Genomic DNA, 57,671 nt, shown 5'->3' with positions numbered 1-57,671 from the left:
ACCCAAATGAAATCATTTCCGAAAACGAATGTTCCGGTGGTTTGCGATATGAGTTCGGATATTTTTTCAAGAACGCTCGATTTTACGCAATTTGACTTGATTTATGCCGGAGCACAAAAAAACATGGGCGCTGCCGGAGCCACATTAGTCGTAGTCAAAGAAGAAATTTTGGGTAAAACCGGCCGTACGATTCCAAGTATTTTAGATTATCAAAAGCATATTAAAGCGGAAAGCATGTACAATACGCCGTCCGTTTTTGCCGTGTATACTTGTTTATTAACGTTGCAATGGTTGAAAAAACAAGGCGGCATTGCCGCTATTGAAAAGATAAACGAAGCGAAAGCCAATTTACTATATAGTGAAATCGACCGAAACACCCTATTTAAGGGCACCTCAGCTGTAGCGGACAGAAGTTTTATGAATGCTACGTTTTTGTTGGAAAATCCGGAACTTCAGGAGTCGTTTGACAAAATGTGGAAGGAAGCCGGCATTTCGGGAATTACCGGTCACCGTTCGGTTGGCGGGTATCGCGCTTCGATGTACAATGCTTTACCCATGGAAAGTGTGCAGGTTTTGGTGGATGTGATGCGCGAATTTGAGTCGGTTTTCAGCGACCAGTCGCAGTTAGCACAGTAGGCCTAGCCCCGATTGGAGCGGCATCCTTTTATTTTGTCCTTCGACAGGCTCAGGATGACAAAATAAAAGATACAGCGAAAAGCGGGAAACAGCTCCTAAAAATAATTAATAATGAGGACGAGATTTCTCGTTCCCTCGAAATGACAATAAAAGAATGAAAGTATTAGCCAACGACGGCATTTCGAAAAGCGGCATTGCGGCTTTAGAGAGAGGCGGATTTGAAGTGATTACCACCAAAGTGGCGCAGGAACAAGTAGGAAATTATATCAATGCGAACGGTGTTTCGGTATTGTTGGTGCGCAGTGCTACTAAAGTTAGAAAAGAATTGATTGACGCGTGTCCGGGATTAAAAGTTATTGGTCGCGGTGGCGTTGGCATGGACAATATTGACGTGGAATATGCCCGCAGCAAAGGCATTCATGTGATTAATACACCGGCATCGTCTTCGGAAAGTGTGGCCGAATTGGTTTTTGCGCATTTGTTTACCGGGGTTCGTTTTTTACACGACTCCAACCGCAATATGCCTTTGGAAGGCGACTCGAACTTTGACGGTTTGAAAAAAGCGTATGCCAACGGCATTGAGTTGCGCGGCAAAACGTTGGGGATTATCGGTTTTGGCCGAATTGGACAAGCCGTGGCGAAAATGGCGTTGGGTTTGGGTATGAAAGTGATTGCTGCCGATAAATTTGTAGACAAAGCCGAAGTAAAAGTCGATTTTTACAACGGTCAATTTATCAACGTGGCATTTGAAACCGAACCTCTGGAAGAAGTGATCAAGCATTCTGATTTCATCACGTTGCACGTGCCGGCGCAGGAAGGTTATGTTATTGGCAAAACCGAATTTGAGTTGATGAAAGACGGCGTAGGCATTGTAAACTGTGCCCGTGGCGGCGTAATTGATGAAGTGGCATTGATAGAAGCATTGGACAGCGAGAAAGTATTGTTTGCCGGACTGGATGTATTTGAGCGCGAACCCCATCCGGAGATTCAGATTTTGATGCATCCGAAAATTTCGTTGACACCGCATATCGGCGCCGCAACTTTGGAAGCACAAGACCGCATCGGTACCGAATTGGCGGAGCAAATTATCAGTCTGCTCCAATCGCAAAAAGCATAACACTTAAAATAGATATAAAGCCATACAGAAACGTGTGGCTTTTTTATTTTAACATTTTGAAAACGGTAACTTTCCCTGAATTTGCGTATTTTTATTCTCAAATTGAGTCTATGAAAACGTTAGTCGCTGTTGTCTTTACCCTTCTGGTCATCATTGGTTGCAGTAGTTCCAAAACAACTGCTAAGACCGGCAATGCTGATTTGAGCAAAGCATCCGACACGGTAAAAATCGCCAACGACAGTTTAGAATACGAAGTGATTATCATTGACCCAGGCTTTAGTTCATGGTTAGCCGGAAGAGCCCGACCAAGAGGCTATTACTCGTTGAACTATTTGGAAGCCAAAAATCAAGTCTATGTTTACGAATGGAACAGTCGCGTTTTACAACCGATGCTTTACGATCCGAATTTGTATGAAATGCGAATTGACTATGAACCGAATATCCGGTACGGCTATGAGGTAAATTACCTGATTTACAATTACTTTATTTATTTTCAAAATCGATATAATCAAAGATTGGCCGGCTTTGTACCAAGGCAATAATCCCCTATCTTTGCAGAAAACACTTTATGGCAAGTTTCAAAGAGCGCTGGAATATCAAATCAAATTGGCAGGTTTTTGTCATTTTGGTGGTATTTGCCGTTACGGGTTCTACGGCTGCCTATCTTTCTAAGCCTATTTTAGCCTTATTTGGGATTGAGAAAGGCACTGTTTCAAATTGGATTTACTATCCGTTATATATCATTCTTATTTTCCCGGTTTATCAAGTGCTTTTGGTGAGTTTTGGGTTTCTCTTCGGGCAGTTTACTTTCTTTTGGGCATTCGAAAAGAAAATGCTTAAAAGCATGGGATTGGGCTTCTTGGTACCCGATAAAAAAAATCCCAAGTAATGACTTACTCAGGATTTTCGCCCAAAAAAATTTTCAATAACTTTAACTAAAAAACACTACTTTTCTTTGTTGAGAAGATTGAAAAAATCGTTTCTATTTTCTTTTTCATTGAAAATACCGCCGTATTGGATGGTCGACGTATAACTGCTTTCATCTTGTATGCCGCGGCTGGAAACACATAAGTGTTTGGCTTCCATCACGACGATGACATCTTCGGTTTCGAGTACCGACTTTAATTCGTTAAATATTTGCATAATTAAGCGTTCCTGCACTTGCGGGCGACGAGAATAATAATTAACTATTCGGTTTAGTTTGGATAACCCGATAACCTTGCCGGCTGAAACATAACCAATGTGTGCTTTCCCGATAATCGGTAAAAAGTGATGCTCACAAGTGGAATTAAAACTGATATCCGCTTCCACTAACATTTTATCGTATTGATAGGAATTCTCAAAGACAGACAGTTTTGGTTTGTTTTTGGGATTTAATCCTGAAAAGATTTCCTGTATGTACATTTTAGCCACACGATGCGGAGTGCCTCTTAAACTGTCATCAGTCATATCAAGACCAATCTCTTCCATGATGGCAAAAAAATGTTTTTCGATGGCAGCCATCTTTTGCTCGTCAGATTTGATAAAAGCATCCGGACGAAGCGGTGTTTCTGCAGAAGTCATTTGATGATTGTCACCGATCAGTTCAAATAATTCTTGTTCAATGGGTGTGTTCATAAGAATTAAAATTTTGTTTAACAAATTTAGTTAAATATTAAACAATAAAAATTAATTAACATAACTTTATTATTTATCCGGGTATAAAAAAAACTGATATGAAATGGTCAAACGAAAATACTTTGTTACTTTGTGAAAAAATCGGATTGATGATTATTGCCCAAAACATACACAAATACTATGACAGTCTGCACGTTTTAAAAGGTGTTGACATTCACATTCAAAAAGGAGAAATTGTTTCTATTGTAGGCGCTTCGGGAGCCGGAAAAACGACGCTGTTGCAAATTTTAGGGACTTTGGATACGGCTTCGAAATCAGACACTACTTTACTGGAGATAAATGGTGAAAACGTATTGAAAATGAATGATAAAGAAATTTCAAAATTTAGAAATTTACATTTGGGGTTTATCTTTCAGTTTCACCAATTATTACCCGAATTTACGGCATTGGAAAATGTGTGCATTCCGGCCTTTATTGCCGGTAAAGACAAAAGTGCCACGGAAGCCGAAGCCATGCGCTTGTTACATTATTTAGGTTTGGACCAAAGAAGCCATCACAAACCCGGTGAGTTGTCGGGCGGTGAACAACAACGGGTTGCTGTAGCCCGGGCGTTAATCAACAAACCGGCCGTAATTTTTGCTGATGAACCTTCCGGAAATTTGGATACGGCTTCAGCTGAAAACTTGCACCAATTGTTTTTCAAACTGCGTGAAGAATTCGGGCAAACCTTTGTGATTGTAACGCATAACGAAGAATTGGCCAACATGGCCGACCGCAAATTAATCATGAAAGATGGTTTAATCGTGTGATGCTATGGTGCTTATTTTGCTGAATTGGTTATTTATCGTTATCACTTCACTAAGTTTGGGAATAAGCTTTTCAAAATTATGGGCAATTCCGTTGCGTCACATCACTATGACAAGCCTCCTAGGCTTATTCGCAGTAACGTTACTGGCTGGTCTTTGGGCCATTTTCGGGCCGATAAACTTAGTTTTTGCTGTTTTTTTAAGTTCATACACTATACTTTCGGGGTATTATTTCCGAGCCGATTGGCGCGTGTTGTGGAAAACTACCCTTGAATCTATTGCATCTTTTTCGCTCCCACTGAAAATACTCTTTTGGCTGAGTAGCCTTTTAATATTGGTGCAATCCGCAACGGCGCCGTTTGTAATTGACAATGAAACCTATTACATTCAAACGATTAAATGGCTCAACGAATTCGGTTTTGTTCCCGGCTTGGCCAACTTGCATTTATTTTTAGGACAAACCAGCGGCTGGCATATTACACAAAGTGTGTATTCCCTTTCGTTTCTTTACGAGAACTTCAACGACTTGAATGGTTTTTTACTTTTGATGTTGAACTTTTGGGCCTTTCAACACCTTCAATCTTACCGGGTTAGCGGGAATAAAATCGATTTGGCTTTCGGATTGTTGCCGCTGAGCTATCTTTTTTTGTTCCAATTTGTCAACGCGCCTTCGCCTGATTTAGCGGTTTATGTTATTGCATTCCTGGCGTTTTCCATTTACACTTCAGATGAAAATGCTACAGAAAAATTAAAACTACTCAGCGTCTTATTGCTTTTTGCAGTATACATTAAAATTACAGCCGTAGTGCTTTTGCTTTTGCCGATTCTTATTTTGATTAGACACTTTCGTCAAATCAACGGTCAATTTATTCCGATTCGGTTGCTCGCCGGTTTGGTGCTGTTTCTGTGGGTAATTAAGAATACCTTACTTACCGGTTATCCTTTTTATCCGCTGACTTTCTTACCTTATTCCGAGGCGGATTATGTAGTGCCGAAAGACATATTGTCGTACTTTTTCAGTCACGATATGATGCATTCTTTTTACATACCTTTTGGCACTCTTGAAAAGGCTTCGCTGTCGGACATGCTGAAGCACTACTTTTTATTAAACGGAATCGACAGTGTAATCGGATGCACAACCCTATTGTTGCTCATCAGTACACCGTTTATCATCAAAAAGTACTATCCGAAACAAGGTTTACAAAACCTTTATTGGATGTTTGTTGTGCTTTTGGTTTTACTGATTTTGAGTTCGCCTCAATACCGATTTTATGTTTACTTTACCATATTCCTGGGATTGTTAGTACTTGCGGTTCTTTTGTCAAAAGAAAAAATAATCCTTACGGTTATAGGTTTGAGTTGCGTCGGCTGTGCTGTCTTGGTTTTTATTCCGATGTCGTTCAGCAGTTTAACCCGCAATACTATGCTCATGCAAAACAGTACTTTTGAAATGGAGAATATGATTTTTCCGAAACCCAACAGCAAATACAAGAGCATTTACACCGCTGAAATCAAAGGTAATCTGCACTACAACGCTCCGCAAAACACCGAATTGTTCTGGATTACCGGAAACGGTACTCTACCCACAGTAAGCAAAGAACAACTGGATTATTTCGAAACCTATTTTCATGTGATTCCGCAAAAACGGGGTGAAACACTTCGTGAAGGTTTTAAAGCTCAAAACGTAAACCGACATGACTAAATCAGAACTCAAAGATTTTCTAGACGAAAAAGTCGTGCTTTACAACAACCCTAAATTCATTGAAAGCGATCCGATTCAGATTCCGCATCAATTTACCTTAAAAGAAGATATTGAAATTGCCGCTTTTCTTACCGCTACCATCGCTTGGGGCAATCGCAAAATAATCATCAACAACGCCCAACGCATGATGGATTTGATGGGCCATTCTCCATATGATTTTGTTATGAATCATGAAGAACATCATTTGGGTACGCTGGAAACATTTGTCCATCGAACCTTTAACGGTGCCGATTTTAAAACTTTTGCCATTGCTTTACAACAATTGTATCAAAATAAAGGTGGCCTGGAATATTTTTTCACCCAACATCAGGAAAGCGATTCTATGCAAAACGCCATTGCCGCTTTCAAAAAACAATTCTTTACTGTGCCGCATTTGCCTCGAACTACGAAACACGTCTCCGATCCGGCGCAAGGTTCGGCCGCCAAACGAATCAACATGTATTTGCGTTGGATGGTTCGAAGAGACAACAATGGTGTTGATTTTGGGTTATGGCCTAAGATTCCGACTTCCGCTTTATCCTGCCCGCTCGATGTACATTCCGGCAATGTGGCTCGTAAATTGGGTTTACTTACCCGAAAACAAAACGACGGTAAGGCTTTAGCGGAATTAGATGCTTCACTTCGTGAACTAGACCGGAACGATCCGGTGAAGTACGATTTTGCCCTATTTGGTTTGGGTGTTTTCGAAGGCTTTTAAGGTTTATTTTCAATTCCGTACCTTTGCCCGAAATTCACTAAGCCATGAGCACTTTCGAGTCATTTAATCTTCCGAAATCTTTACAAAAAGCCGTTGACGAATTAGGTTTGACCACACCAACACCTATTCAGGAAAGAGCGTTTCCGGTAATTATGTCGGGACGCGATGTGATGGGAATTGCCCAAACCGGTACCGGAAAAACGTTCGCCTATCTGTTACCCATATTAAAACAATGGAAATTTGCCGCTACCGATACGCCGCGCGTGGTAATTATAGTACCAACCCGTGAATTGGTGGTACAAGTCGCCGCCGAAGTAGAAAAACTCAGTCAATACATGTCGGTTCGGACCTTGGGCGTTTACGGTGGTGTGAATATCAATACGCAGAAAACCGCGGTTTATCAAGGGATTGATATTTTGGTCGGCACTCCCGGAAGAATCATGGATTTGGCGTTGGACAATGTGGTTCGGTTTGACAACTTGCAGAAATTGGTCATCGATGAGTTTGATGAAATTCTGAATTTAGGGTTTCGCTTTCAAGTTACTTCCATCCTAACCATGCTCAAAGGCAAGCGTCAAAATATCTTATTTTCGGCTACCATGACGGATGATGTGGATGACATGTTGGAAGAATATTTTGATTTTCCCGAAGAAGTATCCTTAGCACCAAGCGGAACACCTCTGGAAAAAATAGATCAATTAGGCTACAAAGTGCCTAATTTCCTAACAAAAGTCAATTTTATAGCCGACCTGCTCCAAGACGAAGCTTTTGAACGCGTGTTACTTTTTGTGAACAATAAAAAAACCGCCGATTTATTAGCTGATAAATTAGAAGAAATGTATCCGGAGCAATTTGGGATTATTCATTCCAACAAATCACAAAACTACCGTTTGCAAACCATGGCCAGTTTCAGAGCCGGTGAAATCAGAGGTATTGTGACCACCGATGTTATGGCGCGTGGTTTGGACATTTCGGATATCACACACGTTATTAACGTTGAGTTTCCGGAGATTCCCGAGCAATACATTCACCGTATCGGGCGAACCGGTCGTGCCGACAAATCGGGTATCGCCATCAGTTTAATCAGTCCGAGAGAAGAAGAGATTATGATAGAAGCCGAATTGTTGATGGAAAAAGAAATCGAATTCCTCGATTTACCGGAAACTGTTGTCATCGCCGAACGCTTGTTGGAGTTTGAAAAAGACAAGAAAAAGAAAATGAAGTTTTTGTTGAAGAAACCCAAATTAGAAGGCGGTGCTTCCTTTCACGAGAAGAAAGATAAAAATAAGAAAGTTAACTTAGGCGGCCCATCCAAAACCAAAAAGAAAACGGGTACTTCGGTGAACCGCAACATCTTAAAAAACCGAGCGGCCAAGAAAAAAAAGAAATAGGCTTTCCTCTTTTAAAAATCTTTAAAACGACTCCTTCAAATCATAAAAAGTGCTATTTTTGATAAACTTTTACTAAATGCAATTCAAACACCCGGAAATCCTGTATTTTCTTTTCTTATTGGTGATTCCAATTGTGGTGCATTTATTTCAGTTACGACGTTTCAAGAAAGAATATTTTACCAACGTCCAATTCCTTAAAGAGCTTTCGTTACAAACCCGAAAAAGTTCGACCATCAAAAAATGGTTATTGCTTTTCACTCGCTTACTGCTTCTCGCCTGCTTGATTTTGGCTTTTGCGCAACCCTTTTTTACCGCCAAAGAAAGCTCGAAAGCGATGAATGAAATGTACATCATTTTAGACAATTCGTACAGCATGCAAGCCAAAGGAAAGAAAGGCGAATTGCTCAAGCGTGCGGTTCAGGATTTATTAGAGCACACACCCGAAACTCAAAACTTCTCGCTCATTACCAATTCCGAATCGTTTTGGAATACCGACATCAAATCGATTCAGAAAGAGTTGCAGGATTTAAAATACAGCGCAACGCCTTTCCGACTGGACAACTTGATTGCCAAGATTAATGCCCGAAAATCGGGTTTCAACAAAGATATCGTAGTGATTACGGATGCCGTTGGTGTCGAAGCCAACGAATCGAAAAGTTTCAAAAAAGAAGACAATGTATATTTCATCATACCAGAAGCTGAGCAAAAGAACAATGCGGCTATTGACAGCGTGTACATCCAACAAAACTTAGACAGTTTTTATGAAATTGCCATAAAGTTATCCGCCAACGGCGAAATACCTACCGTACCGATTGCACTTTACAATCAAAATAAGTTAACCGCTAAAACCGTGGTAAATTTCGATAGCGATACCAACACCCAATTGGTTAAGTTTACGATTCCAAAAGAAGATTTTCACGGCCATGTTTCTATTAGCGATAAAGGTTTGGAGTATGACAACACGTACTTTTTCAGCATTTCAAAACCGAGCAAAACCAATGTTATCAGTGTAGGCGAAAGTGAAAAAAGCAATTTCCTTTCACGCATTTACACCAACGACGAGTTTGCATATACCAATTTCCCGTTAGCCAATTTGGATTATAACTTGTTAGAAAAGCAAGATGCTATTGTTTTAAACGAACTCAAAGACATTCCGCAGGCTTTGCAAACGACTCTGAAATCCTTTGTCGGTAAAGGCGGGAATCTGATTGTGATTCCCTCACAAGAAGCCAATCTGAATAGTTGGAATCCGTTTTTAGCTCAGTTTGGTGCAATTAAGTGGCAATCGGGTAACAACGGTGATAAAAAAGTGACTAAAATTAATTTCAATCATCCGCTGTTCCAATCTGTTTTTGAAAAAAAGATTGATAATTTTCAATATCCTTCCACCAAAAACAATTTCAATGTAAGCAGTGCCACGCCTTCAATTTTGGTGTATGACGATCAAAGTGCTTTTCTGACAGCGGTTTCCAACCCTTTATCATCGGTGTATGTTTTTGCGGCGGCCATTAATAAATCCAACAGTAATTTCCAGAATTCACCATTGATTGTGCCCACGTTTTACAATATGGCACAAAACAGTCAAAAAACAGGGGTTGTAGCCATAACCATAGGAGAGAACCAACCTTTTGTGGTAGACGCTTTACTATCAAAGGATGAAATTCTAACGGTGAAAAATGCCAAAGAACGTTTTATTCCGGTACAGCAATTATTGAATACTAAAGTCAAAATGAATTTTGCCGAAAATCCGACGGAAGCCGGAAATTTCGGTATCTTTAACGGCACCAATCCAATACAAAATATCAGCTTCAACTATACGAGAACCGAAAGTGATTTGAATTTGATTAATACTGATATAGCAGCCGGTTTCAAAGAAATTGAAGATATAGAATCGGTGTTCAACACCATTCAAACCGATCGAACCGACACACAAATCTGGAAATGGTTTGTGCTGCTCACCCTACTCTTTTTAGTCTTAGAACTGCTCATTCAAAAATTTGTAAAATGAATTTAGTTATCCGAAAAGCCAAAATTATTGACCCGAAAAGTCCGTATCACAACCAAACCGTTGATCTAAAAATTACTGAAGGTGTCATTGAGGAAATAGCGGCTTCGGTAACCAATACTGCCCAGTACGAAGAATTCAGTCATGATGGTTTACATCTTTCGCAAGGTTGGTTTGACACCAGTGTTTCCTTGGGTGAACCCGGATTCGAAGACCGTGAGACTATCGCTAACGGTTTATATGTAGCAGCCAAAAGCGGCTTTACCGGGATTGCGCTTCAACCCAACTCACATCCGATAATTGACAACCAATCGCAAGTGCATTTTGTGAAACAAAAAGCTGCAAATTCAGCCACCGATTTATATCCGATTGGCGCTTTGACCAAAAATAGTGAAGGCAAAGATTTGGCGGAATTGTATGATATGAAAAATGCCGGAGCTGTGGCTTTTGGCGATTATGGAAAGAGTTTATCTAATGCTAATTTGCTGAAAATTGGTTTGCAATATGTACAAGATTTTGACGGGTTGGTCATCGCGTTTGCACAAGATGAAAACATCAAAGGCAATGGTGTGGCTAATGAAGGCGTAGTTTCGACCCGATTGGGATTGAAAGGCATTCCGAATTTAGCCGAAGAGCTTATCGTAGCCCGCAACTTATTTTTGTTAGCATACACCGGGGGTAAGTTACACATTCCTACCATTTCTACAGCCCAATCGGTGGCTTTAATCCGAGAAGCCAAAGCCAAAGGTTTAGCTGTGACTTGCAGTGTGTCTGTACATCATTTGGTATTAACCGATGAAAAGTTAGATGGTTTTGACACCCGTTACAAAGTCAGCCCGCCACTGCGCACGGAAGCCGACAGACAAGCTTTGTTAGCCGGGGTTTTAGACGATACCATCGACTGCATCACTTCCGACCACAATCCGATGGATATTGAACATAAGAAAATGGAATTCGATTTGGCTAAAAACGGAACGATTGGATTGGAAAGTACTTTCGGAGCGTTACTAACGGTGCTGCCGTTGGAAAAAATAACAGCAAAATTAACTTCCGGTAGAGCGATTTTAAATATTGAAAGTCAGGCTATTGACAAAAACAAAAAAGCCAACTTAAGCTTATTTGAAGTGGATAGTCAATGGGAATTTAATCAAGAAAGCATCCTTTCGAAATCGAAGAATTCAGCTTTCTTGGGTCAAAAAATGAAGGGCAAAGCCCTCGGCATTTACAATCAAGGAAAATTAGTTTTAGCATCGTAATTATGAATACAACAGACAAAGGTAAAAATACCGCTATAGTGGCGTATATGACAATCATCGGAGCGGTGATTGCTATTTTCATGAATCAGGAAGAAAACAAATCTGACTTTGCTTCTTTCCATATCCGACAAGCATTAGGTATCTTTTTGTCGTTTTTTATTTTGGGTTATTTTGTGGGTTATGCCAATAGTTGGACGGCTACCTCTGCTTTTTACTTGTTCTATTTTATTTTATGGATTTACGGCTTTTTAGGAGCAGTTCAGGAACAAAAGAGAGAAATCCCGTTAGTGGGGCGCTTTTTTCAAAATACTTTTAAAAATTTATGATGTCCTTATCGTTATACTATTTAATCAAAGAACCCAAAGTAAGAAAAGACAAAAACCCATTGCTCTTACTGCTGCATGGCTATGGGAGCAATGAAGAGGATTTATTTTCGTTTGCCGGCGAATTACCCGAGGATTATTTTATTGTCTCGGCTCGAGCCCCTTTCGATTTATCCTATGGCAGTTATGCTTGGTATGCCATCAATTTTGATGCAGATGAAAACAAGTTTTCCGATATCGGTCAGGCCAGAGCATCGCGGGATATTATTGCGGGATTTATCGATGAATTAGCGGCTAATTATCCTATTGATGCAGAGGACGTTACCTTGATCGGTTTCAGTCAAGGATGTATTTTAAGTTACGCTGTGGCGTTGTCGTATCCAGAAAAAGTCCGACGTGTAGTGGCCATGAGCGGGTATTGGAATCCGGAAATTGCCGTAGATGATTATTTGGAAAATGATTTCAGCCGACTCAAAATATTTGCCTCACACGGCACCGTTGATCAGGTGATTCCGGTGGAATGGGCACGAAAATCCATACCAATGCTGCAGGTTTTGGGCATTGATATCGTATTCAAAGAGTACTTAGTCGGACATGGTGTAGCCCCTCAAAACTTTTTTGATTTTAAACATTGGTTGCAAAACACATAAAAAAGGTCTTGAGAAATCAAGACCTTTTTTGTTACTGTTCGGTATCACTGCCCATGACGCGCTTTCCCATTTGGCCATCCCCGGCAAATTTGCTTTCGGCTCCTTTTTTCAAGACATAGCCTTTCCAAGGTACCAATTGCCAATCTTCAAAAACCCAAGGCTTACCCTCAGAAGCTCTTATTAATACTATGGATGACGTTTCATTAGGCAAAAACACTTCTGCTTTATGCAAATCTTCGCTGAACAATACAAAAGCACTCAGTGTTTCATCTTCATTGTCCGGTTGCGTTACAGGATTCAATGGAATACCGGTAAATATTTTGATACACTCTTTGTTGAGTTTTGACCAAACATATCCGGCCGAAGCCAAACAACCGTTTTCGTCTTTATCATTCACTTGAGTAGAGTCGCTTACTGTAGTTTTAGAGCTCACTTCATCTTCAGGAACTTGTTGATCGGTCCATTTACAGGAAAGAAAACACAGCGAGATGAGTACCAGTGTAGTTATTTTTTTCATGCTTCAGGGGTTGGTTTGCTAATTAAATTCTTCAGGGTACAAATACGAATTGAGGACTTCAAAGGAAATACTTTTATCTTCATTTACAAAATACTTTAATAAAACTTCTCCCCATAATTTGCCGTTACTGTATTGTGCCATAATCCATCGGTGATTGAGTAATTTTACTTTAGTAATGATGAATTTTTGCTCACTTATCTTGGCCTGATCGGTGTATTTATTGCCTTCCGGAGCGTCATTATAAGCCAACAATGCTTGTGTTACTCTTTCGGTGAAGTCACTGATTTCACCTTCATTTAAATAATTCTGAGCACGGTCATTATATTCCAAGGAAAACGCATTGGCATCAGACAACTTATTGTTTAAATCATCCATCGAAGCTTGAAGCTCTTTATTTTTGGAAGTCAACGCTTTTAATTGGCTTTCATCTTTGGATGAAAAGTACTTATACGTAAAAAGATTCATCAAAACAGCAATAATGAATAGGTATAAAAATAATGACTTTCTCATGTTTATAGTGTAATTTTTAAATTGTCATAAGCCAAAAACACATTATGTGGTAAGCGCTGTTGCACTTCTTCGTGAAAACCCATCAGATGACTAATGTGTGTAAGATACGCTTTTTCGGGCTGAATCAAATGTATAAAATCTAGCGCTTCCTGCAAACTAAAATGTGAATGATGAGGTTCTTCCCGTAACGCATTTACCACCAACACCTTGACACCTTTCATTTTTTGAATCTCAGTTTCATCAACAGATTTCACATCCGTTAAATATACGAAATCCTTGATGCGATACCCAAAAACCTGAAGATTTCCATGGTGTACATTAATCGGAATAATGTCGGTGCTACCCATTTGAAAGTTTTGGTTATTGATAACTTCAAATGTCTGTACTCCGGGTGCACCTGGATATCTGTTTTCTGTTTCAAAAATATAGTCGAATCGCTTTTTTAAATTATTGAGCACTCGTTGGTGTCCATAAATCGGAATGTCTTTACCTTGTTTGAAGAAAAAAGGTCGTATATCATCTAAACCGGCGGTATGATCGGCGTGTTCGTGTGTAAATAAAATGGCGTCCAAATGTGAACAGCCCGAGGTGAGCATTTGCTGGCGAAAATCGGGACCACAATCAACAACTACCGAGTAATCATCCCAAGTAATCCAAACCGATACCCGTAAACGTTTGTCCTTAGGATCGTTACTTTGACAAACCGAATGATGGCTTCCTATGACCGGTATCCCTTGCGAGGTTCCGGTACCCAGAAAATACACTTGCATCTTTGTCTCCATAGTGATGGAATGGTTTTTGAAGTAAATTACAAAAATAGGTTAATTATCTTTTAATAAAATACCTATTTTACTAACTTTGCTGCGAATACAATCTACCATGGACAATATAGTTTCGAATATAAAACTGAAAGGTGACAAAGCCATCGAATCGGTACCGGCTATTAAAGACAAAGCATTGCGCATCAACCTGAATGAAAACATTTACGGGACATTTGCGGAAATTGGTGCCGGACAGGAAACCGTGAGGCATTTTTTTAGAGCCGGAGGTTCTTCGGGCACCATTGCCAAAGCCATGTCTGCCTACGACAAAGATTTCAGTGACGCCATTTATGGTGTAGAAGATGACGGTCGTTATGTAACGGAAAGTCGTTTGAAGAAAATGCTCAATCACGAAGTAGAATTGATTGAAAAACGTTTGAAAAGGGATAAACATCCGAATAAAATGTTTTTCAGTTTTGCCAATACGGTAGCTACCATCGATTTTGCCAAACAATTTAAAGGACACGGTTGGGTTGGTATCAAATACCAAGTAGAACCCGATGAGGATTACAACGAAATCATTTTACACATTCGTTTTAAGGAAAGTGACGCCCGATTACAACAAGAAACTTTAGGGATTTTGGGTGTTAACCTTATCTATGGTGCCTTCTACAAATACAACGATCCGAAAAAATTACTCCGTTATCTTTACGATCACTTGGATAAAGACCAATTGGAAATTGATACCATCAACTTTTCCGGTCCTCGTTTTGCCAATGTGGATAACCGATTGATGAGTTTGCAGTTGGTTAAAAACGGGATGACCGAAGCAGTAATGTTTGGTCCTGACGGCAAAAATATTTTACCGGCCGCTATCTTATATAAGAAGAATATCTTGGCCATTCGCGGTAGTTTCCGACCTGTAACCCAGGTAAACATGGACATGTATGAGAAATCGTTAAAGATGTTCCTTGAGGAAAGTAAGGTAGACAAAGACAATACTTTGGTCGTTTTTGAAATTACCTTGTCCAACTTGCGTTCGGAAGGTGAAATTGATGAGAGAGATTTTATGGACAGAGCCGAATTGTTGTGTTCATTAGGACAAACGGTGATGATTTCCAACTTCCAAGAATATTACAGAGTGGTAGAATACTTCTCTAATTATACTAAAGCTCGTATGGGATTGGTAATGGGAGTGAATAATTTGGTAGATATTTTTGATGAGAAATACTACCGTCACTTAAGTGGTGGTATTTTAGAGGCGTTCGGAAAATTGTTCTACCGCGACTTAAAAGTGTTTTTGTATCCGATGGAAGATGAAAACGGTGAGATTATTACTTCTCAAAACTTGAAAGTACACCCAAGAATGAAAGAGCTCTATAAGTTCTTTGCCTATAACGGGAAAGTGGTCGACATTACCGATTTTGATAAAGACCACTTGAAGATTTTTTCCCGCGAAGTACTCAAAATGATTAATAACGGTACGCCGGGTTGGGAAAAATTGTTACCCAAAGGGATTTCCGATATTATCAAGCAGCATCAATTGTTTGGGTACGACCCGAATAAAGTATTGGAAAAAGCATAACATAAAAAAAGCCAAGTTGTAGAACTTGGCTTTTTTGTTACAATATTTGATTCGCATGCTCTTTTGACTTTACATCGGTAATGACTTCTTCCAAGATGCCATTTTCATCAATCACAAAAGTAGTTCTGTGAATACCGTCGTATTCTTTACCCATAAATTTCTTTGGTCCCCAAACCCCGAAGGCTTTGATGACTTCTAAATTTTCATCGGCCAACAACGGGTAAGGCAAATCAAATTTCTTTTTAAAGTTGTCTTGTGCTTTAGCTTTATCAGCACTTACTCCTAATAATTCATAATTATTGGCTTTAAAACGCTCGTAATTATCACGCAAATTACACGCTTCTACAGTACACGTTGGTGTGTTGGCTTTCGGATAAAAAAAGACTACCAGTTTTTTTCCTTTATAGTCGGCAAGCGTATGCAATTTGCCTTCTTGGTCTAAGGCCGAAAATTGAGGTGCCTTATCTCCTTTTTTTAATGTCGTCATTTTAAAATTGTATGTTTTAAGGGTTAAATTTATTATTTTTACTATCAAAAGTAACCATAATGACCAAACAAGAGCGTGCAACGTTTGTTATAAATACGTTAAATGAAATATACCCGGAAATTCCTATTCCGCTAAACCATAAAGACGCTTACACCCTATTAATTGCCGTATTGCTTTCAGCTCAATGTACTGACGTTCGCGTCAATCAGATTACACCGCTTTTATTTGCCAAAGCCGATAACCCATATGATATGGTGGAGCTTACTGTAGAAGAAATTCAGGATATTATTAGGCCTTGTGGCTTATCCCCCATGAAATCGAAAGGGATTTACGGTTTGTCAAAAATTTTAATAGAAGAACACGGAGGCGAAGTGCCGCAAAGCTTTGAAGCTTTGGAAAAATTACCGGCTGTAGGACATAAAACAGCCAGCGTGGTAATGTCACAAGCCTTTGGCGTACCGGCCTTTCCTGTGGATACGCACATTCACCGATTGATGTACCGATGGAACTTATCTAACGGAAAAAGCGTGGTACAAACAGAAAAGGATGCCAAAAATATCTTCCCGAAAGAATCATGGAACAACCTGCATTTGCAAATCATTTGGTATGGGAGAGAATACTCTCCGGCTCGCGGATGGGATTTAGAAAAAGATATCATCACTAAAACCATTGGAAGAAAATCGGTTTTAGAGGAATATATAAGAAAAACATCCCGCCTTATTTAAAATAAGACGGGATACTTTAATTAGCTATGGTTTCGAAGTTCAAGTTACCTACTTTCATGATACTTAACGCACAAGAATATTGAAGTATCAAACGAATCGTTTCTTTTTTAGGTAACATTTTTTTGGGAGCTAATTTTTTTTTGGAGTAAAGTTTTGCCATATATAAAATCGGTTTGTTTTGGATGTTTATATAAGAACGCAAAAAGTTACTTTTTATTGTTTAAGAAGGTAAATAAATTTTATTTTTTTCAATTACTTTTCTCAAATTCGTGATGGCATACCGCATTCTGCCCAAAGTAGTATTGACACTAACACCCGTAAAATCAGCAATTTCTTTAAAACTCATATCTAAAAAGTAGCGCATCATAATCACTTCTTTTTGATCATGTGGCAGCTTTTCAATGATCATTTTTATATCGGTTTCCACCTGATTTTTAATGAGTCTGCGCTCTACATCCAAAGTATCATCCGTAATTCTGGAAAAAATCGACAATTCATCAGTATCTCTGCTGAATGGCATCTTTTTTTCGCTGCGAAATTTATCGATAATCAAATTGCTGGCAATACGCAAAACCCAGGACAAAAACTTGCCTTCTTCGTTGTAATACTTTTTGGCTTTCAGCGTATGAATTACCTTGAAGAATGTTTCCTGGAAAATGTCTTCTGTCACATCTCTATCCGAAACTTTGGAATAGATATACCCATAAATTTTTGATTGGTGCCTATTAATTAATAGTGCCAAAGCGTTTTCATCGCCGGCAACATATCTGTCAACTAATACTGCATCAGGAAGTTGAGATTTAGCCATAACATTACCTTTTAGAAGAGGGTTAAATAAAAATAAAATCTAAAAAGTATTGTTTTTGTATAGGCAAAAAAGTGTTAGAGAATTAATTACAAATCAAATTTAACATAATTTTTATGTAATACGCAAATAAAAAATGAAAAAAATAAATTTTCAAGGTCACATCTATTGATAAACCCTTATGTAATCTACGGAATACTGTTGTGGAAAAATGGTATTATCTACCTCGTGGCCACCGAAATTTCCACCTACCGCTACGTTTAAGATAAAGAAGAATGGTTGATTAAACGGCCAAGTGTTCTCGTTTTTTATTTCGGGTTTGAAAGTATAAACCAATTGATCGTCCACAAAAAAATCTATTTTATCTTTCGTCCATTCCACGGCATAGATATGAAAACCGTCTTCAATATTTTTAATCTCCGTTTTTTTAGAATTCACCGAATTACCATGACTATCCTGAGTGTGTAAGGTAGTATATACCATATGCGGTTCTCTGCCTACATATTCCAAAATATCGATTTCACCACATTTGGGCCAACCGACATTGGCAATATTAGAACCCAACATCCAAAAGGCCGGCCAAATGCCTTTGCCTGTCGGAAGTTTTGCTCTGGCCTCCATTCTGCCGTACTGAAATTCTCTTTTCCCGGAGGTGGTAATTCGGGTAGATGAATAGATATCGTCTTCTTTTTTAATAGTAATGACTAAATTACCATTGATTAATTCGTGATTGGTTTTGGTATACAACTGCTTTTCGTTATTGCCCCAACCGCAATTATTTGGGCAACCGTTACCCAATTCGAAATTCCAAACTTTATCATCGAGCACCGTACCATTAAAGTTTTCTTCCCAAACTAATTTTCGCTCTTGATTTTGTGCGAAGCCAAAACCAAAGCACAACACATGTAACAACACTAATTTTTTCATGATATAATTTAAGGAATTAATTCAAATGTATCGCTCAAACGAATATCAGCCGATGAGGATCCTATCATCAAATCGAAACTGCCCGGTTCAGAGGCGAACTCCAAGGCACTGTTATAAAATGAGAGCTTTTCATTGTCGATAGTAAACGAAATTGTCTTGGTTTCTCCTTTGGCTAATTTTATTTTTTGAAAATCCTTTAATTCAATTATTGGTCGCACCACAGAACCGACTTGATCTCGCAAATACAATTGAACAACTTCCTCGCCGGCAAAACTTCCGGTATTGGTTATATTCAGGGTTACTTCAATGGTTTCATTCGATTTTATTTTCTTCTTAGATAACTTTAAGTCGCTATATGTAAAATAGCTGTAACTCAATCCGTAACCAAATGGAAATTTAGGAGAATTTGGCAAATCTATATAAGCCGATTTGTATACTTTATCTTCATTAATCGAAGGCCTTCCTGTGTTAAAATGATTGTAATAAATAGGAATTTGTCCTTCTTCACGAGGAAAACTCATTGGCAATTTTCCGGACGGATTATAGTCGCCGAACAATACATCTGCAATAGCATTTCCTGCTTCGGAACCCAACCACCATGTGTATAAAATAGTAGGCATATTATCGGCAGTCCAATTAAAAATGAGCGGCCTGCCGGCATTAATGAGCACCACTATAGGTTTACCCGTTTTTTGCAGTTCTTTAACTAAGTCTTCTTGGACACCGGGAATGCTGAGATTGCTGCGGCTTTTGGCTTCGCCACTCATATTCCAGCGCTCACCGATACTGACAACAACTACATCGGCCTGATTGGCCACTTGTATTGCTTCTTCAAAACCGGCTTTGCTCATATCTTCCACACCACAACCTCTGGCGTATAACAGTTTTGCTTTTTTTCCGATTTTATTTTGCAAACCCTCCCATTGGGATACAATATAAGTAGAATCGACATCTTTTAAATCAACGGCCCAGAAACCGTGATTGATGCGTTTGGGTTTCACCATAGGTCCAATAAAAGCTATCGTTTTAATTTCTTTGGATAAAGGAAGTACTTTTTGTTCATTTTTCAACAACACAATACTTTTAGCGGCAACTTCTCGGGCTATTTTAGCATTCTCGGGATTATTTAAAGCTTTATTTTGACGTTCCGTGTTACAATATCGGAACGGGTCATCAAACAATCCTAATTCAAATTTTTTGCGAAGAATTCGTTTAACCGCTTCATCAATAACGCTGACAGGGACTTTATTTTCGGCGACTAATTGGGCCAAATTGTAGCGGTAAGCATTGCTTTCCATATCCATGTCACTACCGGCCAAAATAGCTTTCTCGGCTGCTTCTTTACTATCTTTACAATAACCGTGTGCTATCATTTCTCCTATCGATCCCCAATCGGATACTACAAAACCTTGGAAATTCCACTTTCCTTTCAAAATATCGCGCTGAATGTAACGATTGGCGGTCGCCGGTATTCCGTTCAAATCATTAAACGAATTCATAAACGTTGCGACTCCGGCATCCACTGAGGCTTTGAATGGTGGTAAATAAGTTTCCCATAACATTCTGTCGCTCATATCCACCGAATTATAATCTCTTCCACCCACTGCGGCTCCATAAGCCACAAAATGTTTGGCACAAGCCATAACCGAATTTAAATCGCCTAATTTAGTCCCTTGAAATCCTTTTACACGTGCAAAAGCAATACGGGAACCCAAATACGTGTCTTCACCGGCACCTTCCATTACCCTGCCCCATCTCGGATCACGAGAAACATCTACCATAGGGGCAAATGTCCAATGAATTCCGGATGCGGCGGCTTCGGTAGCTGCCACACGAGCCGAAAGTTCCATAGCCGATAAATCCCAACTGGCAGCTTCGGCCAAAGGAATCGGAAAGGTGGTTTTATGTCCGTGAATCACATCTAAACCAAACAATAAAGGAATTTTAAGGCGGGATTGCATCGCTAATTCCTGATACTGACGGGTATATTTGGCACCGATAACATTGAGCATTGAACCGATTTTGCCTTCTTTAATTTCTTGTTGTTTATTCGGATTAATCGTAAGCGGACCGGTTACCGTATTATCTCCGGTATATTGATTCAGCTGACCTATTTTTTCCTCTAAGGTCATTTTTTGCAACAATTCCTCTACTTTTTGATCTATCGACTTTCCTTGTGAATAGCTCAAAAATGAAGCGGTTAGTAATACCCCTATTAGTATTTTTTTCATTCTCAATTGGGTTTGTGGATTGGTAATTTAAAATCGAGATAATTCAAATTAAAATTTCCTTCTTTAAAATGAATTCGCACTTTATTGATTCCGCTTTTAAAAGGTATTGAAGCGATAAACGATGTCTTCCATTTTGCGTTTCCGCCGGTGGCAGGAAGAACAATTATTTTAGAAAGTGGGTTCCCGTTTTCATCTGTTAAAAATAATTTTGTGTTGGGTTGCGCTGCGGCGTAGCGAATAGCAACTTCAAACACCTGATTGTGCTGCAGGTCAAACGTGTATTGCAACCACTCGCCTTCTTTAATGTCGGTTACAGCATATCCATTGGTGACTGTATCGTCACATTTTTGAATATCAACACCATCATTTCGCATTTGATGACCACTGTTCCATTCGGTGTGTTTTCCCCCGTTGGCCACCCAATAATTAGCCACATCTCCATCAAAATAAGCCCTTTGTATCGGACCCAAATCGTACTCAGAAGCAAAAATTCTTCCCGGCAAAAGGTGTTCTTTATATGGCTTGGTCTCGGATGAATAAATTTGTCTGAACATAGCGTCAATAACATCGCGCTTGACGGTTACATTTTCCATTTTGTAATTTTCGGCTAATTCCATCAATATTGATTTAGCCTCATCGACGGTGGGTTTGTTTTCCCCTTTTTTCCAATACTCTAACAGCCTGCTGTATCCTTTTGTCTCTTTTACAGAAGTCACGCCGGCAATATTGTCAACCTTTTTCATGGGCCAAAAAGCCCAACCGATGTTATTGGATTCCATTAAAGTGATGACATCTTTGAACCATACATTTGAATTTTCGCCGCTCTCACCTAACCAAATCGGAACATTGTACTCCTTTCTGTAATTTGTTATTTCCTGAATGCTGGCCAAGTCGTTGTAATTCCAATACTTGTGAAAACTCAAAGCCATGTTTTCATCCCAAAGCGGAAAAATTCCCTTATAGTTATTACCCCAGCAGTTGCCTTCGATAATAATTAAATGGTTATGATCTACCTCACGAATCGCTTGTGTAATCCTAACTTGTAAATCGCGCAACGGTATGTTTTGGGTTTCATCACAACCGTTGGGATTGGTTCCGGAAAAATTCCAATTGGGCTCATTAATGATATCATAACCTCCAATCCAAGGATTATCCTTGTAACGCTCCGCTATCTTCTTCCAAAAAGCAATCATTTTATCCTGATTGGCCAGGCTTTCCCATAGAGAAGGCTTGGAAGCATCATAATCGGAAATATTGGCGTCTTTGCCTTGTCCTCCCGGAGCAGCATGTAAATCGAGTATGAGATACATTTTGTTGGCGGCACACCATTGGAGTAAGTCGTCAGTCATTTTGAAGCCTTCTTCCAACCAAGTATTTTGCCCGGCCACAGGTTCTTTATCGATGGGTAAAGTGTACAAATTATAATGCATCGGAAGACGAACGGAATTGAATCCCCAAGCTGCCAAAGAATCAACATCTGTTTTAGTCAATCCGTTTTTTCGGTACGCTTTATAAAATTCTTCGGCGTTTTCTTCTCCTATAACATCAACTATTTTTTTTCGAATTTGATGTTGTGGTCCCGCAAAATCAGACGTTTTCAGCATATAGCCTTCCTGCACCATCAAGCCTCCTATTCCTAAACCTCTCAAAAGAACATTGTTTCCGTTACCATCAACAATCTTTTGTCCTTCTCGGTGCAAGAAACCTTGTCCGTAAACAACGGAAGAAAGAAAGAGTACTGCGATATTTATTTTTTTGAATAGCATCCGTATAAATCTCTGTTTATAAATTAGTTAATACACTAAAGTTTGAATAGCATTGGGTTGAATAGCTACTTCGGTAGCGGCCGTACCGATGCATAAATAATAGTTGATGGTTTGATTGCTTTGATTCATGACCACGGTCACCATTTTACCGGTTTCGTTTCGAAAAGAAGTGGTCAGCAGTTGGCTTCTGCTGGCCGCGCTACTTACCCTTTTAGCACCTTTTTCAATAAATTTTGAAAAATGTCCAATAAAATAATAGCTTGGCGTATAAATTAATTCTCCCGTATTGGTGTCAGCATGTATGGGTGCAAAACAGAAGTTCTTCACATGATTCGGGCCTCCGTTTTGGTCTAATAAAATGTTCCAATCCGTCCATGCCACAGTGCCGTTATTAAAATCGTTAATCATCGATTTTCCGTAACGTTGTCCGTTTTTCCATAGTTGGTATTTTTGGGCATCAAATTTTTCGACACAACCTTCGGTAAACATCAGTTTTTTAGACGGATAGAGTTCATTCACTTTACCCACATTTTCATACATCTGCTCTCCACCACTCCAGCTTTCATACCAGTGAAATCCGATACCCCAAACGTATTTAGCGGCTTCCGGATCTTCTAAAACCGTGTTCGCCCGCTGTAACAACAAATCTCGGTTGTGATCCCAAACTGTGATTTTTTTATCTCCCATACCGGCTCTTTTCAGTGTAGGGCCGAGATAATTCTTAAGAAAATCTCTTTCCTCTGTAGCGGAATAAATACAGGATTCCCAGGTTTGCTTGGCCATGGGTTCGTTTTGGACGGTTAATCCCCAAACCGGTATGCCTTCCTTTTGGAGTGCATTGATATATTTCACATAGTAATTAGCCCAAGATTGGTAATACTCCGGCAACAATTTACCGCCTTGAAGCATGCTTTTATTATCTTTCATAAAAGCCGGCGGTGACCATGGACTGATGTAAAAAGTAGCTTTTGAGCCAATGATTCCCAATGCTTTTTTGATTAAGGGAATTTTAAATTGTTTGTCATGTTTAATATCAAACGTTTTCAACTCTTTATCTCCCTCTGCCACATACGTATAGGAATCCGAACTAAAGTCGCAACTGTTCATATTTGTTCGCAACAAAGTATACGCAATTCCTTTTTCTTTAGAAAAATAGGCTTCCAAAAACTCTTGCTGCTTTTCAGGAGACAATTTGGCGAAAACTTCAGCACTGGCATCTGTAATTGCGCCGCCTATTCCTATGAATGTTTGAAAAGTCTTGTTGGGATTCACAAAAATACAGGTTTGTGTTTCCAAGGGTTGCTTTAATTCCCGAAAAGGTAAATCGGCTGTTTTGCTCAACCGAAGATTTGTACTGTCGGCTGAAGTATATACCGTAACAATTTTACCTTTGGTGGAGAACGGTTGCGGTAATATTTTTTTCTTCGACTGTCCTGTGGCCGAAAATGCTATTGTTAAAAAAAATATGATTAGTTTTTTCATTAGAAATCTTGTTTGTTTATTATTACCAAATAAAGGTTCCTACTGATCCGCCTTCCAATGAAACCGGAGTCCATTTACCATTGTATTTGATATTGAATACTGAAGGCGCAGTGCCGTCATTTTCTACTATAAGCACCTTTTTCCCGTTTGGGGTTTTAAATGCTACTGTATTCAGGCTGCCCGATTGGGTTGAGGCTATTCGGACCGAACCGGTTGGCACAAACTTAGAAGCGTGACCCACGATATAAAATCCGACATTTTTCTCATAACTGAAATTACCGGTAATCGTAATCGCTCCTTTACAGGTTGTACATCCTCCGGGCGTATGAGGCCCGAAAGAGGCATTATTGGCTAAATTCCATTCCAAAGCCGTTTTGCTCCAATTGCGCATCGAACCTATAATTACATTTTTTAAGTGCCACTTTAAATCGCCGTCAAAACTGCCTGTTGAAGCGGTGTATTGTTCGGTGAAGTAAATATTTTTCGAAGGAAAGGCATTGTGAACCGTACTCAAAGCCGAAATATCACCCGCATACAAATGAAAGGCAGAGCCATCGATAAAGGCATTGGCTGCCGCATCTGACAATACGGTCAATGGATATTCCGGTTTGTCACAATTATGGTCGTACGTCACAATTTTGGTGGTAATTCCGGCCGATTGAAAAGCCGGACCTAAATTATTTTTAATAAAATTAGCCTGTTCCGTGGCCAACATTAGCATACTCGGATTATTACCCGGGTGCAAGGGTTCGTTTTGCGGTGTAATGGCATCAATAGAAATACCTTCGGCCTGCATAGCCTGAATGTATTTTACAAAATAGTTTGCATAGACACCGTAATATTGAGGCAATAAACTACCTCCAATAGAACTGTTGTTATCCTTCATCCATACCGGAGGTGACCAAGGTGTAGCCATTATTTTTATAGTCGGATTGATGGCCAAAATATCTTTTAGCATTTGGATTAATTGACTATCCGGAGCCAAACTGAAATTGTTTAAATTGACATCCGTTTGACCCGGCGGCATATCGTTATAGGAAAACACGGTGCTGTTCAAATCGGAAGCACCTATGCTGATTCTTAAATAATTAATAGCAATAGCATTAACCGAAGAACCAAAAAGTTCTTGTAACAACTCTTGTTTTTTAGAAGCTCCTAGTTGGTTAATAACCTCTACGCTGCCACCGGTAAGTGTAAACCCGAAACCATCGACGGTTTGATACGTTTGATTGTCATTTACCTCAATATTAGGGTAAATGTTTGTCGTATTAGTGAATGCCAATACCGTATTTTGTTTTTCCAATTTAACAGAACCGTTGCCTTTGGTAAGCCAAAAATCGACTTCGTTAACGGTTGGTGTAGGATCCGGGGTATCGTCTGAACCCTCTGATGATTGAGCACAACCGGATAATATTCCTAAAATTGTGGCAAAAAGGAGGATTTGTATTTTTCTTTTTTTTAGCATTTATTCTTCATTTTAGAATGTGAAAGACTTGGGATGTATTGGTTTGAAAGATTGCTTCTTTTTGGGTTTTGCCAAAAGATACACTTCATTAAATACAGTGTTCAAATCGAATAAGTATCCAACACAGCTTCTGTTACTTAGTAACAGAAGCTATAGATGGATGGCTAATCTAACCTAAACAAAATATTAATTAAAAACATGAACGTAATCAACTTCAAGAGTTGCCGATGTGAAATTGGGATCAACCGCCCCGCCAAAATTTCCCCCCATGGCACAATTGAATATAAAGAAGAATGGTTTGTTAAAAGGTAAACCACTATTGTTGTTAAAGGTGTAAAACAGCACATTATCAACGTAAAACCTTATTGTTGATGCATTCCAATCGCAGGAATACACGTGAAATTCTGTTGTTGCATTGGATATTAAAACATTACCACCCACTGCATTTCCTCCGGAATTACCGGGATAGTGTAGCGTGCCGTAAATTCTGTTGGGATTATTACCAACATGCTCCATTATGTCGATTTCGCCACAGCCCGGCCACGGATTGGTATTGATATCGGAACCCAACATCCAGAGTGCCGGCCAAGTACCACCACCTGCCGGAAGTTTAGCTCTGATATCGACTCTTCCGTATTTAAAAGAATACTTATTTTTTGTTACGATACGGGCCGAAGTATAATTACTCCCACTGTAGGATTCCTTGATAAGGTTAATTTTTAAAACCCCATTCTGTACAATTACGTTTTCGGGACGGTTGGTGTAATATTGCAATTCGTTGTTTCCCCAGCCACCGGCGCCGGTTTCATAACTCCATTTAGAGCTATCGGGCGCACCATCAACATTAAATTCATCAGACCATACTAACGATGGCGTAACATAAACCGTCACAACCACTGATGTAGAAATAAATCTTGAACCATTGTAAGCCGAAACATAAATGGTGTAATCATTTGTTCCTGATTGATTAAAAGTATAGCTGAATATTCCGCTTGTGGAGTTAATGACATCCGAACCAATTAAAACTTTATACGAGGTAGCGTTATCTGCCGATACCGTAAAGTTAACCAATCCGCTACCGTCACCATTAGGCAAAGAGGAAGTAGCACCGACTATAACTTTGTTAACTACTAAGTTGGATGGCGTATTACTTTGGTCTTCTCCATCACCACTACTACTACAACCGATTAAGGCAAAGAGTGATATAACTGAAAACACCCCTAAATTAAAAAGGCTTTTGTACGAAATGCTAAATCTCAAAATCAGAAAATTAAAAGTTAATAAATTCAGAATTATAAGCCAACAGGCATTGGTTGCAACAATCCCTGTTGGCTGTATAATCTATTTAGTTCACCGGTACCATTTTTAAATACCAGGCGTTTCCGGTTTCTGTTCCTTGTACTCTAAGATACATATAGGTTGGTGTAATCACCATTATTTCATATTCCTTTTGCAAAGCACCGTAACCAATGAAGGTTGTACTGCCGGACAACATGATACTGGTTTGGGTGGAAGGCGTTTCGGCAGCAATTCCTGAACTTGCCGGAATAAATGAGAACGCAGTATCACCTCCTCCATAGCTGTAACAACCTTCGTCACCAGAGGCAGGAATTCCCGGAATAGAAGCTAACGAACCGGTTTTGGTAAATGCTCCGTCGGGAGTAGCTACTTGAATGGAGAAAGAATTGGAAGCTGCTACTTTGGTAAACGTAAATCGCGATGTATAAAAACAATTACAGCACAACACTTTTTCGTCTATTGCGGCAGACCACCAAATAGGAGTTACTTCACCTATCCAGGGACCAACTCCAAAATGTCCGGGAACACTTTGATCTACTTTCCAGGTCTTAGAAGTATCGTTTGTTAAGTAGGTAACAATGTCCGGATCCGGAGAGAAGTTGCTCACTACATCAACTTCAGCCGTAGCCGTAGTTGAAGTGCCGCCTCTACCATAAGCCACAACGGTTATACGATAGGTGTGCAATCCTAACATTGTGAACTTTTTAGTTACAGTAGCTGTAGGCAAACTGTTGATTATAGTTCCGGGGAGACTTACCAATTCTACTTGGGAGGTTAAATCGTTAATTTCATTGTAACCAATTTTGAAAGCAATGGCGTTTTCTGCCGTCACCTTGATATTGACATTCCCGGAGCCGTCTCCGTTAGGATTGGAAGTATTCTGACCCACAACATCAGTTTCTATGGTTAACCCTGTGGGAGCTGTAAGATCTCCCAACGAATAATCATCTTTTTGGCATGACGTAAAAAACGAGGCCACAAAAAGAAATCCTACTGATAAAAGTTTAAAATTATTTTTCATAACATTTTTTTAGTTTGATTGCGTAACGTTGTCTATATAAATCACCTCTCCTAAACCGTCGATAACATCATTATAACGGAATACAAGTTGGTTAAAAGTTGTACCGGCAGGGATTCCGGCAGGTCCAAAATCAAACACCAATTCTTCCCATTGGTTCGCCACAGTAGAAGGAACTTTTAAAATTTGATTCGGCACACCGTTAGTTCCTTGCTCTAATTCCACATTAAGCATTTTGCCCACTTCGGTTGAATAGACCATTACTTTAATTTTACTTCCGTTATCAATATTTATCGGAACAGAATTAGGTGATGCCATAGGTGTCCAAGTACCACTCCACCATGCCGCTCCCACTGTTTTGGTGTACTTCCAAACATTACTGCTTGTATTGATTCCACCCGGGAAAGGATTCGCTACTACTGCCACATTAACTCCACCGAAAGTTCCGCCGATACCATAATTTTGAATCGGACTTTCATAAGTAATCGGTAAACTGTAAGGGGCAAAAACAGTAATAGGATATGTTACTGTTGTTGTGGCAGCTCCGCCACTCAAGGCGGTTACTGTTAACGTATAAACTCCCGGCGCATACGTATGACTCGGGGACGTAAATGTTCCGCCCAAAGAGCCCGACATTACAGTAGGTACTTCACCGACACCGCCGTCGCCCCAAGTCACTACCATTCCGTTAGCATAATCGGCAGTAGCCGTTAATGTTAACGTTGTTCCGGCAAAACTTTGATTGACATTTATATTGATGGGAGCCACATATGTAACTTGCAACGGGTAGGTGTTGGTCGTAGTGTGACCTGCAATATCATATGATACAATGGTTACCGTATAATTTCCTTCAGGATAGTTGTGTGAAACATTTCCGCCGGGATTGATTGAAATAGGATCCGTTGAGCCGTGACCCAAAGTAACGTCAAAACGAGAGACTCCTTCTCCGATTGGAGTAATTTTAACCAATCCCGAATTGTCTGTACTAATATCAAATATTCTGTCAAAATTAGCGGCTTCGGCCGAATTTAATGACGATGTACTTGAATCAATTCCGTCCGGAGTACTACATGAAGTAGTTGCCAACATGGATAAAATTGCAAAACTTAAAATTATTTTTTTCATATCTTTTACTATTAATTATAACCAGGATTTTGTACAATTTGAGTACTTTCTAATTCAAATGCCGGAATCGGTAAAATTTCATTCTTACCGGCAACAAAACCTCTGCTGGCCAATTTAGTCGGAGCATCTCCCCATCTAACCAAATCGAACCATCTGTGACCTTCACCTGCTAATTCTCTTCTTCTTTCTTCTTTTATAGCATTTAAAGATACCGGTACAGAAGCCAAACCAACGCGTGACCTTACTGCATCGAGCAATGCTTGTGCTCTTGATCCGGTTCCGCCTAATGCTTCCGCTTCCATCAAATAGGTATCTGCCAATCTGATGGCATACGTATTTTGTCGGTAATTTAAAACGGCATCACCGGGGCCGGAATAAACATCGGCTTGTTTTGGCATAAACTTATTTAAGAAATAACCGGTATCCTGATATCCTCCGATGTAATCGGCGTGTCCGGCTTGTTTCAGTGCTTTCAAATCTAATATTGTGGCATTGAATCTCGGGTCACCCTGCATAAAAGTATAGAAATCCTCTGTGAATACATTGAAGCTCCATCCGGAAGGAAGATCTGGTGCAAAAGCACTATTCAATCTTACATAACTTCTTGGTCCTACCATAACATTTACAGTATTTCCCTCATCTGAGTTTCCTCCCCAAATTCCCCAGTACGAACCTTGAGCAGAATGGGCAACTTCTAACACTGACTCTGAGTTGAATTTGTTAGAGAAATTCCATAAGTCATTATAGTTTGTTAATAAGCTGTAACCATACTGACTTACACCTCCGGGAGTTCCGTTAACCTGAGCCAATTCGGCGGCTGCTTGAGCGTTTTTCCCTTGATAAAGGTATACTTTACCCAAAATTGCCCGAGCAGAACCTTGAGTCAAACGACCACCATCTGTAGAAACGTTTACAGTCATTGGCAAATCGGCAATAGAACCGGTTATGTCGGCTTCAATTTGTGCGTACACTTCAGCCGGATTGGCTTGAGTTAGCGAATAATATTGTGAAGGGGTCAATGGCTCTAAAATCAGAGGAACATTCTTAAACATTCTTACCAAATTAAAATAGTAATACGCTCTGAGAATTTTGGCTTCTGATGCAAACCTTGCCTTAGTTGTTTCATTCATTGGTACACCCGGTAATTTGGTTAATAACAAATTAGCTCTGTAAATACCTCTGTAATAATCATCCCAAAAGCTTCTCGGAATGGTATTAGAGTTAATGGTGTAATTTGAAAATGATTGTATTCCGGCACCATCCGAAGAACTACCGCCTCCGGCAAATTGGTCGTCAGAACCTGCATTGAACATGGTAATCATGTTTTCAAATCCTCCTGAATTTTTCCTTACCATATCATAAACTCCTACCAATCCGGCAAAAGCTTCAGTCTCATTTCTATAGTAATTGTCTTCAACATTTAAACCGCTAGGGTCAACTTCTAAAAAGTCCTCACTACAAGAGGTAAGCAACATTGAAGCTGTTAAAACGGTTATGGCTAAAATTTTAATATTTCTTTTCATGTCTTTTATTATTAGAATTGAATGTTAGCTCCGAACATAAATGAGCGGGCTTGTGGATAATAACCTCTGTCGATACCAAACACATCGCCTCCGATTTCCGGATCGTAACCTGTATATTTGGTTAAAGTAAATAAGTTTTCAGCGGTAACATACAAACGAACTTTTTGCAGACCAACTTTGTTAATAATGTCTGAAGGCAAGGTATAACCCAATTGAACTACTTTAAATCTCAAATAATCACCATCCTCTAAATAAAAATCAGACATATTGGTAAAGTTACCGTTGTTGTCACTTGTTGACAATCTCGGATAAGAATTAGACGTCCCTTCTCCTACCCATCTACTTAATACTTCTGTAGAATAATTAGCGTTGGCAATATCTAAACGACGTAATCCTTGGAAAATCTTGTTCCCGGCTGCCCCTTGTGCAAAAATCATCATATCAAAACCTTTGTAATCCATATTGATGGTAAAACCGAAAGTGACTTTTGGCAGTGGGCTTCCCAAGAAAGTTTTGTCATCAGCTGTGATACTGCCGTCACCGTTAAGGTCTTTCCATCTGAAATCACCCGGTACAGCATTAGGTTGAATAAGTCCACCTGAGTCATTAGTATAAGCGTTAATTTCTTCCTGATTTTGGAAAACACCGGCTGTTTGGTAACCATAAAACGAGTTATAGGCTTGACCAACCTGAGTTCTGGTAACAGCCCCCATTGACTGGAATCCAGGACCCGCATAATAATCTACCGGACCTAAATTGGTAACCTCATTCTTGATTGTTGCAAGAGAAGCATTCACCGATAGGTTAAAATCGTTAATCTTCTTTTTATACCCCAGTTCAAACTCAACTCCGGTATTATTCATTCCGCCAATATTTTGAAATGGTGGTGCTTCATCACCAACATATCCCGGCAAATCCGGATCCAACAAAATTCCTGAAGTTTTCTTTTTATACCAGTCGAATGTAAAGGTGAAGTCATTAAATAACTTGGAATCGAAACCGATATTGGTTTGCGTGGTCTCTTCCCATTTTAAGTCAGGGTTTTGAATTCTACCCGGTGTAGAACCAGACGTTACAACACCGTTACTTCCGAAACTGTAATTTCGACCACCTTCAATAATAGCCTGATAAGCAAAACTTGGAATTCTACTATTACCGGTAACTCCATAACTTAAACGAAGCTTGAGGGTGTTTAAAATCTTGTTTTCTTTCCAGAACTCTTCTTTGGTTGGAACCCAGCCCAAAGAGAAAGAGGGAAAATTACCATATTTGTGGTTAGGTCCAAATTGTGATGAACCATCTCGTCTGATAAGTCCGGTGAACAAATATTTTTCTTTATAGTCATAACTCAAACGACCAAATAATGATGTTGTAACTCTAGCCGGAACATCATAAGCATAACCTACTTTATTATCTTGAATTACCGTACCATCGTTGAATGAGGCTTCAGAATAAATATTAGTACTCAATCCGAAATGAGTTGCACTGGTCACTTTGTAGAACTCATTATCTTTATAGGCTCCTTGTCCTAATAAAACTGTAAAATTGTGATCTTTAATAATTCTGCTATAGGTTAGTGTATTCTCCACATTCCAGTTAAACGCTCTGTTTTCTATTCTTGAAATGTTGTTTAACGTAGTGTTATTAACTGTAGGGCTCAAATAATATAACGGAGTAAATCCTTGACCGCCCCAATATGCCAATTTGGCTCCTAAAGTGGTTTTAAATTTTAAGTTTTTCATAGGCTTGATTTCCGCATAAACATTACCAATGAAATCGTCAGACCAGTTGTATTGTCCCATTCTTGTCTTGGCATAAGCCAAAGGGTTGGTCATTTCTTGACCCACCACACTGGAAATTCCGTAAGGATTTCCATCACTATCTCTTATTACATAAGGATTACTATAAGCTATTCCGTTAGCTATAATTGGATCTGTCTCAACAATTGGAGTAGTTGGATCTAAATTGATGGCTGAACTCAACGGTCCACCATACTCACTGTTCGTATTTCCGATACCAATTGTTTTTTGATGGGTATACCCTAACGTTTGTCCTATAGTCAACCAATCTTTTACTTTATGACTCGAGTTTAAACGAATGTTCTTTTTCTGGTATTTGGAAATATCCGTCATTACAATTCCTTCTTGCTCTTGAGTTCCGAATGAAAAATAGTAATTAGACATTTCACTGCCTCCGCTCAAACTCAATTCATGCAGGTATCTACGGGCACCGTCATTGAATATGGCCTTTTGCCAATCGGTTCCTTTACCCAAAGCACCTAAGTCAGGATATGGAACAGAACCGGATCCTCCTCCATTCACAAAACGCTCGTTCATGATGGCTCCGTATTGTGTGGCATTTAACAATTTTAAGGTTCTTTCCGGAGAAGAGACACCTTCAAAACCATTATAACTCACTATTAGTTTACCTGATTTTCCTTTTTTAGTAGTTACCAAAATTACACCCGCCGCAGATTGTGCACCATAGATAGCTGCTGTAGCTGCGTCCTTTAAGACTTCAATAGATTCGATATCGGATTGATTGATTGAACCCAATGCTCCCGGATCCATTAGAACACCATCAACAACCCAAAGTGGGTTATTATCATTTAAGGTGGTAATCCCTCGGACGCGTACTGTTGAACCGGAACCAGGTTGCCCGGCATTCATAGCGATGGTAACACCAGCGGTTCTACCTTGAAGCGCCTGCTCGATTCTACCGTTTGGTACGTTTTCCAAGTCTTTCGCGGTAACTTTAGAAATTGCACCGGTTACTACACTCTTCTTTTGGCTACCGTATCCTACATTGATGACTACCTCCTCGAGGTTGTTACTGGCCTCGATTAATTCAATAACCATGTTGCCATCTTTAACAGCAACTTCTTGCGTCGTATAGCCAATAAATGATACAACCAAAGTGTTGACATCCTTAGGCACATTAATTGAAAACTTACCGTCAATATCGGTAGAAGTCTCGACTTTTGTTCCTTTAGCTGTCACATTAGCTCCCGGTAGAGGCAAGCCTCCGGAGTTGACTGTTCCGGTAACCGTTTTTTGTGCCTGAGCTGCTGCTACAAAGGCAAAAAACACAGATAATAGGAATAGATTTCTCCTAAATCTTTCAGAAAATAGCTTTAAATTCATAAGCGATTAATATTATATTGGTTTTTGGTTAATTTTTCAGGTCACCTTATGTGTCCTGTTAAGATGTTGTTAAATTATTTATTTAGAAAATACGATATACGTTACCAACCACAACAAAAAATATACATATTGAAATTTTTGTTGCTAATAATTAAGAATTTAACAAAACTGCCGAAAAACAACGTAAATCCAATTGAAAATTATACACGTTGACGCGTGAAAAAAGGAAAAAAAAGATTTACGAAAAGGTTGTTGTAAAGGTATTGTTGAGGTATTTTTAACAGAAGCTGTATAGTTATATACTTAAAATGTAATTTACCAAACCGTCATCGTGTAACAAATTTAATTTTTTACGCAAACGATATCGTTTTATCTCCACACTCCGAATCGAAATATTGAGCATAGGAGCAATTTCTTTTGAGGATAAATTAAGCCTCAAATAGGCACACAGTTTTAAATCACTAGGCGTTAAACTGGGATGCGCTGCCTTAATCTTTTTAAGAAAATCTTTATCGGCATTATCAAAAGCTTCTTTAAATACATTCCAGGAATCATCTTCAGTGATGTTTCTGTTAATGGTTGAGATAACCGATTTAATGCTTCTACCACTATTTTCTTCTGCCGATTTCTTTAAATCTTCTTTGATAATGTTCAACAATTCATTTTTCTTAATTAAACTCATGGTAGATACCGCCAATTCTCTGTTTTTGGCATCAACATCCTGAGATAATTGCTCATTTCGCAATTTCATCAATTGTTGCTCGTTCTCCAGGGCGGCAATTTCAAGCAACAAATTATTTTCTTCAATCAGTTTTTCTTCTTGTTTGCGGTAATAATTCTTGTATGCCTTATTCACATAATAAGCCATAATCACAAAAAGAAACAAGTAAATAAACCAAGCTAAATTAGTGGCATACCATGGTTTTTCAATAGTAAACTTGTACTCTACCGTATTTTCGGGTGATGAATTAGCAATTTTAGCCCTAACTTTAAAAGTGTATTCTCCAGGCTCTAAGTTTTTAAAGTTAACACTCGACTTAGCGCTCCAATCGCTCCACTGCCCTTGCTGCCCTTCCAGCATATATTGGTATTCCACATCAATAAATCGATTGTATTGAGGAACAGTATAATTAAAAACCAAATTATTCTCGTCGTGCTGTAACTCTCCCGTATCGGTCATGGAAAGATCAAAACCACGCTCATTTAATTTATTGACACTAATATTGGTTAAAATAATATTGTGACTCTTTACTTTAAAATCGGCCAAGTTGATAATAAAATAGCCGTCTGTTTTGCCTACCAAATATTCTCCGTCGGAGATTTGAGTAATGTTTTCGTAACCAATCATCGGATTTGTAATCGAAAAGGGAATCGGTATCTTATGCTTTTTTAAATCGGCATTAAAATTACCGGAAGTAAGATAGTAGAGATAACTCTTGGTAAATAACCACATTTTATTGGACTTGTCTACATTTAGCTTGCCCGAAATGTATTCGTTGTTTTTGAAAACAGAACTCAAATGCTGATCTTTTTCAAAAACGTCTGTTTTGTTGTTCAATTTAAAAATACCTTCTCTTCCGGCAAAGTATATGACGCCGTTGTATTGGGCCAAACTGATGTGTTTGCCTTTGTGTGGCGTCGGCAGAATGTGAAATGCATTGACTTTAGAAAAGTCGTTAGCGGGTGAAACCTTGATAACACCTTTGTATTCGTGCCCAACATAGATTTGATTCTTATTTGATATTTCAAAATAGCGCGATGAAATATCAAATCCCTGCATTTTGTTTTTAAAAACCCAACTGTTCCCTTCTTTTTCCAAAATCGACAATCCGTTATAATTTCCTTGTAAAATAAGATTAGAATGTCCGGGAACTCTGTTAAATTTCCACGTTCCTGATTCTTTATAGATTAAACGAATATCATTTGCACCAATAAGAAATGTTCCCAAATCATGGCCGCAGAACAATTGGTTGTCAAATTCAAAAAGCGTCCAAACCTGACCTTTGGTTCCGGCTACAAAGTGAAATGTATCATTCGTTAGCGCACTTTTATAAAACAACCCCTGGTTGGTTCCTATATAAATGCGGTCTTTAAATTTTATCGAAGCATACACCGTTCCTAAAAATCCCGAGTCATCTTTATAGCTTTTAATGGGCGATTGCAAATTGATGCAATCAATTCCGTTGTCTAAACCCAACCACAAATTATTGTCGGCGTCTTCATTAATCGATAAAACCGTGTTGTTGCTTAAGCCGCTGTTTTGCGTAATGTGGTATCGAATTTTGCCCAATTTATCCAAGATGTAAATTCCGTTAGAAATGGTACCTAATGCAAAACCACCGTCAGATAACATCTTGGCGGAAAAAATAGAATTGGGTCTTAACTCGTTGTCAGATTCGAAATAAAACGGAGTTAATGTGTTATCTTCAAACTTAAAAACACCGGCTCTTTCGGTTTGGAACAACAGCCCGTCTTTGTGTTTGTATATTTCCACAATCCGGTTCCTTTTGATAGCGTCATCATCACAAACCAATACACTTTTTCCGTTAACCACTTCATACAAACCTTCGCCTATGGCTTGAAAATAAATGGAATTATTAATCTTATAACATCTGAAAATATAAGGATGCTTGTCAATAAACTGAAAACTGTTATCCTTGGTATTGTAAACGTATATCCGGTTAAAGGATTGAAATAAAACCCATTGGTCCAAATTGATAATATTCCAAAAATGCTCATCTTCGATTAATTTATTTTTTATTCTTTGGCTCAAAGACGTATATTTCAATGTCCCGTTAGTTTCTCTTTTCCAAAAACCAAACTCCATGTAGCAACCGGTATAAATGCGATTACCTACTACTTTTACTGAACGTATAATGGTTTCATTTGGAGAGGCATACAGCGTCCAATTTGAACCATTAAATTCCAATAATCCTTCATTGTTGGCAAAATAAACAAACTGATTGTTATCTTGAGTAATCATCCAATTCTGATTCCCTGCACCATAAACTGTAGAACCGTAACGCACAATCGGCGGGAGTTCCTGTGCCGAAAGGTGAAATACAAATAATACTATGATCAATAAAGGCTTGGATATTAATTTACGATGCCACATAAAATTGGTTTGTCATTAACAGAAGGTAAAAATATTGTTTCATTTTGAAGTAGTCAATATAAAACTTAAAAAATGTAGTTCGTTCCATGGCATTTCACTCTTCAGAAATGATTATCTTTGCCAACATTCCTTTTTTGCCATGAAAAGTACAGAAATTGCCACCTTAGAGCCTAAAAAAAACATCCTGATTAAAGGAGCGCAAATTCACAATTTAAAGAATTTAGACGTTGCCATTCCGCGCAATGAATTGGTGGTGATAACCGGCCTCTCGGGTTCGGGAAAATCAAGTTTGGCTTTCGATACCTTATATGCCGAAGGGCAACGTCGTTATGTGGAAAGCCTTTCCTCCTATGCTCGTCAATTTTTAGGTCGTTTAGACAAACCGAAAGTAGAATACATCAAAGGAATTGCTCCGGCCATTGCCATTGAGCAAAAAGTGAATACCACCAATGCGCGCTCGACTGTAGGAACATCAACCGAGATTTACGATTATCTGAAACTTCTCTTTGCCCGTATCGGCAAAACATTTTCACCGGTTTCGGGTAATGAGGTCAAAAAAGACACTGTGACAGACGTGGTAAATGCCGTTAAAACCTTTGAAACAGAAACCCGTTGGCTATTGCTTTCACCAATCCATTTGGAAGAAGGCCGAAAACTTGAAGACAAGCTCAAAGTGCTGTTGCAACAAGGTTTTGCCCGAATTTTGGTAGAAAACGAAATGGTACGCTTGGACCAAATCGATCAACATGCACTCGACAACAAAGACATACTGTTGATTATTGACCGAATTGTAATCAACACCGATACTGAGGCGGATGACGATTTTTACAATCGATTAGCCGATGCCGTACAAACGGCATTCTTTGAAGGGAAAGGGATTTGTTATTTGCAAAACGCCGATACGCAAAAACGATTGGAATTCAGTTCCAATTTTGAATTAGACGGCATGACATTCTTAGAACCAAATATCCATTTGTTCAGCTTTAATAATCCGTACGGAGCCTGCCCTACTTGTGAAGGTTACGGCAACATCATCGGGATTGATGAAGAATTGGTCATTCCCAACACGGCGTTGTCTGTTTATGAAAATGCCATTTTCCCGTGGCGGGGCGAAAGCATGAGTTGGTATCGAGATCAGTTGGTCAACAATGCCTACAAATTCGATTTTCCGATTCACAAACCCTATTTTGAGCTCAGCGAAGAACAAAAAGAGTTGGTGTGGAAAGGAAACAAATTCTTCACCGGATTGGATGACTTTTTCAAAGAATTAGAAGAAAAAAACTATAAAATACAAAACCGCGTGATGTTGTCCCGTTATCGCGGCAAAACCAAATGTACCACCTGTAAAGGCAAGCGTTTGCGTAAAGAAGCCAATTATATTTCGGTAGGCGGAAAAACCATATCCGAATTGGTGGACATGCCGATCAAGCGCTTGATTCCGTTTTTTGCCGCATTGCAACTATCGGACTATGATGCCAAAGTGGCGAAACGTCTTTTGATTGAAATCAACAATCGCTTGGCCTTTTTGAGTGATGTAGGTTTGGATTATCTCACTTTAAACCGAAACTCCGCTACACTTTCGGGCGGCGAATCCCAGCGTATCAATTTGGCGACTTCATTGGGAAGCAGTCTGGTCGGTTCGATGTATATTTTGGACGAACCCAGTATCGGTTTGCATCCGAAAGATACCGAACGACTGATTAAAGTATTGAAAAATTTGCGCGACTTAGGCAATACGGTTATCGTGGTAGAACACGATGAAGATATTATGAAAGCGGCCGACAGAATTATCGATATCGGACCGGAAGCCGGAACCTTTGGTGGTGAATTGGTTGCCGAAGGAACCTTTGACGAAATCTTAGCATCCGATACGTTAACGGCGAATTATTTAAATGGAAAACTCGAAATTGCCATTCCGAAAAAAAGAAGAAAATCCAATAATTACATCGAAATCAAAGGCGCTCGGGAAAACAACCTCCAAAATATAGATGTGTCCTTTCCGCTGGAAAGCCTCACGGTAATTACCGGAGTTTCGGGTAGCGGCAAAAGTACGCTTGTGAAGAAAATTTTATTTCCCGCCATGCAAAAAAAGCTGGAAGGTGTTGGCGACAAAGCCGGACAGTTCACCGAATTAACGGGTAGTTTTTCACACATCAAACACATCGAATACGTCGATCAAAATCCAATCGGACGTAGTTCGCGTTCCAATCCGGTGACCTACATCAAGGCTTATGACGATATTCGGGATTTGTATGCCAAAGAAAAGCTGTCTAAAGTCCGCGGTTATCAGGCCAAGCACTTCTCTTTTAATGTCGATGGCGGCCGTTGCGAAACTTGTAAAGGGGAAGGTTCTATTAATGTAGAAATGGTCTTTATGGCCGATGTTTCATTGCCTTGCGATACCTGCGGCGGCAAACGTTTCAAAAAAGAAGTGCTGGAAGTGACTTTTGAAGGTAAGAACATCGACGATATTTTGACTATGACCATAGACGATGCTATTGCATTTTTCAACACACACAAGCAAACCAAAATTATCCAAAAACTACAACCGTTACAAGATGTTGGTTTGGGCTATGTGCAACTGGGACAATCGTCTTCTACCCTTTCGGGTGGCGAAGCACAGCGTATCAAATTAGCTTCTTTTTTAGTGAAAGGAGTAACCAAAGAAAAAGCGCTGTTTGTATTTGACGAACCCACTACCGGATTGCATTTTCACGATATCAAAAAATTATTAGCGTCTTTTGATGCTTTAATCGAAAAAGGACATTCCATTATTGTCATCGAGCACAATTTGGATTTGATTAAATGTGCCGATTGGATTATCGATTTAGGACCCGAAGGCGGCGAAAACGGTGGCCAACTGTTAGCCGTGGGAACGCCCGAGGAAATCGTCAACAACAAGATGTCGATTACCGCGCAATATCTCAAAGAAAAACTATAAAAAAAGCCTTCCAATCGGAAGGCTTTTTTTGATGAAAATTTCTTTATTATTCGATTAGTATTTTTTTGGTAATGCGCTCAGTAGTGGTTTGCAACACCGCCAAATACATTCCCTTAGACAATCCCGAAAGGGAAACCGTTTCTATCATACTCGGATTTTCAACGTCTCTTGTTAAAACAACTTTACCCTGCAAATCGAGCATCGAAAACGAATAACGCGTATCGGTCAGCGTACCCATGTTAATGTGTAAAACCTCTTTGGCCGGACTCGGATAAAAGCTTACTTGACGGGAATTCTGATACGATTCGCTCGACAATGCCGAGGTTGACGCTACGGCAAAATGCAACATGGCACCCATGGCCGCTTTGGCAATATTATATACGTACTCCGGATCCATATTGACCAACAAATCATTGGCGGTATGGCGATACGGGGTTTCATTTTTTTCAAAGAAGCCGGTGATAATTTCATTGTTGTCCTCAAAAGGCATATAATCCGAAGCATAGGCATACGACAAATAGGTATTCAAGGGTGAATACAACTGTACACAATTGATTAATTCATTGGTGAAGGTGTTGGAAAGCGCATTGTTAGACGTCGGACTTCCGGTATCCCTTTCGCACGTAATGGTATCATTAGTCATATCGGCTCTACCGCCTACTTCATCTATATTAAACACCAAGCGGATGTTCATTTTAGGAGAAGTACCGTTGACCACTGAAGAAACAAAATGCTGACTGCCGACCAATCCGTCTTCTTCTCCGCTAAAGTTGATGAACTTAATTGAATATTCGGTCGGTATACTTTGCAACAAACGCGCGACTTCTAATATGGTCACTACACCGCTGCCGTTATCATTAGTTCCTTTTCCGGTAATGGTATCGTAATGTCCGCATAGAATAACATAGGTATTCGGATATAGGGTGCCGACTTTGGTCACGACCAAATTTTTACACGTGTAAGCTCCATTGGTAAAACTGTATTCCTGCATTTGTGAGGCTGTATACCCATAACCGGTATACTTTGTTTTAAGCCAATCCAAAGTATTTTGCAATGCGGCAGTGCCTCTTCGTTTTACCCCTAGGTTTTCAAATTGGGTCAAATGGGTTAAGATGTTGGCATCCGAAACTTGGTCGGCCACTTCGGCATAATACGGAATAAATTCTTGACTGTTGGCGGTGGCACATAGCCAGAGGAAAGAAAATGAAAAGAGTAGGTTTTTCATTGAAGTATTCGTTGTAACAATTAGTTTTCTTTAAAAATTTGATAGCAAATGTACTATTATTTTATACAAATCCACTAGGAGCACCATTGTTTTTTACGAAAAGAATCCTCTTATAACAAATTGTTTTACTGCAGGTTACATCCTCTTAATCAAACCTTAAGAATTTACTTTCGTGTTTTGGCACATCAATTGGAATAATCGAAACAACAGCGATACTCACTGTTCGAAGAAGCTGAAAATCGGAAGAGTAAGCAAAACTCAAATTCTATTGATTATGAAAAAAATTACCTTTTTAGTAGCCACTGTTTTACTGTTAGGAAATATGGCGAAGGCTTCAGAAGTAATGAAAACTTCTGACGAGGAAAAAAGAACGAGATACAGCTTTGATGAGTCAATCTCATTTATGGAACGAGGTGTTGAGTTTTTTGTTTTTCCAAACGGAGATTTTGATTTTAACACCCGTCCGCAAGACAGCCAAGGCGACTATTTTTACCGCACGGCCGGAAAAAGAGGCACCGTTGCAGTGGCCCGAAGACCAATCAATTACGGTATCCGAATTGAACATGACAGCTTCGGACGCGTACGAAGAGTGGGCAACACCTTTATCAACTACGACAGCCGTGACCGAGTAAGCCGAATCGGAAGTGTGTATATGCGCTACAATCGATTTGCTTTAACACAAATAGGAGGCATGAAAATCATCTACAACCGCAGAGGTGACATTGTAGACACTATCGGAAGTGTTAAAGGATGGAGAAATGATGCGTATGTGTATCAAAGTAATGTGTATCATTACAACGATTACACGTCAAACTACAATGATGATGAAGCGTATTACTACTATAAAGCAGATGGCACAAAAGCCAAAATAGAAGATAAAGATTAGTTAGTTGTTTTTGGTTAGGTTTTGATGAAAAAATCCCGCAAAGTGTATACGATGCGGGATTTTTGATTTTATAAAAGCTACTTACTGTTAGTGTCCTCCGCTAATCTTTTGATCAAAATCGATACCCTGACTTTTTAAAATGCCCGAAACTTTCCAAGCATAGAATGCCATGTACGCAAAACAAAGTACACCCACTATGTAACTGGCATGAATGGTAGTAATATCGGCTACATAACCTTGTAACCAACTCACCAATCCGCCCCCCATAATCATCATAATCAGGAAGCTACTACCCTGACTGGTGTGCTTTCCTAATCCACTAATGGCGAGTGTAAAAATACAAGGCCAAAGCGTACTACAGAATAACCCAACACTGGTAAAGGCATACACACTCACCATACCGTCAGTAGCCATTCCGATTAATAAAGCCGTGATTCCTAAAACGGAGAAAATCAACAACATTCTGGCCGGATTTCCTTTGCTGGCCATATCGGCAAAAATCAACACCAAAATAATCAAGGCGTATACATAAAACGGGGTCAAATCGTGATCCATAAACTTGTTCACCGCCAAGAAAACGCCAAAAGCCAAATATGGCGCTATGAATCGAAGTATTTTTTGCGTGTTCATGTCGTCGGTGAAAGCTTCTACCGCTCCGGTCCATCGACCAATCATTAAACTGGCCCAGTACAACGAAATAAACGGCGCTATTTTACTGGTTTCAAATCCCAATCCGGTTTCCATGTAAGCCGGTAAGTTACTGGCCGTAGAAACTTCTACACCCACATAAACAAATATCCCAATCATTCCTAAAATTAATTGCGGATAGTGCAATGCGGAACTTCTGGAGGTACTTACATCACCTTCAGCTTCTACAACAGCTTCGGGTTTATCGGGTAACGATGAAAACTTCAACAATACAGCCACTACCAAAAAGGCCGCCCCTAAAACCAGATAAGGTATTTTTACACTCTCAATACTCATATCGGTATTTTCGGAAGTAGCCGAACCAAAAATGGCAAAACTTACAATTAGTGGTCCGATGGTCGTTCCTAAATTGTTAATGCCGCCCGCCATCGTTAAGCGCTGAGAACCCGTTTTGATGGGGCCGAGAGCTATCGCCAACGGATTGGCCACCGTTTGTTGTAATGAAAAGCCTAAAGCTACAATAAAGAGCCCGGATAACATTAACGTAAAAGAACCCGAATTCGCTGCCGGATAAAATAACAGCGTTCCCAAAGCCGAAATAACCAAGCCCAAAGCCAAAGAATTTTTATATCCCATTCGGTTAATCAAGTCGCCTTTAGTAAGGTAGGAAATAATCATGTAAATAATGGAGCCAACAGTATAAGCCACATAAAAAGCAACGGAAACTAACTGACTTTGACCTTGGGTCAAATCGAATGCTTTTTTGAAAACGGGAATTAAAATATCGTTACTCGCCGCAACAAATCCCCAGAAGAAAAATACCGTTACTAACGGAATAAACTGTGCCCAGTTGGTTTTTAAATTTTGTGAAGTCATAATTTAGTTTTGGTTTGGTTTAGTTAACAGGTGTAAATGAAATGGCGGTTCCGCCACCTTTAGCCAAATGTAATTTAATTTTTGACTTTGCCGTTACTTGTATAGTTTTTATAGCATATGATTTAGGGTTTTCTTGCCAGTCGGCATCGCTACCATCCTGATAAACAACCGCTTTGTATTTCTTGCCCGGTGTGAGAAAATCGAGTTTGATTTCGGTACTTCTTGCATTTTCATCGGTGATAGCCCCCAAAAACCAGTTTTCGGAACCTTTCGCTTTACGCGCTACGGTAATATAATCACCGGGTTCGGCTTCCAAATAGCGACTCTCCTGCCAATCTGCAGCTACCTCTTTGATAAATTGAAAAGCATCGGGATATTTTTCATAATTCTCCGGTAAATCGGCGGCCATTTGCAACGGAGAATACATCGTTACATACAAGGCTAACTGTTTGGCCAATGTCGTATGTACCTGCTCCTTTTTGGTTTTATCATAGGCACTCATTTTAATTTCAAAAATACCCGGGGTATAATCCATTGGGCCGCCCAGCAATCGGGTAAACGGCAAAATAGTTTCGTGCATAGGCGGATTACCCACACTCCAGGCGTTAAACTCATTACCGCGAGCTGCTTCGGCGGCAATGTAATTGGGATAGGTTCTGTGGTAACCGGTTGGACGGGAACTTTCATGAGAGTTCACCATCATTTTATAATCGGCAAATCTACGGGCTACAAAATTAAAATGGTTAACCATCGTTTGTCCGTCGTGGAATTCACCTCTGGGTATAATCCGACCCACATAACCCGATTTGGCAGCCGGATAACCATAGCGCTTCATCAATTCCAATGCGCGGTCTAGATGTCTTTCGTAATTCGCCACCGAACCGGACGTTTCGTGATGCATAATCATTTTTACCCCTTTCGATTGGGCGTAAGCATTAATTTCGGCCAAATTAAAATCGGGATACGGCGTGGTAAAATCAAAGACCTCTTCTTTCCAGTTGCCAAACCAATCTTCCCAACCTACGTTCCAACCTTCCACTAAAACCCCATCGAACCCGTGTTTGGCGGCAAAATCAATATAGCGTTTGGTATTGGCGGTAGTCGCCCCGTGTTTGCCACTGGCAATCAGCTCTTGGGATTCGGTATTTTGGGCATTCTGACTTCCCGCATAATCCCAAGTCGATTTGCCCACATGCATTTCCCACCATATGCCAACATACTTCATCGGTTTGATCCAGGAGGTATCGTCAATTTTAGAGGGCTCATTCAAATTTAAAATCATCTTTGAACTCACAATTTTTCGCGCATCATCACTCACCATAACCGTACGCCAAGGCGAAACACAAGGCGCTTGCAAATAAGCTTTGTCACCTATCGCATTGGGCACCAAACGCGAGGTAAAAGCAAAGGTTTGCGGATTAACATCCAAATGCATTACGGGATAATTCACTACAGCTGCTTCGAATAGGTTGAGATAGAGTCCGGCATCGGTCTTCATCATCAAAGGTGATTGCACTACAAACTTGCCGGCTATCGACTTTAAACCGATACCGTTATTCAAATCGATTTTATCCGTATTAATATCCGAAATCTTAGTTTCGTTGTAAGCGTATTCCTGACTGTCAAAATCGCCCGGAATCCAAAACGTTTTGTGATTACCGGTTACATTGAATTCTGATTTTTCATCCGAGATGATAAAATAATTCAAATGGGGTTGCTTGGGAAATTCATAACGGAATGCCATTCCTTCGTCAAACAATCGGAAAATTATATTGAGTTTTCGGTTGGTTCCGTTTTGAGACAAAGCCACCGTTAATTCATTGTAATGATTTACAATGTTCGATTGCTCTCCCAAAACCGGTTGCCAGGTTTCGTTAAAAGTGGTGGTTTTTACGTTATCAATTTTAAAATTGGCCGCCAAATCGGTATTCCCTTTGAGATAAATTCCCAGCATACTTTTTGAAACTACCGGCTTGTTTTTATAGTCAAGCTGATACAGTGGTGTTCCGCTATCGCTTATGGAAAAACGGAGGGTGATTTCTTTGGAAGGCGATTGCAGCGTTTGTGCCTTTGCGGAAAACACCAACAACATCAAAACAAAAGTGAACGTATTTTTCATAAAAATTATTTTTGCTAAAGATAAAAATATCTTGTTAGGAATAAAAAAAACCTTCCGGCTTATCTTCCCGAAAGGTTTGGTGTTATTTAAAATAAATGGGGCCTACTTACCCTCCACATAATCCTGCAAATAGGCAAAACGCGGCGTGAGCTTGCCGTTTTCGGTAATCTTAGCCCGTTCTAAAATACCGTCTTTATCGCCGTTAAAGAAGGCCGGAATGACATGTTGCATAAACATTTCGCCAAAGCCTTCACTGGCATCTTTAGGCAATTCGCAGGGCAAATTGTCAACCGACATCACCATAACAGAACCCGGATGTGTGTAGGGTACTTCTTTGTGTTCGCTCGGCAAATACCCGAAAAACGGCTCGGCTATAGTCGATGCTTTAATAGTACATGCTATCGGACCATCCACATCACAGGAAATATCGGCCACCACTTTAATCTTACAATCGGGAGCATTCAACATCTCACGGGTTAAAATATCAGGGGAGCCATTGGCATGAAAATGCCCGGCCATAAAAATATCAGCTACTTTGGTAAATCGCTCAAAGTCGGATACATAGTCTTGAGGGTTGTGATAAAAGTCCTGATTGTCCAAAACCTGTCCGTCTTTACGTTTGTTGTAATCCAAAACATCAATCTGAGTGTAAACCGGCTGGGTGTAGACTTTTGTCAAAAAATCGGCTACGGAAACTTGCTTGATTTTCATGCCGTCTAAAATTTCCTTGGCACCCATACCTACTTTTCCGTGACCGGTTAAGACAATTTTGATGTTGGGCAAAATTTGCCTTTTCAACCGAACAATCAAATCATCTTTTCCTGTTAGTGTTTCGGCTTTGGGCAAGGTGAATAATTCGTATTTGATTCCGAAGGCTCTGAAACCGTTGTAGGCCCCAACGATACCGGCATAACGTCCGAAACCGATGAGTCTTCTGTTGTTGGCATCTACTATGGTTTCATGATCGTATAAGGTAATATTCTTGTTTAAAACAGCTTGCAGCAATTTTCGATTATGTGCCTGCTTTTTGATGGTATGCGAAAAGAAAAAATATTTTTTATTCGGAATCAAATGATCCGTCGGAATTTCTTTCACGCCAAATAACACATCACAATCCGACAGGTCATCACTTACGGTAATACCTAAATTGCGGTAGGCATTATCCGAAAAAATTCGAATATCCGATGTTTCCACCACTACTTCAGCTTCCGGATGTTCTTGTTGTAATCGCACTAATTCTTCCGGGGTAAAAACAACTCTTCTGTCGGGCGGATTCTTTCTTTCTTTTATAATTCCGAATTTCATGGTATGGTATTTTGTGCCCCAAAAGTAAGGGTAACGAAAACGTTTTCAAAACTTTTTTCAGAAAATAAGATTGTGAAAAAACTGTTGATAGCTTTGTCGGTTTAATTCGATATCCTTATACTGAATAAGTATATTTGTGGTTCGCTAATTTTTAAAAATGAACTTCAAAAACCCACTATACAGCCTACTCTTTTCCACATCTCTTTTGCTGACCGTTTCGTGTTCCAAACAAGAAAAAACAGCCGAAGGGGTCATCAAAATAAATAAAAACGGTATCCCGGTCATGCAACCATTGCAAGAACCGTTACCTAAACTTTCTCCATCGTTTATCAACGATAAAAAATATGGGGTTTCGATGTTCTTCGAAAAAACCTGGTCGGAGAAAAACGACAATGTCAGTTTTTTGGTAGCGAAGAACGGGCAAATTATTTATGAGAATTATATGGGTTATGCCAACAAGCAAAAAGACGAAAAAATAACCAAAGATACCCCGCTGCATATTGCTTCGGTAAGCAAAATGTTGACCGCTACAGCGGTGCTCATGCTTATCGATGCTAAAAAAATCAAACTGGAACAAAAAGTAAATACCATCATTGACAGTTTTCCGTATCCCGACGTGACCATTCAAACCCTATTGAACCACCGCAGCGGTATGAAAAACTATGCCTACTTTACTTATGAAAATAACAATTGGGATACGAAAAAATTACTCACCAACCAAGACATCATCAAGGTAATGGTCGAAAAAGAAATACCGCTTGAAACCAAAACCGATACCCATTTCAGCTATTGCAATACCAACTATGCCGTTTTGGCTTTGATTATCGAAAAAATCACCGGTCTTTCGTATCCCGAAGCCATGAAAGAAATGATTTTCACGCCGCTGGGCATGACCCATACCTATGTGTGCGATTTCGAAAAAGACAAACACCATATTGTGCCGTCTTACAAAGGCAATAATGTGGAGATTGGCACCGATTACCTCGATGGAATCTATGGCGATAAAAATATTTATTCTACGCCACGAGACCTGCTCAAGTTTGATGTGGCACGCTACGCGCCGTTCTTTCTCAATCCGGAGTTGCTCAAAAAAGTCTATCAAGGCTACAGCTATGAAGCCAAAGGCCTACGCAATTACGGCCTAGGAGTACGTATAATCGAGTTCGAAAAGGGAGAACCTTTTTTCTACCACAACGGCTGGTGGCACGGCAACACTTCATCCATGATTACGCTGCGAAAAGAAAAAGTAACCATCATTACCCTATCCAACAAGTACACCAAGAAAACCTATCAAACCAAAAAAATAGCCTCCCTTTTCGGCGATTACCCGTTCAAAATGAACGAATCGGGCGAGGAATAATTTTCTTTTCGCATATCGTATAAAAAAACTACTTTTGTGGTCTGATTTTTGCTGAATCAGCAAACATACTGGGGTCGACTGGTTTTGACAGCAGGTCGAATTGAATGGTAAGCACGTCGAGCTTTGTGCTTTTAGCTCGTAAATCCAAAGGTACAACTCTATAAACGGCGAAAATAATTACGCTTTAGCTGCTTAATCCGAAGTTTAGTACGATGAGCCATGTTCCGACAAGGTCGGAAAGCTGGATTCTCCTCAGAAGCCTTGGTTTATGGCGGCTGGTCAAGGGGAACCGTAAAAGTAAACCTAGGAAAGGTAAGGCTCTAAATCCTTTCTGACACGCACAGAGCTAAGCATCGGGTTGCGGTCTTTGGCATAGCCCGGTGTCGAAAATTCAATCAAAGACTAAACGTGTAGAAAGCTCTTTAGTTGCCTGTTTGGACGGGAGTTCGACTCTCCCCGACTCCACAAAAACTACTTTATTTTAAACCAAAAGCCTGTAAATCGTATGATTTACAGGCTTTTATCTTTTTACTTCTAGTCAAATTATTCATTAAAAATCAAATTGTTGGTGAGTAATTCGGTTACCCGAGAAATTTCAAATTTAGGGTAACCGAATTTCTCGGGAGAGCCAGTAAAATAAGGTGTTCACAAAATGTACATCTTGTGTCAAAACTGGCAAAAAGTTAAATTAAAGAACCTAAAAGTCACCACAAAATGAAGCACAAAATGTCAATACTCTTTTACGCAAAGAGTGCAAAATCCAGCAAAGATGGCTTAACACCTATCTACTTAAGAGTTACAATTGATGGACAAAGGATTGAACTAAACACCTCAAAGTTCGTCGATAGATCAAAACGGAACCCCGATGCAGGTAAAATTAAGGGTTTGACGGAGCACTGTAAAGAAATATTTATACCACTCAAAACTTCCATTGCCCATTCTCAAATATTGCCTTACCTTTATCCTACCGTTTTACTGCTAACAATGAAAAGAAAATTAGAACAATACGAAACACCCTTTATCACTCAGATTTCATTCCATAAGTTGATTGAGAGTTTGGAACGTATTGCTCAATCTAATGTGGATTATCGTGCCAATTATGCCAAAGCATTACTCAAAGAAATTGAAAAATTACCCCAATTCAGATCGGGGATCAAAGACTTATCTTTAATCGAAGAGCACCAAGATTTAATCAAGAACCTCTTGGCCGATCTATTTCCGACGGCACTGACGCATAATGAAATCAAAGCGGTTGCGGTACCTTTTCACAACATTACCTTCAACTATACAGAACGTTTTAAAAAAATTCTGGACGATGCCGGTGTCGATTTTGATATGAACATCCGAGATTTTGAAGACGATCTTTTTTACATCATGAATTGTTGTCTTATTCTCAACGATTATTACAAGCAAAATCTTGATTTCAACAACCCGCTTTTTTATGACATCCCCGACCGAAACGGGGTCATGAAACATTACCGCATTTTATACAATGCCGATTTTGTGGAAATTATCCCTACAGCGGATGCTATTCCGTTGACACAAGAAGACATAGACCGCCTGATAGACAACTTTGATAACATTGCTCTTTGGAAAGAAAAATTCCCCATGGGAAGTTGGATTTTAAAGGGATTCGGAATAGTACAACTCTTTGATGCGACCACCGAAAGTTCGGTTTCAACACTGAAAACCAATTTGCTAAAAGCGGCCGACAACCACGATGAACAGCTGGAAGAAGACTTTCAATCCATCTTCAGATCCATCTTCAGAATACCGGATTTAAAAATTGGGCTCACCATTTTTGACCCCGAAGAACAAAAATTCATTCGTCCCAACACCAGCAAAAAAAACTTGCAAAGTCTGATCCTCGATGAAGCCGAAGAAGCCGAATGCGGAAAAAAACTTTATGATTGTTTTTTCAAGTGCGTCATCAAAGATCATCAAGTCTTTATCATTTCCAATGTAAATCATTTTGCCGAAAAAAAAGGAAACGAGCTGTTTGCCATACACTTATCGAGTCAAAACATTCAAAGTTGCATTATGGCACCTATAGTAAAAGGGAATGAGTTGTTAGGCGTTTTCGAGTTGGCCTCAGAAAAACCAAGAGCACTCAACAGCATCAATGCCAACAAACTGGATTTGATACTGCCTTACTTGGTCGACACGATGAGCCGATACCGTATGGACTTACAAAACCAAATTGAAGCCATCATTCAAAAAGAATATACGTCCATTCATTCCAGTGTGTATTGGAAATTCCGAAAAGAAGCCCAAAAATACTTGAGAAATTCGGGTGAACCCAAAGAATATGTCTTCAAGGAAATTGTTTTCAAAGAAGTCTATCCGCTCTTTGGCGAAATTGACATCAAAGGTTCTTCGGAACACCGCAATCAAACCGTAAAACTCGATTTACAAAGGCAGCTCGACACCTTAATTGAAATCATCGAAAGTCTGAAATCAAACGCTAACTTGATGATATTGGAGCAAAGAAAATTTGAATTGGAGTCTTTCCGAAGGGAATTGGATTTGCCCTTAAAAGCCGATACGGAACAAATTATGCAGCGCTACATTGAATCGGAAATTCATCCGATCATCCATCCTCAAAATGCTCCGGAAGAAAGCAAAGCCCTTATTAAAAAATATTTTGAAAAAATCGATGAGAAAACGGGCATGTTCTACCACGCCCGCAAAAAATTTGACAACGCGCTCAGTAAAGTCAATAAAAAATTGGCTGCTGTTTTGGATGAAAAACAAGTCGAAGCCCAACAGATTTTCCCTCATTATTACGAACGATTTAAAACCGATGGTGTAGAACACAATCTTTACATAGGTGCCTCGATTGATCCCAACAAGCCTTTTGACAAAATCTATCTGAATAATTTAAGGCTTTGGCAGTTGCAAACCTTATGCGAGATGGAACTCGTACACCATCAAATGAAAGCCGAATTGCCTTACCATTTGGAAGTTACTTCATTGATTTTGGTTTTCAGCTCACCCATCTCTATCCGTTTTCGAATGGACGAAAAACGGTTTGACGTTGACGGAACCTATAATGCGCGGTACGAAGTGGTAAAAAAGAGAATCGATAAAGCCTATATCAAAGGCACCCAAGAACGCATTACCGAAAAAGAAAAAATCACCATTGTTTATTCCCACACCCAAGAAAAAAAGGAATACCTCGATTACATCAAATATTTACAGTTCAAAGAAATTTTAGAACCCGAAGTGGAGCAATTTGAAGTAGAAGAACTCCAAGGCATATCCGGATTAAAAGGCATTCGGGTAAAAGTGGCTCACCAACATCCTACATCGGAGCCTGCCTGAAAGCAATCACGAAGGCTATAACCGAAACAATGATGCCTACCATAAAAATATTATACGTTATGCGAAGCAAACGGTACTTTCGCTCTAAAACCAATCCCAAATAGTACAAGTCTTTGGTCATGGAGTTGTGCAAATATTCTTTGTCTTTCAACATTTCATTCACGGCCCATTGGTATTCTTCGTAGGGCATTTTAAAGAAATTACCAAAGAACAACAAATTCACCTTTTTATCTTCTATGTCCTTGCGGGTAAATTGGCCCGAAGTCACTTTGGGTTTGGTGGAAAGTATCGCAAAAATAATGCTGATGACGCTAAAAAGCACCATGACAAAAGTAGGCACTATCAAATGCACATTGCCCGGACTGTCTAATTTTGGTACGATAGTAGAAAGCGCAATGGAAATGATAATGGCATTGACAGACAATAAAATATTGGCTTTGCTGTCGGCAATCTCACTCAAACGAATGTGATTGGTTAGGGTAATTTTAAACATTGTGTCAATGCTTCGGTCCGGTCGTTCCTCTTTCTCTTTTTGCTTTTTGGGCTTGGTTAGTGGTTCCATAAGGTTGTTTTCCAGTTGGTAGATTCTTTTTTGAATCTTTTGAATGTTCTTCTCTTTTTGAGGTTGCCAATGCAATAAGGCATATTCACTAAAAAACCGGTGGTGATTCGTTAGAAAATTTAAATTCTCTTTAGCCCATTCTAAATCCGTAAAATCGGTGTGCAGCGTACACTTTAACTCCAACTTCAGGAATTCAGCACTTGACAAATAATCTTTCTCTGCCAAATGAAAATAATCGGCATCGCGTATGATTTTTTCTAAAGGGGTGGTCGGACTATGACTTTTAATCGTCGCATTAATCAGGGTGCGGATGACCGCTATATCTTCGGGATTGTAGTTTCGCTCCTTTAAAAAGTTTTCCGCTATGACTACACTACCGGCCTCATGCTTTTCACAACCGTTTATGTAGCCCGTGTCGTGAAACCAAGCGGCTAAAAGCAATAACTCCATTTCATGTTCGGTTACCGATTGAGCCGTTGCAATAGTCTTTACCGCATTAACCACCGACAACGTATGGTTAAAATTATGGTACAAAAATGAATCAGATAACTTATCTTTGAGTAATTTGTAGACAAAATCTTCGGCTTGTTCTATAATTGTCATTGGCAAAGTAAAAAATCCAAGTTATGAAATTGTTCTGTACCCAAGCAGCTACCCGTGAATATGGTAAACTTTTAGCTGTGGTAACCCTAATGGGTTTACTGCAGTCGTGCGCTACACAACAACCGCAATATAACAAAAATAGCAATAAATCGGTTACGGTAAAAACAACGGATACGATAAATGCAGCACATACGTTTTACCTGATCGGCGATGCCGGAAATGCCGGTGACAGCACTACCAATGCCACGCTTTTCAATTTGGAGAAAAGATTAAAAAAAGCCACGGCCAACAGCACGCTGATTTTCTTGGGCGACAATATTTATCCGGTTGGAATGCCTGCCGATAAAAATCATCCCAAATATGAATCGGCCGCCAAAAAAATCAATAACCAATTAGCAATCACCAAAAACTTCAAAGGCAAAACCCTCTTTATTCCCGGAAACCACGACTGGTATAGCGGTTTAGAGGGTTTGGAAGCCGAAGCCCAACAGGTCAATGACTTTTTAAAAGATCCTCATGCCTTTCAGCCTAAAAAGAACTGTGCCATCGAAGACCTCAAAATAGCTAAAAATATAGTTTTGATTACCATTGACAGTCAGTGGTTTTTGGAAGATTGGGAAAACCATCCAAAGATTAACGATAATTGTGACATCAAAACCCGCGAGGCTTTCTTTGAAGAACTGGAAAACTTGCTGAATAAAAATCAGGACAAAATTAAAATTATCGCCCTCCATCATCCATTACTGAGTAACGGTACCCATGGCGGTCAATTTTCATGGGAAAAACAGTTGTTCCCGTTTGAAACTCATTTCCCTTTACCCATACTCGGAAGCGTTTTAAATCTTATCCGAAAGACTTCAGGCATCAACCCGCAAGATTTGCAAAACAAAGCCTATCAAGTGTACACCAAGCGAATCACGGCTTTGCTGCAAGGGCAAGACAATGTGGTGGTGGTTTCGGGGCATGACCATAATTTGCAGTTTTTAGAGAAAAATAATATTACCCAAATCATTAGCGGTTCGGGCTCTAAAACCGAAGCGGCGCGTGCTGTCGGCAAAAATGACTTTTCGTATGGCGGCAATGGTTACGCCCAGATTACCATTGCCAAAAATGATGCAATGGTCATCCGCTTTTTCGGGGTTGAAAACAAAACCGAAAAACTGTTGTGGCAAACGTCCCTCCATAAAAAAGTAAAAACGTCAGAGGTCAATTACCCGAATGAATTCCCGAGCACGACTTCGGCTTCTGTGTATACCAAAGAAATGACTACCAAAAGCTGGTTTCACAATTGGTTTTTAGGCAAGCATTACAGAGACTACTACAGTATTCCGGTTGACGTGAAAACGGTCAATTTAGATACTTTATTCGGCGGATTAAAACCAGAGCGAGCCGGAGGCGGACACCAATCCAAATCGCTCCGACTCAAAGATGCCGCCGGAAAAGAATATGTAATGCGTGCGCTGAAGAAAAGTGCTTCGCGTTTTTTACAATCCGTAGCGTTCAAAGACCAATATGTGGAAAAGGAATTTGAAAGCACCTATGCCGAGGATTTTTTACTCGACTTTTACACCACTTCCCATCCGTATACCCCGTTTGCCGTAGCCGATTTAGCGGACAAAATCGGCGTTAGTCACAGCAATCCTGCGCTTTATTATATTCCTAAACAGAATGCTTTGGGGAAATTCAATGACACTTTCGGCGACGAATTATACCTGGTGGAAGAACGCCCGACGGATTCTCAGAAAGACCTAAAATCTTTTGGGAATCCCGATGCGATTATCAGTACCAATGATGTATTGAAAAAACTGCAAAAGAGCGAAAAAAACCAAATCGATGAAAGGGCTTACATCCGAGCGCGTTTGTTTGACATGTTGATAGGTGATTGGGACCGACACTATGACCAGTGGCGTTGGGGAGAATACAATAGTGAAGACAAAACCCTTTACAAACCCATTCCGCGCGACCGAGATCAAGCGTTTACCAAATACGACGGCGCTTTATTGGCCATTGTGATGAACATTCCTGATTTGCGCCACATGCAAACCTTCAAAGAAAAAATCAGCAATGTAAAATGGTTCAATCGCGAGCCGTATCCTTTAGACATCACTTTTCTGAAAACGGCAACAGAAGCCGATTGGATAAAAGAAGCCCAATACATTCAGGATCATTTATCCGAAGAAGACATCACCAACGCTTTCAGAAATTTGCCAAAAGAAATGCAGAATGAAACGATTGAGAGTATTAAAGCGAAACTAAAAATCCGAAAGAACGATTTACCACAATATGCTTCAGAATATTATGCCGTATTGCAAAAAACCGTGGTGATTGTCGGTACCGAAGACAAAGACCGTTTTGAAATCACTCGCCAAGCCAACAACCAAACTGAAATTAAGCAATTCCGAATCAAAAAAGAAGGTGACAAATTAGTCCAAACCAAAATCCTTTCGGGCCATCAAACCACCGAAGTTTGGGTATACGGCTTGGATGACGATGATGTTTTTAAGGTTAACGGCAACGAAAAATCAACAATAAAAATTAGGTTAATCGGCGGACAAAACCATGACAAATACACCATTGAAAACGGAAGAAAAATGTTGATTTATGATTTTAAATCAAAACCAAATACTTTCGAAACAGACAACAAGACCAAAACCCTTTTGACCGATGATTATGAAACCCATCTGTACGACTATAAAAAACCGAGATTCAATGCATGGACCGGTTTGCCGAGCCTGGGGTACAATCCGGATGACGGCGTTAAAATTGGTGGGATGCTCAACTATACCCACTACAGTTTCAAGCAAAATCCGTACACCCAAAAGCACACCTTCAAAGCGTTTTATTACTTTGCCACCAACGGATTTGAACTTTATTATTCGGCCAAGTTTCCAAAAGTTTTGGGGCAATGGGATTTTGATTTAGACACGCGTTTTACCAGCCCGAACTTCGCCATCAATTACTTTGGCCACGGTAATGAAACAGTTAATAATGACGATGAGCTGGGCATGGATTATAATCGGGTACGCATCCAAATGATAAAAGTAGAGCCGTCTATTAAAAAGGTTGGAAAATATGGCAGTGAAGTCAAATTCCAAACCTCGTTTGAAAATATAGAAGTCGAACAAACCTCCAATCGTTTTGTCAATATTCCCGGGATTGTGAATCCTGAGGTTTTTGAATACCAACAGTTTGCCGGTGGAAAATTGCAATACAGTTTTGAGAATTATGACAATGCCTCAAACCCAACTTTAGGCATGGGATTTTTAATCTCCGGTGGTTGGAAAATGAACCTGAACGAAACCCGAAAAAACTTCACCGAACTGGAAGCCAAATGGAATATCAATCACAAAATCGACAAAAATGGCAAGTTCGTTTTTGCCACACTTTTCAAAGGAAAAGCAATACTAAATGACAACTTCGAGTTCTATCAAGGGGCCACTTTAGGCGGTGATTATGATTTAAGAGGTTTCAGAAACGAACGCTTTTTAGGCCAACAATCGTTCTTCAACAGCAGCGATTTGCGGTTGAGTCTAGGCAAAATCAAAGGCAGCTTGGTCCCAATGTCCTATGGCATACTAGGCGGATTTGATTATGGCCGGGTATGGCTTAAGGGAGAAAACTCCAACACTTGGCACAAATCCTATGGCGGCGGTTTATGGCTCAATGGGTTAGGCGTCGTAACCGCTCGAATAACGTATTTCAAAAGCGAACTTGACAAAGCCCGAATTGCCTTTGGCTTAGGGTTTGGCTTCTAAACTTTTTAAACGGACTTCATAAAGACGACCTCCCGTCTTTTTGTCTTTTTCATCAGCTATTAGAAGCGTGCTGTTGTCTTTGAAACAGACCGCTTCTTTTTGAGAATAATGATGCAATTCCAACTGCGTTATCTTTCCATTCAAAAAATTATCGCCTTCAAAATGTTCAAACAACCAAACTTTACTATGACTCAATAACACAAACTTAGAACCGTCAGGGCTAATGGCTGCTCCGGTTACTGCACTATCATTATAGTCTTCTCCGGTTTTATATTTACCTAATAGTTGGGCGGCGTGATGGCCTTCTTTATTCGGTACCTTATAAATTAAGGTGGTGCCGTCAAAACCTTTGCTCCTGTTTTTGGTAAACAAATAAAAGAAACCATTCCGTTCAAAAAACGCTTCGCAGTCATACCACAATTCCTTTTTAGAAGGTGGAAATTCAGTTTGCTCCGGATAATAAAATGAGACTTTATAATCAGGGATTATCACATCATTTTTTGCAATCGGATTGATTTTATAAATACACAAGTCCTTTCTATCATTGTCATTATTACCAAAGTCTCCTAAATATAAATTGCTGTCTTTATCAGAAGTTAAATCCTCCCAATCCGTATTTTCAGCTGCTACAAGTGTGGCAACTAAATTTCCGTTATTAAATCCGAACAGATATAAAAAGTTATCGTTACCACTATCTTCAATTAAAAAAAGGGCGTTTTTATCAGGATTCATCTGAATTCCCGAAACCTCTTTCAGGTCTACCGGCAAAGAAGCAACAACATTCAAAGTTGAATGGTCGCGCTGACAACCAACTAATACAAATCCCAATAAAACGAGTGCATTTCTCATTATAGACTCTGGTTTGAAACTATTAATAAAAATAAAATATACTCCGATTGCTTTACTAAATTGAATCTAAAAAAATACTCAAACTCTCCTAACCCAAAGCTACTAAAAAAAGTAGACTGTCATGAATACAATCAAAGGGTCTTTCTTTTATATAGCTAGAGTTAAACAAATTCTGACACATACTATAAGTCAGCTAAGCGTGGGCTCCCCAATTCCATACTTCAGCACGTGCAAGGTAGCAGCCGAATCATAATCAGAACATGGCGAATTAATCATCGTAATGCTTTACCTGATTGGGGATAAAAACAAAAACACCCGCTGTTATAAGCGGGTGTTTTTGTTTTATAAGTTGTTTCATTATCGTTTCAACGAGAAGTGTGCCTTAAACTGTTTCATCACTCCTTGTTCCGGATAATCTACCGTAAACCAGTAATCTGTTGATGGCAACGGCACTCCATTATATGTCCCGTCCCA

44 protein-coding genes, 1 other RNA gene and 1 pseudogene (1 of these 46 running past the window's edge) are annotated in these 57,671 nt (G+C 39.6%); 21 read left to right on the top strand and 25 right to left on the bottom strand.

What is annotated here, in order from left to right; translation table 11 throughout:
* The 4 genes from serC to QHT84_RS13675 all read left to right on the top strand — a co-directional run.
* A protein-coding gene (gene serC, locus QHT84_RS13690; protein WP_283240135.1) for a 3-phosphoserine/phosphohydroxythreonine transaminase crosses the window boundary here: on the top strand, positions 1–636 show its 3' portion. It extends 459 nt beyond the left edge of the window; only the last 636 of its 1,095 coding nucleotides appear in the window; its start codon lies off the left edge, out of view; its stop codon occupies positions 634–636.
* Between the two features lie 154 nt (positions 637–790).
* Entirely contained in the window at positions 791–1,753 is a 963-nt protein-coding gene (locus tag QHT84_RS13685) for a D-2-hydroxyacid dehydrogenase (RefSeq protein WP_283240134.1), read from the top strand.
* A gap of 110 nt (positions 1,754–1,863) precedes the next feature.
* A complete protein-coding gene (locus QHT84_RS13680; RefSeq protein ID WP_283240133.1) occupies positions 1,864–2,295 on the top strand; it encodes a DUF6146 family protein in 432 nt (143 codons plus the stop codon).
* 26 nt (positions 2,296–2,321) lie between these two features.
* Entirely contained in the window at positions 2,322–2,642 is a 321-nt protein-coding gene (locus QHT84_RS13675) for a DUF6787 family protein (RefSeq protein WP_283240132.1), read from the top strand.
* 56 nt (positions 2,643–2,698) lie between these two features.
* On the opposite strand, the gene folE is transcribed toward QHT84_RS13675, so the two are convergent.
* On the bottom strand, positions 2,699–3,370 hold the full coding sequence (gene folE, locus QHT84_RS13670) for a GTP cyclohydrolase I FolE (RefSeq protein WP_283240131.1): 672 nt from the start codon (positions 3,368–3,370) through the stop codon (positions 2,699–2,701).
* 149 nt (positions 3,371–3,519) lie between these two features.
* Here folE and QHT84_RS13665 point away from each other — a divergent pair, with 149 nt between their 5' ends.
* From QHT84_RS13665 to QHT84_RS13630, 8 genes are all read left to right on the top strand, one after another.
* The gene (locus QHT84_RS13665; RefSeq protein ID WP_283240170.1) at positions 3,520–4,179 is read left to right on the top strand and encodes an ABC transporter ATP-binding protein; all 660 of its coding nucleotides are present in this window, start codon (positions 3,520–3,522) and stop codon (positions 4,177–4,179) included.
* A 4-nt stretch (positions 4,180–4,183) separates the two neighbouring features.
* Positions 4,184–5,878: an LIC_10190 family membrane protein gene (locus QHT84_RS13660; RefSeq protein WP_407649250.1), complete on the top strand. Its 1,695-nt coding sequence runs from the start codon at positions 4,184–4,186 to the stop codon at positions 5,876–5,878.
* Positions 5,871–6,635, top strand: a complete 765-nt coding sequence (locus QHT84_RS13655; protein ID WP_283240129.1) for a TIGR02757 family protein — start codon at positions 5,871–5,873, stop codon at positions 6,633–6,635. The genes QHT84_RS13660 and QHT84_RS13655 overlap by 8 nt, the downstream gene beginning before the upstream one ends.
* Before the next feature lie 44 nt (positions 6,636–6,679).
* A complete protein-coding gene (locus QHT84_RS13650) occupies positions 6,680–8,026 on the top strand; it encodes a DEAD/DEAH box helicase (RefSeq protein WP_283240128.1) in 1,347 nt (448 codons plus the stop codon).
* Between the two features lie 76 nt (positions 8,027–8,102).
* Positions 8,103–10,034, top strand: a complete 1,932-nt coding sequence (locus tag QHT84_RS13645; RefSeq protein ID WP_283240127.1) for a BatA and WFA domain-containing protein — start codon at positions 8,103–8,105, stop codon at positions 10,032–10,034.
* Positions 10,031–11,287 carry a dihydroorotase gene (locus tag QHT84_RS13640; protein WP_283240126.1) on the top strand — a complete coding sequence of 419 codons (1,257 nt, stop codon included), beginning with the start codon at positions 10,031–10,033 and terminating at the stop codon, positions 11,285–11,287. Before QHT84_RS13645 ends, QHT84_RS13640 begins: the two co-directional genes overlap by 4 nt.
* Before the next feature lie 2 nt (positions 11,288–11,289).
* On the top strand, positions 11,290–11,613 hold the full coding sequence (locus tag QHT84_RS13635) for a DUF4870 domain-containing protein (protein ID WP_283240125.1): 324 nt from the start codon (positions 11,290–11,292) through the stop codon (positions 11,611–11,613).
* On the top strand, positions 11,613–12,260 hold the full coding sequence (locus QHT84_RS13630; RefSeq protein ID WP_283240169.1) for an alpha/beta hydrolase: 648 nt from the start codon (positions 11,613–11,615) through the stop codon (positions 12,258–12,260). The genes QHT84_RS13635 and QHT84_RS13630 overlap by 1 nt, the downstream gene beginning before the upstream one ends.
* A 31-nt stretch (positions 12,261–12,291) precedes the next feature.
* Here the strand turns inward: QHT84_RS13630 and QHT84_RS13625 are convergent, their stop codons facing one another.
* The 3 genes from QHT84_RS13625 to QHT84_RS13615 are packed head-to-tail and all read right to left on the bottom strand — an operon-like array spanning position 12,292 to position 14,057.
* Positions 12,292–12,777 carry a hypothetical protein gene (locus QHT84_RS13625; protein ID WP_283240124.1) on the bottom strand — a complete coding sequence of 162 codons (486 nt, stop codon included), beginning with the start codon at positions 12,775–12,777 and terminating at the stop codon, positions 12,292–12,294.
* 18 nt (positions 12,778–12,795) lie between these two features.
* Complete coding sequence (locus QHT84_RS13620) at positions 12,796–13,287, bottom strand: hypothetical protein (protein ID WP_283240123.1); 492 nt, start codon at positions 13,285–13,287, stop codon at positions 12,796–12,798.
* A gap of 2 nt (positions 13,288–13,289) precedes the next feature.
* Positions 13,290–14,057 carry an MBL fold metallo-hydrolase gene (locus QHT84_RS13615; protein ID WP_283240168.1) on the bottom strand — a complete coding sequence of 256 codons (768 nt, stop codon included), beginning with the start codon at positions 14,055–14,057 and terminating at the stop codon, positions 13,290–13,292.
* A 118-nt stretch (positions 14,058–14,175) separates the two neighbouring features.
* Between QHT84_RS13615 and QHT84_RS13610 the strand changes: the two genes are divergently transcribed.
* Complete coding sequence (locus tag QHT84_RS13610; RefSeq protein ID WP_283240167.1) at positions 14,176–15,633, top strand: TonB-dependent receptor; 1,458 nt, start codon at positions 14,176–14,178, stop codon at positions 15,631–15,633.
* A gap of 37 nt (positions 15,634–15,670) precedes the next feature.
* Here the strand turns inward: QHT84_RS13610 and bcp are convergent, their stop codons facing one another.
* Positions 15,671–16,120, bottom strand: a complete 450-nt coding sequence (bcp, locus tag QHT84_RS13605) for a thioredoxin-dependent thiol peroxidase (protein ID WP_283240122.1) — start codon at positions 16,118–16,120, stop codon at positions 15,671–15,673.
* A 59-nt stretch (positions 16,121–16,179) separates the two neighbouring features.
* Between bcp and QHT84_RS13600 the strand changes: the two genes are divergently transcribed.
* A complete protein-coding gene (locus tag QHT84_RS13600; RefSeq protein ID WP_283240121.1) occupies positions 16,180–16,845 on the top strand; it encodes an endonuclease III domain-containing protein in 666 nt (221 codons plus the stop codon).
* A gap of 16 nt (positions 16,846–16,861) precedes the next feature.
* Here QHT84_RS13600 and QHT84_RS13595 read toward each other — a convergent pair whose 3' ends face one another.
* From QHT84_RS13595 to QHT84_RS13535, 13 genes are all read right to left on the bottom strand, one after another.
* On the bottom strand, positions 16,862–17,005 hold the full coding sequence (locus QHT84_RS13595; RefSeq protein ID WP_283240120.1) for a hypothetical protein: 144 nt from the start codon (positions 17,003–17,005) through the stop codon (positions 16,862–16,864).
* Between the two features lie 60 nt (positions 17,006–17,065).
* The gene (locus tag QHT84_RS13590; protein WP_283240119.1) at positions 17,066–17,653 is read right to left on the bottom strand and encodes an RNA polymerase sigma factor; all 588 of its coding nucleotides are present in this window, start codon (positions 17,651–17,653) and stop codon (positions 17,066–17,068) included.
* Between the two features lie 162 nt (positions 17,654–17,815).
* Positions 17,816–18,577, bottom strand: a complete 762-nt coding sequence (locus tag QHT84_RS13585; RefSeq protein ID WP_283240118.1) for a glycoside hydrolase family 16 protein — start codon at positions 18,575–18,577, stop codon at positions 17,816–17,818.
* Between the two features lie 8 nt (positions 18,578–18,585).
* On the bottom strand, positions 18,586–20,808 hold the full coding sequence (gene bglX / locus QHT84_RS13580) for a beta-glucosidase BglX (protein WP_283240117.1): 2,223 nt from the start codon (positions 20,806–20,808) through the stop codon (positions 18,586–18,588).
* Between the two features lie 2 nt (positions 20,809–20,810).
* Positions 20,811–22,574 carry a cellulase family glycosylhydrolase gene (locus QHT84_RS13575; protein WP_283240116.1) on the bottom strand — a complete coding sequence of 588 codons (1,764 nt, stop codon included), beginning with the start codon at positions 22,572–22,574 and terminating at the stop codon, positions 20,811–20,813.
* A gap of 27 nt (positions 22,575–22,601) precedes the next feature.
* A complete protein-coding gene (locus tag QHT84_RS13570; RefSeq protein ID WP_283240115.1) occupies positions 22,602–24,056 on the bottom strand; it encodes a glycoside hydrolase family 30 protein in 1,455 nt (484 codons plus the stop codon).
* 22 nt (positions 24,057–24,078) lie between these two features.
* On the bottom strand, positions 24,079–25,521 hold the full coding sequence (locus QHT84_RS13565) for a glycoside hydrolase family 30 protein (protein ID WP_283240114.1): 1,443 nt from the start codon (positions 25,519–25,521) through the stop codon (positions 24,079–24,081).
* Positions 25,522–25,707: 186 nt separating this feature from the next.
* On the bottom strand, positions 25,708–26,781 hold the full coding sequence (locus QHT84_RS13560) for a glycoside hydrolase family 16 protein (protein WP_283240113.1): 1,074 nt from the start codon (positions 26,779–26,781) through the stop codon (positions 25,708–25,710).
* A gap of 85 nt (positions 26,782–26,866) precedes the next feature.
* Entirely contained in the window at positions 26,867–27,841 is a 975-nt protein-coding gene (locus QHT84_RS13555; protein WP_283240112.1) for a hypothetical protein, read from the bottom strand.
* Positions 27,842–27,850: 9 nt separating this feature from the next.
* Entirely contained in the window at positions 27,851–28,963 is a 1,113-nt protein-coding gene (locus QHT84_RS13550; protein WP_283240111.1) for a hypothetical protein, read from the bottom strand.
* A gap of 11 nt (positions 28,964–28,974) precedes the next feature.
* The gene (locus QHT84_RS13545; protein WP_283240110.1) at positions 28,975–30,486 is read right to left on the bottom strand and encodes a RagB/SusD family nutrient uptake outer membrane protein; all 1,512 of its coding nucleotides are present in this window, start codon (positions 30,484–30,486) and stop codon (positions 28,975–28,977) included.
* Between the two features lie 11 nt (positions 30,487–30,497).
* Positions 30,498–33,629 carry a SusC/RagA family TonB-linked outer membrane protein gene (locus QHT84_RS13540; protein ID WP_283240109.1) on the bottom strand — a complete coding sequence of 1,044 codons (3,132 nt, stop codon included), beginning with the start codon at positions 33,627–33,629 and terminating at the stop codon, positions 30,498–30,500.
* Positions 33,630–33,924: 295 nt separating this feature from the next.
* Complete coding sequence (locus tag QHT84_RS13535) at positions 33,925–36,744, bottom strand: helix-turn-helix and ligand-binding sensor domain-containing protein (RefSeq protein ID WP_283240108.1); 2,820 nt, start codon at positions 36,742–36,744, stop codon at positions 33,925–33,927.
* Between the two features lie 139 nt (positions 36,745–36,883).
* Here QHT84_RS13535 and uvrA point away from each other — a divergent pair, with 139 nt between their 5' ends.
* Entirely contained in the window at positions 36,884–39,685 is a 2,802-nt protein-coding gene (gene uvrA / locus QHT84_RS13530; RefSeq protein ID WP_283240107.1) for an excinuclease ABC subunit UvrA, read from the top strand.
* Positions 39,686–39,731: 46 nt separating this feature from the next.
* Here uvrA and QHT84_RS13525 read toward each other — a convergent pair whose 3' ends face one another.
* A complete protein-coding gene (locus tag QHT84_RS13525; RefSeq protein WP_283240106.1) occupies positions 39,732–40,910 on the bottom strand; it encodes a M28 family peptidase in 1,179 nt (392 codons plus the stop codon).
* A gap of 274 nt (positions 40,911–41,184) precedes the next feature.
* Here QHT84_RS13525 and QHT84_RS13520 point away from each other — a divergent pair, with 274 nt between their 5' ends.
* Entirely contained in the window at positions 41,185–41,796 is a 612-nt protein-coding gene (locus QHT84_RS13520; RefSeq protein ID WP_283240105.1) for a hypothetical protein, read from the top strand.
* Positions 41,797–41,883: 87 nt separating this feature from the next.
* On the opposite strand, the gene QHT84_RS13515 is transcribed toward QHT84_RS13520, so the two are convergent.
* The 3 genes from QHT84_RS13515 to QHT84_RS13505 all read right to left on the bottom strand — a co-directional run bounded on the left by QHT84_RS13515 (position 41,884) and on the right by QHT84_RS13505 (position 46,744).
* On the bottom strand, positions 41,884–43,320 hold the full coding sequence (locus tag QHT84_RS13515) for an MFS transporter (protein ID WP_283240104.1): 1,437 nt from the start codon (positions 43,318–43,320) through the stop codon (positions 41,884–41,886).
* A 19-nt stretch (positions 43,321–43,339) separates the two neighbouring features.
* Positions 43,340–45,439: a glycoside hydrolase family 97 protein gene (locus QHT84_RS13510; protein ID WP_283240103.1), complete on the bottom strand. Its 2,100-nt coding sequence runs from the start codon at positions 45,437–45,439 to the stop codon at positions 43,340–43,342.
* 102 nt (positions 45,440–45,541) lie between these two features.
* Positions 45,542–46,744 (bottom strand): NAD(P)-dependent oxidoreductase, encoded by a 1,203-nt coding sequence (locus QHT84_RS13505; RefSeq protein ID WP_283240102.1) that lies wholly within the window; start codon positions 46,742–46,744, stop codon positions 45,542–45,544.
* 157 nt (positions 46,745–46,901) lie between these two features.
* On the opposite strand from QHT84_RS13505, the gene QHT84_RS13500 reads away from it, so the two are divergent.
* The 4 genes and pseudogenes from QHT84_RS13500 (at position 46,902) to QHT84_RS13490 (ending at position 51,428) form a co-directional block, all read left to right on the top strand.
* The gene (locus QHT84_RS13500) at positions 46,902–48,104 is read left to right on the top strand and encodes a serine hydrolase domain-containing protein (RefSeq protein WP_283240101.1); all 1,203 of its coding nucleotides are present in this window, start codon (positions 46,902–46,904) and stop codon (positions 48,102–48,104) included.
* A gap of 70 nt (positions 48,105–48,174) precedes the next feature.
* Positions 48,175–48,572, top strand: a transfer-messenger RNA (tmRNA) gene (ssrA, locus tag QHT84_RS13495).
* A 246-nt stretch (positions 48,573–48,818) separates the two neighbouring features.
* Positions 48,819–48,974: pseudogene (locus QHT84_RS14165) on the top strand (site-specific integrase); the annotation flags it as partial.
* Between the two features lie 114 nt (positions 48,975–49,088).
* On the top strand, positions 49,089–51,428 hold the full coding sequence (locus QHT84_RS13490; RefSeq protein WP_283240100.1) for a GAF domain-containing protein: 2,340 nt from the start codon (positions 49,089–49,091) through the stop codon (positions 51,426–51,428).
* Here the strand turns inward: QHT84_RS13490 and QHT84_RS13485 are convergent.
* Positions 51,409–52,593, bottom strand: a complete 1,185-nt coding sequence (locus QHT84_RS13485; RefSeq protein WP_283240099.1) for a Pycsar system effector family protein — start codon at positions 52,591–52,593, stop codon at positions 51,409–51,411. The two genes, QHT84_RS13490 and QHT84_RS13485, sit on opposite strands and share 20 nt — an antisense overlap.
* Before the next feature lie 23 nt (positions 52,594–52,616).
* Here QHT84_RS13485 and QHT84_RS13480 point away from each other — a divergent pair, with 23 nt between their 5' ends.
* Positions 52,617–56,348 (top strand): metallophosphoesterase, encoded by a 3,732-nt coding sequence (locus QHT84_RS13480; protein WP_283240098.1) that lies wholly within the window; start codon positions 52,617–52,619, stop codon positions 56,346–56,348.
* Here the strand turns inward: QHT84_RS13480 and QHT84_RS13475 are convergent.
* Together QHT84_RS13475 and QHT84_RS13470 are read right to left on the bottom strand one after the other, a co-directional pair.
* Complete coding sequence (locus QHT84_RS13475) at positions 56,331–57,197, bottom strand: hypothetical protein (protein ID WP_283240097.1); 867 nt, start codon at positions 57,195–57,197, stop codon at positions 56,331–56,333. The two genes, QHT84_RS13480 and QHT84_RS13475, sit on opposite strands and share 18 nt — an antisense overlap.
* Before the next feature lie 357 nt (positions 57,198–57,554).
* Positions 57,555–57,671, bottom strand: a 117-nt coding sequence (locus QHT84_RS13470; protein ID WP_283239877.1) for a T9SS type B sorting domain-containing protein, incomplete at its 5' end; no start/stop codon positions are given.

This window comes from Flavobacterium sedimenticola, from assembly GCF_030053345.1.
GTDB lineage: Bacteria > Bacteroidota > Bacteroidia > Flavobacteriales > Flavobacteriaceae > Flavobacterium > Flavobacterium sedimenticola.
The sequence above is the reverse complement of the archived record's forward strand: the minus strand, read 5'-3'. Positions and strand labels throughout refer to the sequence as shown.

Coding starts and splice junctions, on each gene's coding strand:
- QHT84_RS13525 (WP_283240106.1), bottom strand. CDS start 40,910: ATGAAAAACCTACTCTTTTCATTTTCTTTCCTCTGGCTATGTGCCACC.
- QHT84_RS13665 (WP_283240170.1), top strand. CDS start 3,520: ATGATTATTGCCCAAAACATACACAAATACTATGACAGTCTGCACGTT.
- QHT84_RS13565 (WP_283240114.1), bottom strand. CDS start 25,521: ATGCTAAAAAAAAGAAAAATACAAATCCTCCTTTTTGCCACAATTTTA.
- QHT84_RS13510 (WP_283240103.1), bottom strand. CDS start 45,439: ATGAAAAATACGTTCACTTTTGTTTTGATGTTGTTGGTGTTTTCCGCA.
- QHT84_RS13480 (WP_283240098.1), top strand. CDS start 52,617: ATGAAATTGTTCTGTACCCAAGCAGCTACCCGTGAATATGGTAAACTT.
- QHT84_RS13550 (WP_283240111.1), bottom strand. CDS start 28,963: ATGAAAAAAATAATTTTAAGTTTTGCAATTTTATCCATGTTGGCAACT.
- QHT84_RS13475 (WP_283240097.1), bottom strand. CDS start 57,197: ATGAGAAATGCACTCGTTTTATTGGGATTTGTATTAGTTGGTTGTCAG.
- QHT84_RS13655 (WP_283240129.1), top strand. CDS start 5,871: ATGACTAAATCAGAACTCAAAGATTTTCTAGACGAAAAAGTCGTGCTT.
- QHT84_RS13500 (WP_283240101.1), top strand. CDS start 46,902: ATGAACTTCAAAAACCCACTATACAGCCTACTCTTTTCCACATCTCTT.
- QHT84_RS13575 (WP_283240116.1), bottom strand. CDS start 22,574: ATGCTATTCAAAAAAATAAATATCGCAGTACTCTTTCTTTCTTCCGTT.
- QHT84_RS13485 (WP_283240099.1), bottom strand. CDS start 52,593: ATGACAATTATAGAACAAGCCGAAGATTTTGTCTACAAATTACTCAAA.
- QHT84_RS13685 (WP_283240134.1), top strand. CDS start 791: ATGAAAGTATTAGCCAACGACGGCATTTCGAAAAGCGGCATTGCGGCT.
- QHT84_RS13600 (WP_283240121.1), top strand. CDS start 16,180: ATGACCAAACAAGAGCGTGCAACGTTTGTTATAAATACGTTAAATGAA.
- folE (WP_283240131.1), bottom strand. CDS start 3,370: ATGAACACACCCATTGAACAAGAATTATTTGAACTGATCGGTGACAAT.
- QHT84_RS13570 (WP_283240115.1), bottom strand. CDS start 24,056: ATGAAAAAACTAATCATATTTTTTTTAACAATAGCATTTTCGGCCACA.
- QHT84_RS13620 (WP_283240123.1), bottom strand. CDS start 13,287: ATGAGAAAGTCATTATTTTTATACCTATTCATTATTGCTGTTTTGATG.
- QHT84_RS13630 (WP_283240169.1), top strand. CDS start 11,613: ATGTCCTTATCGTTATACTATTTAATCAAAGAACCCAAAGTAAGAAAA.
- QHT84_RS13590 (WP_283240119.1), bottom strand. CDS start 17,653: ATGGCTAAATCTCAACTTCCTGATGCAGTATTAGTTGACAGATATGTT.
- QHT84_RS13675 (WP_283240132.1), top strand. CDS start 2,322: ATGGCAAGTTTCAAAGAGCGCTGGAATATCAAATCAAATTGGCAGGTT.
- QHT84_RS13540 (WP_283240109.1), bottom strand. CDS start 33,629: ATGAATTTAAAGCTATTTTCTGAAAGATTTAGGAGAAATCTATTCCTA.
- QHT84_RS13640 (WP_283240126.1), top strand. CDS start 10,031: ATGAATTTAGTTATCCGAAAAGCCAAAATTATTGACCCGAAAAGTCCG.
- QHT84_RS13535 (WP_283240108.1), bottom strand. CDS start 36,744: ATGTGGCATCGTAAATTAATATCCAAGCCTTTATTGATCATAGTATTA.
- QHT84_RS13505 (WP_283240102.1), bottom strand. CDS start 46,744: ATGAAATTCGGAATTATAAAAGAAAGAAAGAATCCGCCCGACAGAAGA.
- QHT84_RS13615 (WP_283240168.1), bottom strand. CDS start 14,057: ATGCAAGTGTATTTTCTGGGTACCGGAACCTCGCAAGGGATACCGGTC.
- uvrA (WP_283240107.1), top strand. CDS start 36,884: ATGAAAAGTACAGAAATTGCCACCTTAGAGCCTAAAAAAAACATCCTG.
- bcp (WP_283240122.1), bottom strand. CDS start 16,120: ATGACGACATTAAAAAAAGGAGATAAGGCACCTCAATTTTCGGCCTTA.
- QHT84_RS13635 (WP_283240125.1), top strand. CDS start 11,290: ATGAATACAACAGACAAAGGTAAAAATACCGCTATAGTGGCGTATATG.
- bglX (WP_283240117.1), bottom strand. CDS start 20,808: ATGAAAAAAATACTAATAGGGGTATTACTAACCGCTTCATTTTTGAGC.
- QHT84_RS13515 (WP_283240104.1), bottom strand. CDS start 43,320: ATGACTTCACAAAATTTAAAAACCAACTGGGCACAGTTTATTCCGTTA.
- QHT84_RS13490 (WP_283240100.1), top strand. CDS start 49,089: ATGAAAAGAAAATTAGAACAATACGAAACACCCTTTATCACTCAGATT.
- QHT84_RS13520 (WP_283240105.1), top strand. CDS start 41,185: ATGAAAAAAATTACCTTTTTAGTAGCCACTGTTTTACTGTTAGGAAAT.
- QHT84_RS13555 (WP_283240112.1), bottom strand. CDS start 27,841: ATGAAAAATAATTTTAAACTTTTATCAGTAGGATTTCTTTTTGTGGCC.
- QHT84_RS13645 (WP_283240127.1), top strand. CDS start 8,103: ATGCAATTCAAACACCCGGAAATCCTGTATTTTCTTTTCTTATTGGTG.
- QHT84_RS13595 (WP_283240120.1), bottom strand. CDS start 17,005: ATGGCAAAACTTTACTCCAAAAAAAAATTAGCTCCCAAAAAAATGTTA.
- QHT84_RS13660 (WP_407649250.1), top strand. CDS start 4,184: ATGGTGCTTATTTTGCTGAATTGGTTATTTATCGTTATCACTTCACTA.
- QHT84_RS13545 (WP_283240110.1), bottom strand. CDS start 30,486: ATGAAAAGAAATATTAAAATTTTAGCCATAACCGTTTTAACAGCTTCA.
- QHT84_RS13680 (WP_283240133.1), top strand. CDS start 1,864: ATGAAAACGTTAGTCGCTGTTGTCTTTACCCTTCTGGTCATCATTGGT.
- QHT84_RS13625 (WP_283240124.1), bottom strand. CDS start 12,777: ATGAAAAAAATAACTACACTGGTACTCATCTCGCTGTGTTTTCTTTCC.
- QHT84_RS13585 (WP_283240118.1), bottom strand. CDS start 18,577: ATGAAAAAATTAGTGTTGTTACATGTGTTGTGCTTTGGTTTTGGCTTC.
- QHT84_RS13650 (WP_283240128.1), top strand. CDS start 6,680: ATGAGCACTTTCGAGTCATTTAATCTTCCGAAATCTTTACAAAAAGCC.